Raw genomic sequence first — 55,425 nt, 5'->3', positions numbered from 1 at the left:
CTCTTATTCAGAAAGTAGATTATCACATTTTGGTATTAGTGGGATAGGTTCATGATATCTGTCGCTGACTTTCGGACATCGGGTTGAAGCAAACGCTCCTCCAACTCACGAAAAAGTGATTCTTCTAAATAGTCTGTTTTCATATATGTTTTGAAGACTAAATTGAATGGTAGCAGATAGGATTAGGCGATCGCTTTGAACTTTGATTTTTATAAGCTCGCACCCTTGAGCAGTTAATAAAAAAACCCGCTGTTGGTAGGGATTCCAGCGGGGTTAAATAATACAGTTATCTTTTCAGAGAAACCAACACTAAACTTGATTACAGAACTACTAGAAACTTTTACGACTAATAGTAACTATTTATAAGTGTTTATGAACTACTTTTTTAGCATGATGCTTGTGATGTTTAGTATGATGAACTTTAGCAGATTTTACGCTAGGATGATGGATAGTTTTAGCTTGAGCTTGAGATGCAAAAGCGGTTACAGGTGCAGCAAAAATTAGAGCCAAAAGTAAAGCTTTAGCGAACTTATTCACTTGAAAAATCCTCATTAGGTAATCAACAATTTAACTATCCAATAGAGGTATGTCATAAGTTTGTAATTGAGATGAACCTTTCATGTCTATTTTTACATTCGTCAAATATAGGATTTACGTCAATACTGTTCGGGTAAGACAAGAGACGCGATGAATCGCCGTCTCTACAAGCTAAAGTTTTCATCAAAAAGCTTAATTGAATCCTATGGGCTGACATGGAATACTTAGCTAAAAAATACTTGCTGGTATTTCAATCTTAAATGTAACAATCTGGACATCATCCAAATAGCTGTAATTTAGTTATAATACTTGGGTTAATTTTGATTAAGAAATGGTAATAGACATCAATTCTTCTGATATTTCAAAGTTAGCTGTGACATTTTGCACGTCATCCAAACCTTCTAGAGTATCAATTAACTTGAAAAGCGATCGCGCCCGATTGGGATCGGTAACTTCTACACTATTACTAGGAATCCAGCGCAATTCGGCATCAGTTACTTTAAAGCCTTGATTTTTGAGTGTCTGGCTAAGGGTTTCTAAATTTGCTATGTAAGTAAATACCTCAGCCATCTCATCTTCAATCATCTCATAAGACTGGGCACCGCCTTCGAGTGATGCTTCTAAAAGCTGTTCTTCGTCAACTACACCCTGCACAACACAAACGCCTTTTTGTTTAAACATCCAGCTAACGCAACCTGTTTCACCAAGATTGCCACCATTTTTACTAAAAGCTACACGCAAGTCAGCAGCAGTGCGATTGCGATTATCTGTGAGGGCTTCGATTAAAATCGCTACACCACTAGGCCCATAACCTTCGTAGCGAATCGCTTCAAAAGTAGCACTATCGCCGCCAAAAGTGCCTGCACCTTTAGCGATCGCTCGTTCAATATTATCATTGGGAATACTCGCAGCCTTAGCCTTGTCAACTGCTGTGCGAAGTTGAAAATTCAGCGCCGGATCTGGGACGCCGCTTCTAGCCGCAACGATAATCGCCCTGGATAACTGAGTGAAGGTTTTTCCCTTTTTTGCATCTACTAACGCTTTCTGGCGCTTAATATTTGCCCATTTACTATGTCCTGCCATAATTTGAGACGATCGTAACTCTATTCAAGATTAGGATATACCTAGCTTTTATCTGAATGCAAAGGTGCATTTGGTAAAAGTTCGCTAAGATGCAGCACTAAGATTTGATTTTCAAGTGAGATGAAAAATGTGTAGTTCAATAGACCTGCCTTAAAAATAGGGACTGGGGACTGGGAACTGGGGACTGGGGACTGGGGACTGGGAACTGGGAACTGGGGACTGGGGACTGGGAACTGGGGAAGAGATATTTTTATTGTTCCTTGTGAGTTCCACTCATGGGTCTCTTGCAAAAAAGACTGTTGCAAGAGTTGGGAAAAGGAAAAAGGTTAAAGGGGAAGGGGATAGCACAAAACCTTTACCCTTTCCCCCTTCTCCTTTTCCCGACAAATGCCAAGAAGTCTAATTACTTCGCATCTCGTTTAGATCGCAAAAGGTTCCAGTTCCGTGTTATGCCACTCTTGTTCAAACCGTTCAGTAATCAACGGTCTGATGATAAACTTGGGCGGGCTACCATCTTGAACATCAATCCGCACACATGAATAAGGCAGTCGGTTCTGGAAATTGTAGTTATGACGGCCCACAAATAACGTTGAATCCGCAACTTTCCGAGTGGGTTTACCTGCAATCTCAGCAAAAGTTTCCATCAATTCAGTCCCTTCTCGCCGTTGATAGCGGGGACGATGACCGCTTCCACCAGAGATAATACAGTTAATATGCGAGTCTGCAAATCCGGTGTCAGTTGTGCAAAGATGCTCTAAACAGTGAGCGTGACCGTTTAAAATCAAATCGACTATGGGACGTTCTTTAATTAGAGTACCAAGACTTTCTGACACTTGTTCAAACACCCAGCGCAAACGGTGACGAACCGCCAAGGTTTGTGCCTGATTCCACTTGGTAGCTTCTGTGACGTAGGGAGGATGGTGGAAAAAGATTACACGTCCGCGCACTTCGGAGGTGTTCCAAGATTCGATTAGTCTGCTTCGCAACCATTCAAGTTGTTCAAAATCGATCGCAGGCATTTGATGAGATGCTAGTTGTTTTTCAATGTCGATTTTGATTTCGTTTATTTGGTCTAATTTGGCACTAAGGTCATCCAGTTGTTCCGCTTCGGTGGGTTTATCTGGGTTGAGGCGATTATATATTCCCAAAATCTCCAATTCTTCTCGATCTATTTCTTGGCGACGCTTTTGTAATTCCCGACGGTAAATTTCCCCCTCTTGAGTTGCAGGTAATGGTGATGGTGTATTAAAGGTATTAGAATCCAGTGCAAAAAAGTCAATCCCGCCGTAACGAAAGGTGTAATAGCGATTGGGTAAACGGGTAAATTGTCCAGGTTCATAACGCAAACAGCGCCCTGTGTCAGTCTTAGCAGTGTAGTGCCGATCTAAATGGCGTTCTAATTCTTGTGGAGACATCGCCTGGGTGTAGTCCATAAATGCTCGTGCATAAGCATTACCTTGATACGATCCATGCCAGCCAATCTCGATGTCTTTGTAGCGGAACAGACGACGCAGTGACGATGTTGTGCCAGTAAATAAACGGTACATCAAAGGTACATCGTAGTAATCATGATTACCAAGTACTGGCAAAAACGGCAGATTAAACACCATACGGTCATAAGGAATGCTTTTCGGGTTGTCACCACCGACAAGAAATTCCCGGTAAGGCTCAATAAAGTTTGTTGAATAATATTCTTGGGAACCCACCACATAGATGACATCGCCAGTATGCAACACAAAGCTGCAATCATCGCGGTGAGTTAGCATCAGTTCGGCAACTTTTCGTTGGGGGTGGTGTCGAGAATGAGATTTAGTACCGGAATCGCCGATAACCATAAAGGAAAATTCTGGATTATCCTGCCTGCGATCGTCAATAACTAGACTGGTTTGGTCAATTCCCCGTTGCACAAAACTTGGATGCATCCACCGCACCCGTTCCTTCATCTTTTGAATTTTCACAGGAATCGGTGGATCGGAAATCAATTTCATGGCTAATAACTCTTGAATGCCTAACGCACACGCCGATTGTAACGAAATATTTAATTGTCATTTGTTATTTGTCATTTGTCATTTGTCATTTGTCATTTGTGAATAACCAATGCCCTTAATGAGTGCTGAGTCTTGAGTGCTGTTAGCAGATAGCTATGGTTTAGCGCTTGCTGAGTGGGAATCTCACTTTTTTTACTCGCAACTTGGAACTGTTTTGCCCAATGCCCAATGCCCAATGCCCAATGCCCAATCTTTAAGGCAAATTTTCTCGCAGTAATGCTCGAAAGCCTGCTTGTTGAAAATGCTCATCGGCTGTCAGTGCTTCAGTGATGCCGCTATATTGCATAACAATAAAAGATACGCAATCGATAAATCCCCATTCTTTCTCTGTTCGTTCGCGATATAGCTGAAAAGCACGTTCGTAGAGTTCTTGGGAAAGGGGAACAATTTCTACTTTGGAATCTGCTACTAGAGAATTTAATAATATGATTGCCGCCTGACGATAAGGTTGTTGGGATAAGGCATTGCCAATTTCCAACATCACCGCCTGTGTTGTCACCAAACGAGTTTCTGCTGTTTGTAACATTTTAGCCAGATGTAAGGCTCGGTCATGCAAGCGATCGCTCGGTGCAGATAAGGCAATGGCAAATGATGTATCCAGAAAGACTTCAGAATGCATGAAAAGTTTATTTACTGTATAAATATTTATCTATATTGGCAGACCAGTTAGATGGCCCTTCGAGGTTGAGCGATCGCGCCGTTTGCAAAAATGATACCGTTTCCTGTTCGCTGGGCGGTAAAATTTCAATACTGATTCGCACGCGGGTATTAATTGGCAGTGCGATCGGTTCAGCCGGATAGAACACTTGGCCATTAAACACAGCTGTGATTTTTTCTACCATTTTCCTTAGAAAGTTTTTCTAGTCTATCCTAAGCTGGTTGTGGTGATACGGGTAGGGTAAACGACCCCATAAATAGTGAAGATACGTATACTTGTCTTACAAATTATCTCGATTTTTCAAAATTGTCTAAATTACCAACTGAATCACACCCCACTGCCCATTTGTCAACCAAGAAGAGTCAGATTTGGCTACTTTCTCAATAACTTCTGGTTTTAAACCAACTGCTACTTCTGACTTTAGGGTGCGTAGAGCTACTATTGGCACGGGTAGGTAGCAGACTATATCTGCAATGTTGGTGGTAAAATTCCAATGACGATCGCCTAATAATCGGCGATAATTGGCATCTCCTTTGACTATAACCAAACTCGCATTGGCTAAATCATTTTTGAGGGAGTTGGGTATTTCCCAAAAGGCTAAAGGCGATGTCCAAAAGTAATCTTCAGATAGTATTAAATGCCCTGATGCAATATTGTCTTGCAGTCTTTGGGTAAAGGATGTAAGTTGTTGATTTCCACTAGCGGCTAAAAAACTTATTGTGTAATGTACATCCTTAATCATGGCATCAGATACAAAAGTCGGATGTGGCTTTAAGTGTAGGTAAACCCGATCGGCCAGTCCGCTATTTAATAAAAAATCTACTAAACATAAATCACAAACAAGTTCAAAACCAGCATTATCTACAACAAAATCAATCCGTCCCCCTTGAGAGTTGATTAATAATTCCGTGACTTGGGAGGCATCATTTACTAAGATGTGAGCTAGTTGGGTTTGAATATCAAAACGACTGCGATCGCTCTCGGATGCTGACCATAAACTCAAGTCAACTCGATTTCCCCACAAAGCAAAATATAACAGTGATATTAAAGCTGTTTGATTTGATTCTCCCTTCAGTTGAGAATTATTTAACCAATTGTTAGACCGATCGCACAATAGAATAATCGAATCCAAAGATGCTTCTAAACTTTGAGACTTTTGTAACTCAAATGGATCGACACCTTGCGATACACCAGGGCGAAAATAATTAGTAATTTCTATAATCAACCGAAAAAAATAAGTTTCGGCAAAAAACCAAGGAACATCTAGCCAACGCTGACCTTTGTAGAATTCTAAATATGTATTCCAGGCTGAAAAATCTACAGCAGTCTTATCAAAAAGAGGTTGCACATATCCTGCTGGCAATTCTTTTGCCAGATTTTCTAAGCTGGTATTAATTTCAGACGAGAAATTATTTTCAGCGATAACTTTGCGAGCGATCGCAGGCATTCGTTGAGTAACTGTAAACTCAGTAAAAGAACCAACTTCTGACCCCAAAAGAGACGGTGGTATGGGTAATTTGGGCATGTGGAATATATTCGCCACAAACTTTGATTTTCCTCATCTTTTCAGTTATTCTAACTCCGTATGCGACTTTCTTTCAAATTTAATCAACTCAAAAGCGGCATAAATCGCCGTCAAGACAAAGACTGATTATTGTCTTGACGGCGATTTATCGCGTCTAAAATTATAGAGAGATGCAAAGATTGATTCCAGCACCCCTAAATTGTCTATTGTGAATCATTAGTATCGCCAAATGATTTCATCTGTAACTCGACTGCGTTGACGTAACCTCGATCGTTCAAAACTTCCGCTGGTAACTTATTAGCTCTGATAGCAGCTTTAACCACATCTTTTGCAGTCAAGTATCCGGTTTGGTATCTGAATAACAAAGTGCCCCCACTGGGAATACCCTGCTCTCTTAAATAACCTTGATAAGCGAGAAAGGCAATATTGAAGGGTTGCAGATATTTAGCATCTGTAGGGTTTTTACGAAAAGTATTAGAGTTGACATCTGTATTTATTTGTTCACCGCCATTGTTAGTATTAACTGTTTGAGCGCCTGCAATTCCAGGTATAAAAGCAATAGAAGTAATGATAAGCGCAGAATTGAGCAAGGTTGTGAATTTCATGATTTTATCTGTAGTAGAGATTAATTAGTGTTTTCAATGAAAAAAGTATTATTTCTTATGATTTTGAAGCTTTTATAATTAACCCATCATACTTGTTGATTTATTACTCACATATTTAAGTAAAATAATTTTCTAAAAATTTTAAAAAATCATTAAGAGAAGTATTACAAGTTAAAAATGGAGTATTTTGGGAACAAAACTGTAATTAATCAAACGCTCGAAGCTAAATCTCAAAAGCACAGAAGTAACTTAGCTCATTTAAAATTCCCAAAACCCATCATGTAATAGGCAATAGAAGCAGTATCAAAAGGTTTGAGATAATTGACATTTGTGGAATAGCTAAGAGAAGTTTCAGAGTTGACGGCTGTGTTTATTGATGGGCTATTGTGATTCTTGGAGCGATGAAAGCAAGTAATTTTAGGCATAGAATTAATCCAAGCAATAATATGTGCAGATTTTAGCGAGTTTGTGAATTTCATAGAGTTATCCTCAATTAGAACAAAGTGTAATTGCAATCAGTATTCTCTAGTAATAGAGTCCACTGTTTTATTAATCTCAATCTTTTAAGTTCAGTTCATCTGATGGGTAATTAAAAAATTACCCAAACGGATTAATCAAATTCACCCAAGTTGGATAAATTGAACATTCGAGAAAGTTTAATCAGAACTGAAAAGAGCCAAAGATATGCTAAATAAAATCCTTAACTGACAAGTATTTATAGAATATGCGTTAGCGTAGTTTGCACTTCGACAAATCGCTTACTCACATATCTAGATTTTTTTACTTGACGCTATCAACCGAAGTCTAACTTTGTTTTGGCTAATAAACTTTCCATACCAATATGCTAGAAAATCTTGATAATGGAAGCAAATGCTTTTAATTCTCAATTTGATAAATAAAAGTGATTGCAATTAATTTATAGAGGAAAATCCTGTAACTCATAGCCTATTCGTGACTTCTGAACTATTTTGTCAGCGTCACAGGTTCCATAAATTCACTACAAATAAGCTGATAGTGTAAAAATGTTATATGTATCGTTTATTTACAAAGTCATTTATGCCGAAAGCAATTTGGAATGGAGCTACTTTAGCCGAGAGTGATAATACTGTAGTTGTGGAAGGCAACCATTATTTTCCTGTTGACGCCATTAACAAGCAGTACTTTACTGAAAGCAACACCCACACTACTTGTGCTTGGAAAGGTGTTGCCAGTTACTACAGTATCGAAGTTGATGGGCAAGTCAACAAAGATGCTGCTTGGTATTATCCCAGCGCTAAGGAGAAGGCTAAGAATATTGAAGGTCATGTCGCCTTCTGGAAGGGTGTAAAAGTCGAGGCTTAATAAAGGTTCCTGGAAGTATTTTAGTTTCAGGGACATTAATATTACGTCCGGCTAATTGCCCATAAAATACTTAGCCCGCGCAGAGAGAATTCTAAGCGGGCTTCGTATTTAAACTATTTGCAAATTTATTTTAATACGTAATTATACCTTCGCCTTGCGAAATACTACTTGCTTTCTCTTCACTAGCCAAGCTAGACTACCAGCAAATATAGTACCAGCGATCGCACTTGGTTCGGATACTGGTTTCGATATAGTAGCACCAGGATTCAATATCAAAATATCAGAGTTGATAGTTATGTTGCCTGCTGCTCCTGAATTATGGCTACCACTGTTAATTTGCCCAGAATTGCCGTTGACTGTGCTGATAGGAATCGTTACCTGACTACCACTTATTACGACAACGTTATCGGCTGTAACAGTTAAAATACCTGCTGCTTCTGAATTATTGCTACTAGCCTTAATTCGCAGGCTACGAGTAGAGATAGTAAAAGCGCCGCTAGAACTAGTTAAATTGCCGCCGATGGTGATGCTATCAAGATCTGTTACATTACTATCATCGATTCCCGTTAGTCTACCATCGATCGCTAAATTCTCGCTGTTGATAGTGCTATTGATAAGTGTTAGGTTACTATCTATATTCACATTGTCGCTGCTAATGGTGCTATTGCTAAACGTTAGATTACTAGAATTATAAGCGTTGATATTACCAGCGATCGCAAGCCCAGAAAGTGTAACATTCGCGGCGTTAATGTCAAACACGGGGAAGTGATTATTGCTACTAATGGTAAGTAAGTTAGCACCTGGGCCATTAATAGTGAGATTTTTGGCAATCGCAAGTGCCCCACTTGTCAGGGTAATTGTACTAGGATTACTGCCCAATAAGAACTCTACCACGTCATTGTTACTTGCAATGTCGATGGTATCTCGCAACGAGCCAACGCCACTATCATTGAGATTATTAACCACCAAGGTAGCAGCTTGTGCTGATTCCACTTGCATTATCACCAAACTCAGAGCAACGGCTGTAGAAATAGCTTGAGCAATAGCCTTTTTTTTATTGTTTTTTGTCACCGAAAACTCCTCGGATTAATTTTTCAAAATTCAAAAACTCTGAAATATTAGTCTTACATCTTATAATTGAATACTAATCATCTTTATGAATTAATTTTTGTTGGTTTTAGCCATGCAAAAACCTGCGTAACTGTTAAATTAAGTTGTAAAAATTCAGGTACAGGCAATACTTCGTCTCCAGTCATCTCTATAGGTTGCTGTCCTGGCAAAAATATTAATACTAAGCGTTCATCTGGATCGATCAACCACCCTAATCGAGTGCCATGTTTTAGACAGTGAAGAATATTTATAATTACCTTGGTTGTATTCTGTTCTGGTGAAAGAATTTCAATTGTCCAATCAGGATAAATTCCAAAGGTATTTTCAATTTCTCCATTAACATCAAAGGGAATCCGTTCCCAAGCAAATACACTCACGTCTGGGACAATCGAACGTCCGCCAAACGTACAGCGTAATTCTGGAAAAGCCAAGGCAATTTCTTGTTCTTCAGCAATTTGGTTAATTGCATTACAAAGTTTTAGTTGTAGCCGGGAATGTTTGCCTTGTGGCATTGGTTTCTGGTAGATACGATGACTGTCTATAAATTCACTAGCAGGCTTGGTTTCTGGCAGTTTGAGGAACTCTGCTAAGGAGATTGATTTGTGCAGCGTGGGTGTCATAGCTGTGCAAATGCCATATTTGATTGGAATCTTAGCATTTTCTATCCTTGGATTTTAGGGAATGAGCCTATTCTCCTTGATATTGCTGCTTACCTAAAAATAGCTGTCAGGTGTGGTTAGGACTTATATTGATAAGTTTTACTTAAGCTGTGATAACGATCGCATAAGCATTTGCCCCAAATAGATAAGCTCTGGTAACGAAACAAGTTAATTGATAAGCTTTGCTTAAGCGTTGTTAATGATCGCATAAGTTTTGTCACAAAAACATAAGCGTTCTGAACGAAACAACTTGTCTTGTTAACGAACGGACAAGTTTTTGTTACCAACGGATAAGCGTTCTGAACGAAACAACTTGTGTTCTTAACGAACGGACAAGTCTTCGTTAACAACGGATAAGTGTTCTGAACGAAACAACTTGTGTTGTTAACGAATGGACAAGCTGTGGTAACGACAACAACTTTATTCTTAACGTCCGCTTCTGTGTTGGTAACGAATGGACAATCTGTTGTTACCACGGAAACTTCATTTGTAACGTTGCAGTTGCAAAAACACCCAAATTATTGTGAAGAGGATTCTCTTTAAGCTTTGCATCGCACGAGTAGCAACATTATACTTATTCCAAGCTTTATAGAAATTGGGGTAAGGCATATTCTGGGCGCATTCCCAGGCTAAATTGTAGTATTCACCATACAATAGCCAATAACCACTTAAAGCTTCGACTACCGCAATACGATGCTGATTATTCTGTATAATTTCCCCTAAGTTTTCTGCTACCTGCCTACGGGTGTTGTTATCCACAGTTGTTGATTGCAGCAGTTGCACTAAGGTGATAATCGCTTTTTCGTTATCTGGATCGATTTGCTCTAAGCTTTTTGCTGCCTCCCAACGGATGGAGTAATTTACATGATTTGATTGCAGCAATTGTACCAAGGTGACGATTGCTTTTTTATTGTCTGGATCAATTTGCCCTAAGCTAGATGCTATCAGCATACGCGTGTAGTCATCTATACGATTAGATTGCAGCAGTTGCTCCAAAGCAGCGATCGTTTTTTTATCACTAAAGCCTATTTTTCCTAAGCTTTTTACCGCCTCCCAATAGATGAGGTCATCCACATCTATTGACTGCACCAGATTTACTAAAACAGTCATGGCTTTTTGGTTACCACAACCAATCTCTCCTAAGCTTTTAACGGCTTGCCAACGGGTGAAGATATGTATATCTGTTGACTTCACCAGATTTACCAAAGTGGTGATTGCTTTTTCATTGCCTGGGTCAATTAGTCCTAAGCTTTCGGCTGCTTCCCAAGGGCTATTTGTCTTTGTTGACTCCAATAATTGCACCAAAACAGCGATAACTTGTTCATTGCTTGGGTCAATTTGCCATAAGCATTCTGCCGCCAACCTACGGATGTTCTCATAGTAAATTTCAAATGGCAATAAAAACTTTGTTGCCATATGCCTAGTGGGTTCATCTATATATATTTTTCTAAATTGTTGCACTGAATCTGTTGATGCCAGGAGATTTACTAAAGCAGCGATCGCTTGTTCATTGCCTGGGTCAATTTGCCCTAAGCTATGAGCAGCCAGCCCACAGGTGAAATAATGCATATAGATTCGTCCTGGTGCAAGCAAATTTATCTCATGGCTAATGGAATCCACATCTGCTGATTCCAACAGTTGCACCAGAGCCGAGATCGCTTTTTTATTGCCTGGATCAATTGCCCATAAGCTCACTGCTGCTTGTCCACGGGTACGCTCATCTAAATTTGTTGACTTTAATAATTGCTCCAAGGCAGTGATTGTTTGTTTATTGCCAATGCCAATTTGCCCTAAGCTGTAAGCAGCCTGCAAACGAGTATTTTCATGTGCATATGTTGACTCCAGGAGTTGTATTAAGGCCATAATAGCTTTTGTGCGTTCCGTTTCGCGCACTGCCGTTTTTGCTTCTTTCTCAATCGGATCAAGAAATGTTACCCACTTCTGTTTTTGAGTTTTAAAATAACCAAAGCCCCATTTAACGATTTGGTTTACTATTTCATCTGTTCGGGAACAATGTCCAAACTCGGCTATTCCCGCAGCAGCTATTAAATAGGCTTGATACTCATAGAACCCCTTATCTACTTTTCTCCTCTGCCAATTTCCACATCCATCATCAAATTCTACTAATGTTTGAATAAACGCTTCTTTCTGCTCCTGAGCTAAATTTTCACGTCCTAACCAAAGTAAGATTATTTGCTTCCATTGCGGCTCAAAGATGCGATAAGTTCCTTGACTGGGATTTTTGGGAACATGGTTGAGAAAGAAATGCCAGTCATCAATTGCTTTAGCAGCAAAGTACTCTTGAAACGAAGCATGAAAGAAAGCGTAAACAGGTTTTCTATTTATATTTATCCCTACACAGTTCAGCCAACCGCTATTTAGTGCCAATTTCAATAGCGAATTTTCATCATCAACATCGCCCAAAAACTGACTAACAAAATCTTGTCGCAAGCGAAAACGGGTAGCTTCTTTGTCTGTTGCTGCTTTGGCTAATTCCCCTAGTTTGATATTGAGTCGTTGACGCTGTTCAGATGTTGTAGAAAATTCATCTTTTTTCCATTTGTAGAAGTCATCAACAAATTGCTGATATAGTCCCGCTTGAGTATCGGGTAACTTGCCATCTCCTGATTGCCAATTGAAGCACAACAGCGTCAACCGCAGAGGATTTTTCACTAAATCCTGAATCCGTTCCTTACCTGATTCTTTCAAAGCAGTGCATAACTGCTTTCCAGTTTTGGGAATAGCAGCAAACCATTTGTGAATAAATCTCTCTACCTGTTGTGGATAAGAAAAATTTAAACTGCGATAAATATCAAAATCATCAAGTGCATTAATACTGCCATCCCACAGGTTAACTCGACAAGTCAAGACAATTCGCGCTTGAGAAATTAACCCTGCGTTACGGAATTGCCGTGCAATTTCTGTTAGAGGATTACCTGAAGATGCGGACATTTCATCTAACCCATCTAGCAGCAACCAGACATTATTTTGATTAAATAGAGCAACAAAATCATTCTTCAGTTGCTTGGAGGCTTCGGCTTTACCTGTTTTCTCAGCTACCTGAGTCAACCAAATCTCGAATAAATAAGATTTTAGTTCCTGACCTCGCAAATCTGCTAAAGATACCCAAATGACAATTGACTGGTGAATCTCACGAGATACCCAATCAGCAATCTGCTGTAATAGTGTTGTCTTTCCTGCGCCTGGTTCACCAATAATCGCAATTCGCTTACCTTTACTTTTAGGTGTGTTCTGCTGTTTAAGAACTTCCTCAAGAAAAGCATCATGCTCAAATGTTTTGGTGATTTCTGTCTCTTTGTACAGTTCTGACCCCTGTTCTGGAGAAATATCACCTTGACGCTTCGATACTTTTTTGCGCTCAACTAATCCCAGTGGTACGTAAACATCATCAACTTGCAGGGCGACTCCCTCAGTTGATGTCAGAGGATTTGTAGTCAGCTTTTGCCGTTCTGCGAGTATTTCACGGCAGATTTCACGCCAGTTATCGGGAGTTAACTTTGTCCCATTCTCCCCTTGGGACGACTGTAGTCAAAAGTTGAAGTTATTAGTTTGATTATTTATCTGTCCTTGATTTACAACCCCAATTTTTTCTGCTAGCTGCGTCAGATTTTGAATAGTTGGCTGTTGAGACTTGAGAGTATTTTCGATTTCTTGAATTTTTTGAGTGAGTTTTGGCTCTGCTTTTGCTGCTGCTTCCACATCCACAACTGCTTGAGCAATTTCTGGGTCTGCGTCTGCTGCTGCTTTCAGTTCTAGCACTGCTTGACCATAATCTAAACGCTGCGGTTCATTTCCTTCTACAGCACTGGTGAGTAATGGCGATTTATTCTTTTGGCGGAGTAATCCGATTAACTTGCCACCTAGTGCCCATGTAGCATCACCAATGTTTTCGCCAATTTTCTCCTGTGCTTTAGTCCAAAGTGTAGTTGCGATCGCAGTAGCAACAGCCGTCAGTGTTACAGTTACCATAAATTCACTACAAATTGAATTGATATAGAAATTCTTTCAACTCACACAAATAGTATTACGCAAAAGCTGCGCGATTATTACTGACATAACTCACTTTTTAACCCGCGCAGGCGGGTTTTGTTTGTGTAGCCGTGACTTATAGTCACCAAGGCACCAAAAGTTAAAACAAATAGTGCATTAGCCTTTGGCATAACGCACCTAAGAAAATATCTAAAACCTAATTATGAATTAACAATTTTTAATTAGAAGCTGCCTGTTCTGCAACCGAATGAATTATTTCCTCCAGCGTTTGCAATAACTCTTGCTCATTATAAGGTTTAGAAAAGTAAGCCCGCGCCCCCAATTGCATAGCTAGTTGCCGATGTTTATTGCTGCTACGAGAAGTCAGCATTGCCACTGGAATATTTTTTGTATCCACGTCTGAATTTACCTTACCTAAAAAGCCATAACCATCAAGGCGAGGCATTTCAATATCGCAAATTACTGCCTCCACTTTTAATCCACTATGGAGTTTTTCTAAGGCATCTTGACCATCTTTAGCTTGTTCTACTTGATACCCTCCTTTTTCAAGAGTCAGAGCTAAAAAGCGGCGGACATTAATCGAATCATCTACGATTAAAATTGTGCCTTTCTGCTTAATAGATGCTGCTGATATTTTCTCTTCATCAAATATCAGGAACGGTGTTTTTAACCTTGCTGATGGTAATTGAGTTCCTCTCGGTGTCTTTTTATTTGTAGCAATCCAATACAGCAACTCATTAACATTAACTAATGGTACTACTCGACCATCACCGAGAATTGTACAATTGCTGAAGCCTTCAGGTAAGGGTATATTTCCTTCAACTTGGCGAATTGCAACTTCTTGTTCGCCCCAGCAACGATCTATTTGGATTGCGACTGGCTGATTATTACCTTTGACTACTAACACACTGTTAGTACTAATGGCTGCCGGAATTTCTAACTCTGCGCTATCGTAGCGTAGGCAATTAAACTCTAAATAACGAGTTAAGCGAATCAGTGGCAGCATGGTTCCTTGCCAATTTAAAACTTCGCTACCAGCCATTTCAAAAACTCGCTCGTCTTGGAGTAAAGATATTTCTGAAATGACATCTGTAGGAAATGCTAATAGAATTTTGTTGATTTCTACCAGCAAAACTCGCGCAACGGAAAGTGTAAACGGTACTGATAAAGTGAAGGTAGTACCAACTCCTGGTTCTGTATCAACTTTCACATCTCCTCGAATTAGTTTGAGGTTGTTGCGAACCACATCCATACCGACACCGCGGCCAGATAATGCTGTAACTTGCTCGGAGGTGGTAAAACCTGGTTCAAAAATTAGTGATAATAGTTCTTCATCACTAGCATTAGCGAGTAAAGAAGCATCCAATCCCATAGTTAGGGCGCGGGTGCGAATTTTCTCTAGAGAAATGCCCCAACCATCATCACGGATGGTGATGATGGTGCGATTACTGCGATGAGTAGCTGTAATTTCAATTAATCCTTGTTCTGGTTTTCCTAAAAGGCGACGCGTGGCAGAGTCTTCGATACCATGATCGAAAGCGTTCCTTAATAGGTGCATTAAAGGTTCGTTTAAAGCTTCTAAAATGCTGCGTTCAATTAAAGTGTTGCCACCTTCAATTTTTAACTGAACATTTTTGCCATACTCGACATTTAAATCGCGTAAAGCTCTGGGAAAACGTTCGATTAAATCAGACAGCGGTCGCATTCGGATGTGATTTAGCTTTGTTTGTAACTGTTTCGATGTTTTGTTTAGTTTACGAGCAATATGGTCTGTATCATCTACACTGAGTTGCACATCTGTTGTGACTTCCTGTACCTGAACAATGGTTTCCATAACTTCCTGCGATCGCAGGTTTAATTCGTTATAGCGATCCATTTCTAAGGCATCAAATTCTGTGTTCGTACCTTCTAATTGGTGGCCATTCTCAGCTTGTATCTGCGCCCCATTAAACATCGTAGCTTGAGTGGAAATCTTATCGGAGACTATACGTAATTCCTGGTTTTCGCGGTCGAGAACTTGAACTCGCTGGTTGAGGTTCCGAACGAGTTTGCGTAATCTTTCTAATTGCGAGTTTAAGCCATTTCGCTGAACAATCAGTTCGCCAAATAAATCATTAATTTGCTCTAGCTGTTTGCTAGGAACTCGGACGCTATTTTCATGAGTTTCTCGTTCTTTAGCAACGGCAACTGGCTCTCCTTTACCTTCGCTAAATTTACCATCTGGGGGATTCTCTTCTTTAGCAAATATTGTATTGTGTTCAGGTACATTGACAGCATTTACATCCTCAGCAAATTCTGCATCTACAAATGTAAAATTGGCTGCGATCGCTTCATCTTTCACCCAAGTTTCTGGAGTTATCTCTGCTTGCCAAACAGCTGTTGACGCTACTTCTGTGTCGATGACATCTGTGGGGAGAAGCTGTGGTATCACTTCTGCTGGTAATAGTGGCTGGGATTGCAAACTACTCAAGTCAATAGCTGTAGGTAAGTTATCTAGCTGATTTGTCAGCACCAAAGCTTGCGATCGCCGCCATGCTTGCAATGCTAACTGGGCAACTTCGGGAATGCGTTCTCTATTAACAGTTTCCAAATGCTGCGTTACCGACTCACAAAGCTTGCTAAAAGCTTGCAACTGAAGCATTTCTCCCAAACCGCCTAATTCAGCTGCCAGAATCGCAATATTTTCATGCAATCCGGCTTGTTCGCTATCTGCCAATATAGATTCTAGACGTTGCAAACACTCTTCTACTTCTGTGGCAAATAGCAAAGGAATAACGTCTTGCCCGTCCTCTGGGGATAGCATAGTTGAGGCATCTTCTGGGGTGGGGTCGCCCAAGCGATCGTGCAACTCATCGAAGATGGGATAACAAAAAGTTGCTAACCACTGATCTTCGACAACATTCCCTTCTGCAAGCAATTCTACAATTTGACGCAGCCAGTCAACTCCAGATAGCAATAAACTTTGCAACTGAGTATCGATTTCTAAAGAATTTTTTTTAGTTTTTAAAACTTTAAAGGAATCTTCCAGACGGTGAGATAAATCACTTAGCGATTTAAATCCCATCATCCCCGCACCACCTTTAATAGAATGAGTGGCCCGGAGTGCAGCATTGATTTTATCCAAATCGATACGGTTACTAGTATCGATTTCCAGCAATACCCCTTCTAAGGTATTTAAGTAATCCGTTGCTTCTTCCAGAAACTGCATCTGGATTTCTAATTCTTTGTCTTGTAGCATGGTTTTTGTCCTTAGTCATTGGTCATTGGTCATTGGTCATTGGTCATTAGTCATTAGTCATTAGTCATTAGTAAAAGGACAAAGGACAAATGACAACAGACAAATAACAAAAGTCATTCATCATTCATCACTAGCAAATCGCAAAGGACAAAGGACAAATGACAAATGACAAACATTAACTAACTTTGAAAGCCTCGACAGTCTCTTGCAACTGTTGGGAAATATCCACAGTTTGTTGCAGAGATTCAGAAACTTGGCGAGAAGAATCGCTGCTACGTTGTGATATAGCAGCGATATCTTTCATCAATTGGCTAACACTTTGGGATGTTTCAACCTGAGATGCAGTCGCGGTGGAAATCGACTGCACTAAGGAGTCAATTTGAGAAGATACATCCAAAATTTCACTCAAACTTTGTTTAGCCTCCTCCACAATTCGAGTACCTTCTACCACTTGGGTAGTGCCTATTTCCATTGCTTGCACTACTTCACTGGTTTCTCGTTGGATATTTTCAACAATTTGTTCAATTTCTTGGGTTGCGGCGGCACTCCTAACTGCTAGTTCGCCTACTTCTTCAGCCACTACAGCAAAACCTTGACCTTCTTCACCCGCACGTGCTGCTTCAATACCGGCGTTAATGGCAAGCAAGTTGGTTTGAATCGCAATTTGGTTAATCAAGGAAACCACGCGAGAAATTTGTTGCGAAGACTCTCCCAAACGTTTCACTTTCTTAGCAGTTTCACCCACAGTTTCCCGCAAAGAGAGGATATTTTGTACTGTCAAATCCATCGCGTGTCCACTATTGGTGGCGGTGTGAGCAGCATGGTTAGCAATGAAGGCAGCTTTTTCGGCACTTTCGGCTACGGCTTTCATAGATTGGGTCATGTGGTCAACAGCATCAAGGGTGCGGTTGATTTCGGCAGCTTGGGTTAGCGCTTCTTCTGCTAGGTGGCGGATGGCTCCTTCGTTAGAGCCAATGGCACTATTTACATGGATGGCAGCTTGTTTAACTTGGGTAACAATATCCCGGAGGCTTTCCACAATGGAGTTGAAGAAGTCGGCAACAGTGCCGATTTCCCCAGCAGTTACGTCTGCACGCACTGTCAAATCGCCTCTGGCTGCACCTTCTACGTCGTTGAGTAGTTGTAAAAGTTGTTGTTGCAGTGTTTCGTCTGACCCACTTATAGTTACATTTCTGACTTTTTCGATCTCTTCTAATAACTTGGCTTGTTCTAAGGCATAGCCGACTTGAGTTGCTATCTGTTGAAACAAGTCAATTTCCGACTGTTGCCAAACACGAGGAGTTTCGCAATGATGAGCAATTAATAAGCCTAAAAGTTTTTCTTGGGCAAGAATCGGTACAATTAAATGACTTTTGACAGCAAATTTTTCCAACAGTTGGATGTAACTGTCGGCATTTTTCAAGCTTTGGTCTTGATGAATATCGGCAACTACTTGCACTTGTTCATTGCGATCGCTTTCTAGATAATGTTCTTGAAAATAAGGGTCGTCAATTTGCACTCCCAACATTTTGGGCCAATTATCAGTTCCCGATTCCGCAACGACAACGCCAGTCGAAGTTCCTGGATTCAGACTATAAATGATTACCCGGTCTGTTTTGAGGATTCGCTGAACTTCTTTGACTGCTGCGTGATAAATATCTTCAGTTTTAAGAACTTTCCGAATCCGTAGGGTAATATCTGCTAGTAATTTTGTCCCTTCAACGTCTAGTTCCTGCTGCTCTTCTTTAACTAAAACCTGCAATTGTTCGGCCATCAGGTTGATATTTGCACTCAATACCCCTAATTCGTCTTCTCTTTCAATTTCCAGACGGGTATTAAATTTACCTTGACCTAACTTTGCTAATGCCGCAGTTGCATTGAGAATTGGTAGTGTAGTCAGTTTAGCTAACCGAGATGCGATCGCACCCACAATCAGTGCTGTCACTGCTGTACCGATGGCTATAGTCCACAACAATTGTCTTTGCGGCTCAAATACAGTTGCAGTATCTGTAGCTAAAAGTACCTGCCAATTTAGATCGGGTAAGCCATCTAAGGTACTAGCTGGTACATAACTGACTAGTTCTTGTTTTTTCTGAGTTTTCGGAACTTCTATAAAACTATTTACCTTTCTAGCTGCTAACAGTTTAGGTAAATTAGAATACTCTGCCTTGGCCTCTTTCCCCAATAATTCCTTTTGGGGACTCAAGAAAACTGTTCCCGCAGCATCAAGCAAATAGTATTGTTGTCCGTTGGCTGCGTAGTTTTTGGTAACTTCCTCTAAAGATTTTACGGGCATACGTGCTTGTACCACGCCAATAGTTTGACCCGTTCTTGTCTCTTTCACAGGTGCGGCTAGATAAATACTCACGACACCAGTATTTGCTGCTTCCGGTTTGCTGATGACAGGAGTATCTTTTTGTAAAGCGTCTTGAAAAAAGGTGCGGTCTTTTTGATTTTCCAGGGGTTCGCCTGTAGACTGGACAATCAAGTTACCTTGGCGATCGAAAACAGCAATACTGTCATAAGCTTTGTAGGCTTCGACAACCCGATCTAAAACTGCTTGCTTTTCTTGAGTACTAATACTAGCTTGAGAATTTGTCAAAAATAGTAAGTTTGATATTACTTGAATATCACCGTAGCGTCCCAGCATAAAGCGGTTAACTTTATCACTCAAGCCAGTGGCTTCAGCTTGTTGAGATTGGGTAATTTGCTTAGTAATGGATTTGTTGGCCAAACCAAAAGCGATCGCACCGATGCCCAAAACTGGTATTGTACCAATTGCGATCGCTAAAATAGTCGCTTTCTTAACCAATCCCAGCCTGGTAAAATAGGCAATCCCCTGATTCCAAGAAGAATTATTAGCACTTTCAGTAGTCAGCTTAGTTGGTAGCTTTACTACAGTTCCAATGGCTTTTTGAGATGAAATCAGCGATGCTCGATTTTGAGCGTTATTACCTTGATTCGTGTTAGTTTTATTAAACATAAAAGTAGTTCTCCTAAGTATGTGAATAAGAACACTAAAAAGCTGTTTTTAGTAGTAAAACCTAATCACTGCGGAGAATAGAAGATTGTACAATCGCCTGTGCATCTAATACCAGTAATATTTCTTCCTGTTGCACAACGCACCCACATAAATAAGGAACTAAACTGGATGTCACTTGTCCGATAGGAGAATGAATATCATCAACTATGAACTTGGTTGTACCTTTTATTTCTTGTACAACTAATCCCAACACCAATGATTCCACTTGGATAACGATCGCATTGTATTGTCGCAGTCGATAATCTAGGGATTCTAAATTGAGCATTCTTGGTAAATCAACTACCCAAATTATCCGACTCCGCCAATTCATTAATCCTAATATGCAGGATGGCATATTCGGTATTGACGTAATAGATTCAACAGGCACAAGAATTGCTTCTTGCGTATGCTTCATTGATAAAACAGCAGTAGTTTGTTGATTTAGCTGAAACTTCAGATAACTATCTGCTAAATTATTTGGCGTTGGTTTTGAAGAAAGAATAATGTTTGTACTAGTCATTGATTAAAATTACCACTGATTTAATAGTACGTAGGAGATGTTCGCGGGTGTAAGGTTTAGTTATATAGGCATCTGCACCTTGTCTCATCGCCCACAAACGATCAATTTCTTGATTTTTAGAACTACAAACCACAATCGGTACTTTTGCAGTAATTGGATTTCTTCTCAGAGAACGACACAATTCAAATCCACTCATTTCTGGCATTACTACATCAGTAACGATTGCATCTGGTTTTTCTAACACAGCTTTTTCTAAACCCTCTTTTGCACCACTTGCTTTAATTACGTTGTAACCACTCTCTTTAAGATAATGGCTCATTAATTCCAATTCGCTGGGAGAATCTTCTACAATCAAAATTGTGCCAAGCAAAGTCAGGCTCACTATCAAATCTCCTAAAAAAATAAATTAAACATATTTTGTTATTTTTATTTGCCTTATTTCAATCAACCAAGATGCTTAAAAACCATTTTTAGCAATTCTGATTGTGTAAAAGGCTTAGTCAAATATCCTGACGATCTGACCATTTTAGCCTTTGCCCTGTCGATAAATCCTGTTCTACCAGTCACCATAACGATCGGTGTATTTTTAAAGGCTGAATGTTTACGTAATAATGAACATAGTTCATAGCCATCTAAACTTGGCATTTCAACATCTAGCAAAATCAGATCGGGCTTACTCCGTAGAATTTGCATTAAAGCTTTTACCGGATCGTTGATCGTTACAACTGAAAATGTGTTTTCATCTAAAAAGTGCTTAATAGAATTCAAAACAGTTTGGCTATCATCAATGCAGGCAATTGTATATAGTTTTTTGCCAACAGGTGGCTGAGTAATTGTCTGATTCTCAGGAATATCAAAATTGATTGGTATTGGTAAATTTTGCCCAATCTTGATTTGCAGATGTGGCTGAACTTGAGACGATTGTGTTGTAGAAAAAACTTGCGAACTCCCACCAGCCGGAATTGATGACTGAATATTTTGCCGATTTCGTAACTGTTTTTGACAGTGTTCAACAAGCAATCTTAAATCCAGGTGACAGAACTTTGGTAGTTCATCCAAAGAGCTTTCTGGACTGAATTCATAGCTACCTTCTTTTAAACACAGAAATGATTCCATTACTTCTTTTGCTAATTCGTCTATCAGGCTTCCTGCTTGCACAGAGGTAATATAGTCCTGATTTACTAACCAACAAATAGCTTGGTAATCCGCATTTGGTATTGATTGATGTTCATTCTTCGTCTCAAACATCAGCCGCATCTGCACGCGAGTGGCGCTGTTGAGAGCAGGAATTTGCTGACTCAAGCGCCGTAAGTGACTGTCAAGGCGCTCAAATAGTTTATCTGAATAGGAGGCATAAGTAAGTTTACCGTCCTCTAGATAGATTGACCAAGAAACTATCCCGGTAAATACGCTTAAGCAACCCGTAGCACGCCGACTTGTTAATTGTGCCAACAGAGATAGCGGATGTAGTTTCTGGAACAACCTGTAGCTACCTATAGGAGTTGTGCTCATTTTGCTTTTACTTCAGCTAAAATTCGATACGTGTAAGCTAAATTCGTGTAAAGTTATTCCACAATCAAAATCAAGTAAAAAGCATTAAACTTTTGCATTTTAAAGTACATCAGTTTACATCTAGGTTTGTGGTGAAACTCAACGAGAGTAGCGTTATTTTCAGATGAGCAAATCTTAGTAAATTCGTAAATTGTGATTAATCTACTTAGTGTTACTGAGATTTATCAACATCTTTCGAGAAATAAGACATAAAAATGTCAAGACTAGATGAAGCCACTTTCCATTGAGTAACCCCAATCTGACCACAGGAATAATACTGATTTTATTAATGGCGATCTCTTTGAGCTTCTGTATTTACACTTAGTTAAAATTTATTTTTTAAACAAGTAAGGACTGAATGAAGCTACTTTGCATCGAGTAACTTCAAATTGACCACAGTAATAACACTTATTTATTGAAAGCAATAAATGTATTTTTTATTATTTGTATTTAATAATTTAGATCAAACAGAATGCAAAACTTATTTTTTGCAGAGTGTTTTACCGCCGAGAATAGGTACTGAAAGTTCTCAGAATGGTACGTTATGTCCCTAACACATCCTACCTACGAAAATTGTAGGTTATTAAATCCACTAGGACTTATGCACTTTTACACATTTACTATCATTTGGAGAACAGACTTATTAAGTTAAAAGTCTTTCCCTGTCTTGTTCACAGGCGCATTTTACCACAAACAAATTTTCAAATATCTTCTTGTATTTGAAGCTATGCTGGCGAAACATATTTTTATTTAAGGGATATTTAAATAGGCTGGTAACTATTCTTGAACTTTTAACTCAAGTATAAGTACCAGCCTAGATAAGGCAATTTAATTTATCAAAAGTGCGGATGAAAGGACTTGAACCTTCACTCCTTTCGGAACTAGAACCTAAATCTAGCGCGTCTGCCAATTCCGCCACATCCGCATCAGTTTATTATCATACCATAAGAAATTATTTTTGAGAATAGGGAATGGGGACTGGCAAGCTGAAAAAGAATAACAATGCCCCATGCCCCATGCCCCATGCCCAATTACATAACTGCAACACGAGGCAGACGATGCTTGAATCCACAGAGAATTTCCCAAGAAATAGTGTTTAATTGTTTTGCCCAGTCATCCGCTGAAATTTGTTCTTTTCCCTGTTCTCCTAATAAGGTGACTACTTCTCCTTCTTGGATATTGGGTATGGCACTTACATCCAGCATTAACTGATCCATTGTAATTGTCCCAATTTGTGACACGCGCTGACCGCGAATTAACACCTGCATTTTGTTGGAAAGACTGCGAGGAACACCGTCAGCATAGCCAATTCCCACAACAGCAAGGCGAAGTTCGCGCGGGGCAATAAATTTATGACCATAGCTAACAGCTGTTCCTGCGGCAATTGTTTTAACTTGGGTAACTCTTGCCTTAAGTTGCAAAACAGGCTTGAGATCGATCGCATTTTGTAAATGCGGTGCTGGATAGAGTCCGTAAACAGCTAAACCTACACGCACCATGTCGTAGTGCAATGCTGGATTTGTAAGTGCGGCGGCTGAGTTTGCCAAGTGCAAGCAAGGCGGTTCAATTCCCATTGCTTTGATTTGAGCGATCGCATCCTCAAATCGTTTATGCTGTTCTTCCATTGCTGTGGTATCGGGATCGTCTGCTGTCGCTAAATGAGAATAAATGCTGGCAATATCAAGATGTGGTAAGCGCTGCACTAATTGCACAAATTCGCCAGCTTGCCGCCAATCAGTCCCCAATCTAGACATTCCCGTGTCTAATTTAATATGTACGGGCACTGGAGAACCATGATTCATCGATTCTAAGGTATCAGAAAATACTAAAGCTTGTTTAGGGCTACAGAGTGTAGGCTGAAGTTTCCATTGGGCGATCGCATGAATCTGCTCTAGTGTATGAGTTGCCCCTAAAATCAAAATGGGCGCTTGAATCCCGCCTTCTCGCAATTGAATAGCTTCTGGAACTGTAGCCACTCCCAGGCAACTAGCTCCCGATTGGATGGCAATTTGGGCAACTGTTACCGCTCCATGTCCATAAGCATCAGCTTTTACTACTGCCATTAACTGGGTACGCGGCGATAAAAACTGCACCAATTGCTTGACATTGTACGACAACGCCTCTAAATCAATTTCTACCCAAGCTCGTTGTGAAAACCATGCGTAGGTATCGCATTGTTGATTAGGAACTACACCAGGGATTTGTTTGCGACTTAACATTTGTACTGACTCCTATCCCGCCACGGCTAAACTTTCAAGTTATCTATCTATACACGCTCCTAAAAGCGAGATCAGATTAAATAGGAAGTTTAACCTTCAGATTGGAACTGATACAAGATGTTACGGTGCTAAAGTAAAAGTTATGAGTTATGAGTTATGAGTTAGAAGTTATGAGTTAGAAGTTATGAGTTATGAGTTAGAAGTAAATCTTACGGCTCAACTTTTCACTTTGTTCTTGTCTACGAGACGCTGCGCGATTGCGTCAGTCTAAGTAATAATTTTGATGAAGTAATAAATTTGACTTTTCAACTCCTCACTCTTCACTCCTAACTCTTGACCCTTTACTCATAACTTAATTTTAAAATTCTTCCGAAAGTATAATTTCTTCTCATCTCCCTAGCAGGGTGTATTTGTGTTAATATATTGTAAAACTCATACCCTGAGCGCAAATAATGGGGAAGGTTTTAGTCTTAAACGCCTCTTACGAACCTCTCAATATAACGAGTTGGCGTCGTGCTGTAGTTCTTTTAATCAAGGGCAAAGCAGAACGCGTGGAACACAACGGTAAATTTCTGTACACGGATTTCCCGTTGCCGACCGTGATCCGGTTGCGTCATTATGTACGCGTTCCTTATAAAGAAATCCCTTTAACTCGCCGAAATATATTGCACCGTGATGGTCATGCCTGTCAATACTGTGGTTACACAGGGGATGAATTGACACTAGACCATGTAATACCGCGATCGCGCGGCGGAGGCGATACTTGGGAGAATATTGTTACCGCTTGTGTCCGTTGCAATGTCAAAAAAGGCAGTCGGACTCCCCACGAAGCTCACATGCCTTTGCGTCATCCCCCGCGCCAACCTTATAGCAGTCTCTATTTCGAGGTCAGCAAACATCTTAAGAGTGGACTGCATACAGAGTGGCAAAAGTATGTTATAGGTCTTTGAGCAAAAAACAGAGGAGCAAAGAAAAAAGGAGAAATACCCTCTTTCTTTAGTAGATAACCAATAACTAAAGTTATTGGAGTTTTAAAAAATTGGTAGCTATAGGCTTGCAACAAAGATGATTGCATCAACTATCAAGCTTTGAAATTTGTTGTATGTATTTTGTTGTATGTATATAGAGTTTCCCTTTTGCTCTTTACTCCCCCTGTCTTTTGCCCTTTTCCATTGGACTTTACTCTAAATTTGCAGAAGCAGAATTTTCAAAGGGGATACAAAACAGACGTTATTCATCAAAAATAATTGTTAATTGCTCAATAGTCACAATAATGAGAATATTAAGCATAAGAATATTTCAAATATCAAGGACTAATTCTAAAGGATAAGATAGGAAGTATACCCTAAGTTAGATAAAAATCTCCCTGATTGAATTTACGAAAGAGAACAAAACTCCTAAAACATATTTATGCTGCCAGATACAGCCTGATATCCTAAACTTCCTTGCTGTATGCCCTTTAGTGGAAGTTAGTTGATGTTGAGCGGTGTTACTGACAAGAAATATACTTAGATGTATAGTGCAATGTCTTGATATTTTTGCGAAGATCGTAATTAATGTGGCTAAATTCAGTGAATTGCTGCTCGTAAGTATTTCTGAATTAAAGGAGCCTCACACTTAAAAAAAAGTTCCCTATGTACTTTAATTCTCCCGTTACTCAGTTTGAGAGTTTGTCATTGACCACAGAGCCAAACCCAGAGGAACCTGAAATCGAGAAAGCGCCAGTGGAAGTTGCATTTAAGAGTCCGTCATTACCGCCATCGGTAGGTGATGGAGCTATATATCTCAGTAACCGTGGTAACTCTCTGGCACAACAAAAGTCAGAAGAACTGCAAAGAACCCTTTTGGCACACCGACACGATCGCCAACTGGTAATTCTGCAAGATTTTCCTGACCCTGATGCCCTTTCCTGCGCTTGGGCTTATCAGTTAATTGCCCAGCAATATGATATCAAATGTGAAATCATTTATGCTGGTGCATTGAGCCATCAAGAAAATATTGCCTTGGTAAGACTGACTAATTTACCTATCCAACGCTGGACAACGCAAACCTTGAAAACTAAAGATTTGTCATCTTATCAAGGTTTTGTATTAATTGACAACCAGGGAACCACTTCACAGCTACTGTCAGCAGTGCAGCAGGCTGGAATTCCTTTAGTGGTACTAGTCGACCATCACAGCATCCAAGGCGATCTGCAATCAGAGTTTGAAGATATCCGTCCTTACGTAAGAGCGACGGCAACAATTTTTACTCAATACCTCCAAACAGGATTATTAGCATTAGATAGCAGCATAAATCAACACGTCAAATGCGCTACTGCTTTGATGCATGGCTTGCGATCGGATACAGATCGGTTAATGCAAGCGCAAGAAGAAGATTTTATGGCAGCGGCGTATTTAAGCCGATTTTATGACGCTCAACTGCTAAATGCCATTTTACAGGCGAACCGTTCCAAGCGGGTAATGGATGTGATCGAGCGATCGCTGAAAAACCGCATCGTCCAAAATAACTTTTCCATTGCTGGTGTTGGCTACTTACGCTACGAAGACCGTGACGCCATCCCCCAAGCGGCTGATTTTCTCGTTACCGAAGAAAACGTCCACACCGCCGTAGTTTACGGCATTGTTCACGATGAAGACGAAGAACTGGAAATAGTCATCGGCTCCCTGAGAACTAGCAAACTTACCCTTGACCCTGATGAATTCATCAAAGAAGCTTTTGGGCAAGATAGCACAGGGCGCTTTTTCGGCGGTGGAAGGACAAGCGCAGGCGGCTTTGAAATTCCAATGGGCTTCTTATCTGGCAGCAACGAAAATTCCGCTTATGCGAAAATGAAATGGGAAGTATTCGATGCTCAAATTAAGCAAAAACTGTTGAGGTTAGTTAATCCTAGAGACAACCCGATCCAGTCGGAGTAGGGAGAAAAGGAGATGGGGAAAACTCCTAACTCATGCAGCAGTGAAAGGGTTTAGTTAGATAGTATCTGTAAATCATTCGTGATAAACATATTTCCCGACTTTTCTAAAAAGTCGGGAATTTTGGTCTTTTCACAGACGCTGAACTGATTGAGGATGTAGTTCGTGCTTAATGTTAAGTAGGTAGGCACAAATAAAATTAACTCGCGCCTACCTATTTTATTTACGAACAAGGAGCGCCATGAAGTCTATAGAACTGCAAATGTTACAAACTCTGTATGAACAAGATTTTTGTGCGTGGGTAGAGCGGACAGCAGAGCTTTTGCGATCGCACCAGTGGGACACGCTGGATTTAGAACACTTAATTGAGGAAGTGGTGGACTTGGGTAAAAGTCAACAACGGGCGTTGCAAAGTACGTTGCGGTTGGTGTTATCACATTTGCTGAAGTGGAAGTATCAACCTGAACGCCGCAGTCGCAGTTGGCAAGTGACCATTACCCGTGAGCGACTAAATATAGATGAATTACTGCAAGAAAGTCCTAGCTTGCAGCGTTTTTTAAATGATGCCGAGTGGATTAATACTATTTATCAAAGAGCGCGGCGAGAGGCAATGGTGGAAACTGGTTTATCAGAAGATAATTTTGCGATCGCTTGTCCCTTTTCTGTCGATGAGATTTTAGACTTAGACTTTTATCCTAACGCTGACAAATAACCATGTAGAATTTTTGTATAAATGTAGATATGTTCAATATGATGAGTAATCATCTGTGAAAATTGCTGTAACTTTGTTAACTAATTATAAAGATATGCACTTGGGATGCGAATAATACCTTTTGAATTTCTCATTCCCAGACGACCTGTTTCGTTACAGACAAAGAAAAAAGAAAACCTTCAGGCATGGAAAAATTTTGTACGCGTTGAAGCTCAAAAACTTTGGAAAGATCGCAGCGTCATTAAACAAGGTGATCTACAACTAACGCTAGTTTACCTTTGTGATGAGTTCCCGGCTGACACTGATAACATTATCAAGCCAATTCAGGATGCACTTGTAAACTTAGTTTTTGAAGATGATAATTTAGTATCAGATGTAGATAGTCATCGTAGATTTATATCTGACCCGATTGATATTAGAAATCTACCTTCATTATTACAGCGTGCTGTAATCACAGGTAAAGAGTGTGTTTATGTAAAAGTGAGTGAATCTCAACCACTGGAAAAATACTTATGATTAACAATACTAAAACTCTATATGATGAAAAAGTAAAATCTCTGGCAGAGAAGTACGAAAGCCAAGGATTTCGTGTTTCCATTGAACCTAAAACAGATGAATTACCATTCGAGTTGGGTAACTACCAGCCAGATATGATTGCTATTAAAGACGACTCAGGTTTGATAATTGAAGTAAAAACCAGCCTCAGCCGAATGTCAGTTGATCGTTTACAGGCTTTAGCAGAGGAAGTGAGTAAACATCCAGGCTGGCGTTTTTTATTGCTAACACTTGAAGACATAGAAGCTAAGTCATTACCTGGAACATCCGAACAATTTCCTTCATGGCAAGAGCTAACCCATCGGCTTATCCAAGCACATAAGCTTATTGAAAATGATGAAATTGAGCCTGCTTTTCTTTTGATGTGGAGTATATTTGAAGGGGCTTTAAGAAAGCGAGCAGTCGATGTTTCAATTCCTATTGAACGTTTCCCAGTTATAGGATTACTAAGACATCTGTACTCTTTGGGAGAGTTATCAATCTCTCAATTCGAGCTTGCTCAAGCTTGTTTTGAAGTTTGGAATCGGCTTGCTCACGGATATATTGAAAACCTAAATTTGCCAGTTGTACATAATTTTGACAATTTGGTTCGTGAATTATCAGGAAAATGGACAGTCGAACTCGCTATTAGTCAACTTTCATCAGAGGAGCTAGCTGCTTTTCGTGCCTGGTTTGCGGAATTCGATGCAGCATCCTTGGATAAACGAGAAGAATTAAGGAGAAATTTAATCAATCAGACAAGCCTTCTTTTAGCGCAAGAATTAATAATAAATGAGAAACTAAAGAAAGAATTAAACGTAAACGACGAAGAGGTTATAAACGTCGAATTCGCTGTTAGTCTACTTTCACCAGAGGATCTCGCCGCATTTCGTACCTGGTTTGCAGAATTCGATGCAGCATCCTGGGATAAACAGATTGAAGAAGATGTCGCTGCTGGTCGGTTAGATGCATTGGCAAAAAAAGCACTCAAACATCTCCGAGAAGGGCGTTGCACCGATCTGTGAAACATCGAGCAACCCCTGATTTTTGGTATTACTATCGCCAGTTACCAATTGATATCCAACAGCTTGCTGACCGATGTTATGAGTTGCTTCGGGAAGATCCTAAGTATCCATCATTGCATTTCAAAAAAGTCGGTCAGTGCGTATTGGTATATATTATCGGGCGCTTGCTGTAAAAGAAGATGAAAATTTTGTATGGTTTTGGATTGGATCGCATCCAGAGTATGACAGATTGCTAAGTGGTGGATAGCGTTCTAACATTAGCCTAAGAGCAGCCTAACTGAATCGCTCACAATACAAAGTATGGAACTATACTTAATTCGTCATGGCATCGCCGAAGACAAGGGATTAGGCATCAAAGATGAGGAGCGCAACCTAACCAAAGAAGGAAGGCAAAAAACTGAGAAAGTTGCCCAGAAACTTGTTAAATTAGGTTTAAACTTTGATTTAATTCTCACCAGTCCCTTAGTGCGGGCGCGCCAAACGGCTGAAATCCTCATAGCAGAAAAACTAAGCTCCCAGTTAGAGGAATCTAGCCACCTCGCCCACGACGGTCAAATTTCTAGTTGGCTAAAAGAGTGGTTAGAGCCAAGAAATTATTCCCAAAATACACAACTGGCGCTGGTTGGACACGAACCTGATTTAACCAATTGGGCAGAAATTCTCCTGTGGGGAGAAGTCAAAGAAAGTTTTGTCTTGAAAAAAGCAGGTATGATTGGGATAAAACTACCAGAAACAGGTTCTCCTCTGGGTCGGAGTCAGATGTTTTGGTTGACACCACCCAAGTACCTGCTGTAACAGTTTTTCAACATTTTCGATTGTTGTTAGAACGGCTACTGTTATGGCGACAATAAATTTCTGGTAATGTTACCTCCAGCAGATATTTCAAAAAGCAAATGGTGTTGCCATGATGGTGTGCGAATACAAGCCTGGTCTAGAAGGCATTCCCGCCGCTCAATCAAGTATCAGCTATGTTGATGGGCAAAAGGGAATACTAGAATATCGTGGCATTAGGATTGAGGAATTAGCAGAAAAAAGTACATTCCTAGAAACTGCTTATCTCTTAATCTGGGGTAAACTGCCAAGCAAAGAAGAACTGGAAACATTTGAGCATGAAGTTCGTTACCACCGGCGGATAAAGTACCGGATTCGGGACATGATGAAATGCTTTCCAGAAAGCGGCCACCCAATGGATGCCTTGCAAGCCTCCGCTGCGGCTTTAGGCTTGTTTTATTCGCTTCGGGATTTACATAATCCTGTCTACATTCGAGATTCAGTAGTGCGCCTGATAGCAACCATTCCTACAATGGTGGCGGCGTTCCAACTGATGCGAAAAGGCAACGATCCCGTGCGTCCCCGTGATGACTTAGACTACTCCGCCAACTTTCTATACATGCTTGATGAGAAAGAACCCGATCCTCTGATGGCGCGAGTTTTTGATATCTGCTTGATACTTCAAGTTGAGCATACAATGAATGCTTCTACTTTCAGTGCCAGGGTGACAGCTTCCACCTTAACCGATCCTTACGCTGTAGTTGCTAGTGCTGTGGGAACTTTGGGCGGGCCTCTGCATGGTGGAGCCAATGAAGAAGTAATTCAGATGTTGGAAAAAATTGGCTCTGTGGAAAATGTCCGTCCCTACATAGAGCATTGTCTGGAAACTAAATCTAAGATTATGGGCTTTGGACATCGTGTGTATAAAGTGAAAGACCCACGAGCCATAATTTTACAAGGACTAGCAGAGCAATTGTTTGAAAAGTTTGGGCATGACAAGTTCTATGACATTGCTCAAGAAATGGAACGAGTGGTAGAGGAAAAACTTGGTAGCAAAGGGATTTATCCCAATATTGACTTTTATTCTGGTTTGGTATATAGGAAGATGGGGATTCCTACCGACTTGTTTACACCAATATTTGCGATCGCTCGCGTTGCCGGTTGGCTAGCCCATTGGAAAGAACAACTAGCAGAAAACCGGATTTTCCGTCCTACCCAGGTTTACAACGGTCTGCACGAAGTTACTTATACTCCCATTGAGCAACGGTAAATGGGCATTGGGCATGGGGCATTGCATTGGTAATAATCAATAATTCCCCTGCCTCCCCTGCCTCCCGTTGTCCCTGTGCTCTCTGAATAGTCAATCTCAATGCCAACCATAAGTAGAATTCTCATCTCGCTTCAGGGTGGTCAAACCATCCAACGATATACTAGGCATGGGAATTGGCAACAAATCTTCAATCGGGCGTCATTACAGCAAAAATTAAAAATGGGTGAATTTACAGGTATTAATTTAACTAATAGTTGTAATTCACCATGACTCTATGTCTTAAAGAGCACCAAACATGAATTCAGGAATTGACCTCCAAGGAACTTTTATTGAATCCCTCCGGGATTTAGGTATACCAGCAGGAACAGCCAAAGCGATTTGGATGCCACTGCCAATGATACTGATGCTGATTGGAGCAACAGTGGGGGTATTAGTTGCTACTTGGCTAGAACGGAAAATTTCTGCCTCCGCACAGCAGCGAATTGGCCCAGAATACCAGGGGCCTTTTGGGTTGCTGGTGCCTGTAGCGGATGGTCTGAAGCTAGTATTTAAAGAAGATATAGTACCAGCCAAGTCTGACCCCTGGCTGTTTACCCTCGGCCCCATTATTGTTGTAATTCCGGTATTTCTGTCGTTCCTGATTGTGCCCTTTGGACAGAATATCGTAATTAGCAATGTGGGCATGGGCGTATTCTTGTGGATTGCCTTGTCAAGCATTCAACCCATTGGCTTGCTGATGGCTGGCTACGCATCTAATAACAAATACTCCCTCTTAGGGGGCTTGCGGGCAGCAGCGCAATCTATTAGTTATGAAATTCCTTTGGCGCTGGCGGTATTAGCGATCGCTATGATGTCTAATAGCCTCGACACCGTTGATATTGTCAATCAGCAGTCTGGCTACGGCATTCTGGGCTGGAACATTTGGCGACAACCAATTGGTTTTCTGATCTTTTGGATAGCTGCCCTCGCTGAATGCGAACGATTACCCTTTGACTTACCCGAAGCGGAAGAAGAAATCGTCGCAGGCTATCAGACTGAATACTCAGGCATGAAATTTGGTCTGTTCTACCTGGGTTCATACGTTAACTTAATCCTTTCTTCCTTACTAGTAGCAATTCTCTACCTGGGCGGTTGGGACTTTCCTATTCCCCTCAACCTCATCGCTGGTTGGCTGGGAGTTAGTGAATTAAATCCCGTGTTCCAGATAGTAACTGCGGCTTTGGGTATCACCATGACTGTGTTCAAAGCTTATTTACTAGTGTTTGTCGCCATCCTGTTGCGCTGGACAGTGCCACGGGTAAGGATTGACCAACTGTTAGATTTAGGATGGAAGTTTTTGTTACCAGTTGGTTTGGTTAATCTTCTATTAACGGCCGCCCTGAAACTAGCCTTTCCCTTCGCTTTTGGTGGTTAGTCATTAGTCATTAGCATACACAAATGACTAATGACAAAAGACCAAGGACGAAGGACAAGGGACAAATAACGCTGATAGCTTAAAAAGAGAGAGTGAAGCACAATGCTAAAGTTCCTAAAACAAGTTGGCGATTACGCCAAAGAAACAGTACAAGCTGCGCGTTACATTGGTCAGGGTCTTTCTGTTACCTTCGACCACATGCGGCGGCGTCCAATTACTGTACAGTACCCTTACGAAAAACTAATTCCTGGCGAACGGTTTCGCGGTAGGATTCATTTTGAATTTGATAAGTGCATCGCTTGCGAAGTTTGCGTTCGCGTTTGTCCAATTAACCTACCTGTAGTAGATTGGGAATTCGACAAAGCCAGCAAAAAGAAAAAACTCAACCACTACAGCATTGACTTTGGAGTTTGTATCTTTTGCGGTAATTGTGTGGAATTTTGCCCCACTAACTGTCTATCGATGACAGAAGAATATGAGCTTTCCACTTACGATCGCCATGAATTGAACTATGACAACGTAGCGCTAGGTCGTCTGCCGTATAAAGTAACAGATGACCCAATGGTGACACCACTGCGCGAACTAGTTTACCTACCCAAAGGCGTCCTCGAACCACATGGACTGCCCGCAGATGCGCCACGTGCAGGTGCGCGTCCAGAAGACTTGGTAGAACAAACAGAAAAATAAATGTCATTTGTCCATTGTCATTTGTCCTTTGTTATTTGACTAATAACTAATGACCAATGACTAATGACCAATGACCAATGACCAATGACAATTGACTAAGGACAAAAAACAGTGAATCTAGCAGAAGGAGTACAGTTAGTATCACTTGGCATACTGGGCGTGATGATGATTGGGGCAGCCATTGGTGTGGTGCTGTTCTCCAACATCGTCTATTCTGCCTTTTTGCTGGGGGGTGTGTTTATCAGCATAGCGGGAATGTACCTGTTGCTAAATGCTGATTTTGTTGCGGCTGCACAAATACTAATTTACGTTGGGGCGGTTAACGTACTGATTTTGTTTGCCATTATGTTGGTGAACAAACGGCAGAATTTTGTAGCATTTCCCAACTCTTGGGTGCGGAAAGCACTTACGGGTGTAGTCAGTGTAGGATTGTTTGGTCTTTTAAGTACGATGGTGCTGGCTACTCCTTGGGCTTACTCAGCTGCTCCTGTGGCAGGTGGCGAAAGTTCTATAGTTTTAATTGGAGAACATTTCTTCACTGACTTTTTACTACCTTTTGAACTAGCTTCCATTTTGCTGCTGATAGCAATGGTAGGAGCAATTATTTTGGCACGCCGCGAGTATTTGCCAGACCTGTTGACACCATCCAAACTGGGGCAAACTGTTTTGACTTTGCAAGAACGCCCCAGAGAACTAGTATCAACAACTAGCGAAACAAAAGAGTAATATTTGCAACCTGAGCCGCAGATAAACAGCCAGATTTTTTCAGGAGGGATACCCAGATTCATGCAACTCCAGTACTTTTTATTACTAGCAGCAGCTTTATTCTGCATTGGCATCTACGGTTTAATTACTAGCCGCAACGCTGTGCGGGTGCTGATGTCAATTGAATTACTGCTCAATGCTGTTAATCTGAATTTAATGGCATTTTCCAACTTCCTCGACTCAACATTAATTAAGGGTCAGGTTTTCACAGTATTTGTGATTACCGTGGCCGCAGCCGAGGCGGCGGTGGGTTTAGCGATCGTGCTGGCCATTTATCGCAACCGCGATACCGTCGATATGGAGCAGTTTAATCTCCTGAAGTGGTAATTGTGCGTGCAACTCAAGCAGGTAATCATTGCTTATAAAGCGCGGGATGCCCGGAGTAAACAATGGGCAGAAATCTGTGCGAAACAACTAGAAAGCCGCGAGTGCCATGTGTTGATGGGGCCTAGCGGGCCGAAAGACAACCCCTATCCAGTCTTTTTGGCTTCAGCAGCTCAACCAATCGATCTCGCTTTGGTACTCGGTGGCGATGGTACTGTTTTAACTGGTGCCAGACATTTAGCCCCAGCTGGCATCCCAATTCTGGGAGTGAATGTAGGAGGCCATCTGGGGTTTTTAACTGAGTCAGTGGAAGAGTTTCAGGATACGGAGAAAGTTTGGGATCGGCTGTTTGAGGATCGCTATGCTATCCAACGACGGATGATGTTACAAGCTGCTGTGTATGAGGGTCATGGATCTAATTTGGAACCAGTGAGCGAACGTTACCTGGCTTTGAATGAATTCTGTGTCAAACCCGCCTCCGCTGACCGAATGATCACCTCAATTCTGGAAATGGAAATCGATGGTGAGGTAGTCGATCAATACGTCGGGGATGGGTTGATTATTTCCACTCCTACAGGTTCTACTGGTTATACGGTTTCTGCTAATGGACCGATTATGCATGATGGTATGGAGGCGCTTACCATCACTCCCATTTGTGCAATGAGCCTTTCTAGTCGTCCTCTCGTTTTACCCCCTGGTTCTGTGGTGAGTATTTGGCCTTTGGGGGATTACGATTTGAGTACTAAGCTGTGGACAGATGGGGTTTTGGGAACTTCAATTTGGCCTGGACACCGTGTTGATGTGCGGATGGCAGAGTGTCGGGCTAAATTTATTATTTTGCGCGAGAACAATTCCTACTATCAGACGCTACGGGAGAAGTTGCTTTGGGCTGGTACAAGGGTTCACTACAGCAATAATCACCGTAATTAATTAAGTATTTTAGAGTGCATTTACCGCAGATTGCGATCGCCTACAGTCGTTATGCGATCGCAACCAAAATTACCAGCCCCTGGATTCATCTGGGGGCTTTTTGGTAGTCTGTCAAGTTTTAATTGATGGGTAAGCAAGTTCGTAGTAAGGATTTTAGTCCTTATTCTAGAAGCACTCAAGTGCTTACTACAAACCCTCAGAATTATCTTAGACATTGTACTAATTGGTCGGAGAACCGTATATATAAATGTATTGGCTCTTTAAAGTTTAGTATAAAATCTTGCTCATCTCAATTCAGTCCCAGTTCTTCTTTCAACGCCTCCGGTACATTAACTGCCGTTTCTAATCCTCGCACGCCTTCCCACTGCTGCTTTTTACCCCAAATCATCTCTTCTAGATTAGCGTCGCTAAGGTCTGCACCACCCAGAATGGCGTAACTGAGGTTGCTATGGCTGAGATCCGCGCCGTTGAGGATAGCACCACTGAGGTTACTGCCACTGAGGTTAGCATTGTTAAGGTTGGCATAGCTGAAGTCTGTGCCAAACAGGATCGCGTCGGTGAGGTCAGCACCACTGAGGTCGGCGTCGTTGAGAATCACACCGCTAAGGTCAGCTTCATTGAGAATCACCCGACTCAGGTCTACACCGCTGAGGTCGGCACCTAAGAACATTGCACCGTTAAGTCTGGCATTGTTAAGTTTGGCACCATTAAGTTTGGCATAGCTGAGGTCTGCGGCAACCAGGATAGCATTGCTGAGGTTGGTACTGAAAAGAATTGTGTCACTAAGATTAGTACCGTTGAGGATGGCATGACTCAAATCAGCACCGCTGAGGTCGGCGCGGCAAAGGTCGGCATGGCTAAGGCTGACGCTATTAAGGTTGGCTTCACTCAGATTTGCACCGAAAAGGATGGCGTTATTTAGGTCAGCATGGCTGAGGTTAGTGCTGCTAAGGTCGGCGCGGTTGAGGTCGGCGCGGCTAAGGTCGGCGCGGCTAAGGTTGGTATTGCTAAGGTCGGCGCGGTTGAGGTCGGCGCTGTTAAGATTGGCACAGCTAAGGTTAGCACCACTGAGGTTGGTGCTACTGAGGTCGGCACCGCTGAGGTTGGCACCGCTGAGGTTGGCACCGCTGAGGTTGGCATCGCCGAGGTTGGCACCGCTAAGGTTGGCACCGCTGAAGTTTACGCCAGTTAAGTTGGCATCGCCGAGATAAGCAAGGCTAAGGTCGGCACCGCTAAAGTCTGCCCCAGTAAGGTTGGCATCGCCGAGGTAAGCACCCCTAAAGTTGCCGCCTTTGAGGAATTGTCCAACTATACTGCTAAAGTTGCCAATTTCCAGGGCATCGCTATAATTGATAATCCGTAGCAGTTGGGATGTGAAAAAATTGTCTGTGTCCGGTTGGGCAGATGGGTAGAATTTGATTTTTTGTTTGAGTTCATCTTGCCCTTGGGCGTAACGGTGTAACTCTAGTAATAAAATCAGTACGTTCAGCCCTGTATATATGTCTACCTGTCTCAACCCGATCGCAATATTTTGTGCCGCTAGCTTTAACTTTGTTTGCTGAGGCAGGTTATCATCTGGTGTGCCATCGATAAATTCTCCCTGACACCAGCGACGATAAAAATCTTCTAGCCGCCCAAAAAGCAATTCTGGACGAATTTTTTGACCAGTCACAACCAATTCCATCAGTTGCTTGACTATCTCAGGTTTCAGGGCAGCATTGCCCAATAAATCATAAATCTCTTCATGCATCTGGCGATCGCATACTTTAAAGCAAAACTCAGTGGATAAAGTGCCCAATGTGCGATCGTCCATCTGAGAACTCAAACCGTTCTTTGGTACTGTCCATTTTTCTAAGCTTTTTTGCAGTCTTGGAGAGTATAAATATTCCTGCAAATTATCTTGAGCTAATCTAACACTTTTGTCTGGTTCTTTAATATTTTTTCCTAGAGGTAAAACTGCTTCAGTTTCTAGGGATGTGGCCTTTGGCATCTCTTGTAAGCTTGTACCCCTAACATAATTTCTCAGCAGCTGCCAAACTTGAGATAAATATGTTGACATTTTTGTTTCCGTTGTTACATTTAAATAACTGTTTTTGATAATCCTGAATTAAAAACTTTTCTATGCTAGTTTGCTTTGCATTCTCAATAATCAATAGTATAAATAAATACTATAGTAAAAAAATCATGAGTTGACGATATTTAGGGCAGGCTACTTCTGATGAATTTGCCAACGGCGTTTCTGGATGGCGACTTCTTGCTCACCTGTAGTAGCTTTAAGCTTCCTCTCATAATGTAAATGAAGTGTTAACTTCAAAATTCTTTCCCAGCTCAACTAATTCTATGATTTAGCTAATTTGTGATACTTTTTCTCCAAGAAATTTCCTAGTCTGATGTAAAAATCATACTTACTGTTTGTAGAAGATGCAATTGTTAGAAAAAATCCTACATTAAAACAGCACAACAAAGCTAAAAAATAGCAATTAAAATTTAAGTTGAAAGTTTATTGCTTAATATAAAGCAGCTAAGATAATCGCCATAGGGCGGCTATATGGCTTTGCAAAAGTTAAAAAATAACGAGAGATAGTTATCAGGTAATGAATGCGATGAACAGATTAACCTTTTACATGATTTTGTTACATAGTTTATTTTTAGGGATAGCGACAGCTAGCGCTAAGTCACCGTTTGTTAACAATGTTGATCCAGCCAAGCAGATTGTTGAAGAAAATGTGGTTACAGTCAGAAGTGGAGAGAAGTTCAATAGTCAGTTATCTACAAAAGCTTCTTCAACGAAAATCTCAGCCTTATCATCAAATAATATTAATATTCCTCAGAAACAGAGGCTACCGTCAAATCAAGTTTGGGTAGTTAATCAAAATAAACACGCACAGCCTCAACCGTTTATTTGGATAGTAAAAAACCTAAAACAAGCAAGTCAGCAACCATTTTTACAAGTTGCAAACCCCGCAGAGAAAGCAAATGCAAAGCCTAGTACTACCGCAAAACCAGCAGCAAAGGATGATTTAGAGCCATTTAACGAAGTAATTAAAAACACCCAAAAATCTGGGGGATTGTTCACCCTTTATCGTAATAAAGAAAAGAACAAGATTTATCTAGAAATTAAACCAGAACAACTTAATAAAAATTACCTAGCTACGGCAACCCTGGAATCGGGTATTGGCGAACGGGGTATTTACAGTGGTATGCCTCTGCAAGATTTTTTATTTTATTTCAAACGGGTAGATGATAAATTACACTTTGTCATCCGCAATGTGAATTTTCGCACTCGTGAGGGAGATCCCCAAGTGCGATCGCTGACGCGATCGTTTAGTGATTCTGTTCTCTACACCATTCCCATTAAAAGCATTCATCCAGAACGCAAAACTATTCTCATTGACTTAGAAGATTTGTTACTCACAGACTTAGCTGGATTATCTGTAGGTTTAGGAGTTCCAAAAAGCACCAGCCAGTCCTATTTTGGTACTGCTAAAGCCTTTCCTCAAAACTTAGAAGTCGAATCAATTTTGAATTACTCTGATAGTGCTGAATCCAACAGTGAAGCGGCAAACTTTGGGTCGCTAGCTGACAACCGTGGCTTTACCCTGCGCGTTCACTACAGTCTCTCCCAACTACCCGATCTAGATTATCGACCGCGCCTTGCTGACGATCGCGTTGGCTATTTCATCACCGCCTATCAAGATTTATCCAAAGACGACGATCGCGGCGATTCTTTTGTCCGCTACATCAATCGCTGGCATTTAGAAAAACAAGACCCGAAAGCAGTCATTTCTCATCCCAAAAAACCGATTGTTTTCTGGATTGATAACGCTGTACCCTTAGAATACCGCGATGCCATGAAAGAAGGCGTTCTTATGTGGAACAAAGCCTTTCTCAAAGCCGGATTCAAGGATGCAATTGAAGTCCGCCAAATGCCAGATGATGCTACCTGGGACCCGGCAGATATTCGTTACAACACGATTCGCTGGATTAATACAGTCGATGGCTACTTTGCAATGGGGCCATCTCGCGTTAACCCATTGACAGGGGAAATTTTGGATGCAGACATTCTCGTAGATGCTAGCTTTATCCGGGCACTCAAGGGTGAATATCGCAAAATTGTCCAACCCAGCCAAACAGAAAATCGCACGACTTTATCAGCTTTGATGCAAAATCGTTTACTTTGCGCCAATGGTTTAGATGGGAAAAACAATGGTGTCCCCCAGAAGATGCAAGGACAACAGGGGTTGTTGAATCGTTTATCGAAAATGGCAGGCGAGTACGATTTATGCTATGGCATGGAAGCTGCTAACCAGTTTGCCTTTGGTTCGCTGGCAATGTCTCTGCTGCCTGATACTATGGCTACTCCAGACAAGGTAAAAGCATATATTAATCAATATTTACGTTTAATCATCGCTCACGAAGTTGGACATACTCTTGGTTTACGTCATAACTTCCGTGGTAGTACGCTGCTACCACCACAGGAGATGAATAATACGGAAATTACCAAAAATAAAGGTCTGACAACTTCTGTCATGGACTATATTCCCCCAAATATTGCCCCTCAAGGTACAAAACAAGGAGATTATTTTCCGAGTATGGTGGGGCCTTATGATGAATGGGCAATTAAGTACGGCTACACAACAATTCAAACATCAACTCCTCTAGCAGAAAAGCCAATTTTGGAGGAAATTGCTGCACAATCTTATAAGCCAGAATTGAGTTATTCCACAGATGAAGATGTGTATGACCTTGACCCCACAGCTGATGCTTGGGATAACAGCGGTAATGTACTACTTTATTCTCAGTGGCAGTTAAATAATTCGCGGGTGATGTGGGAACGTCTGGATAAACGTTTTCCAATGGCTGGTGATAGTTACAGCGATGTCAGCGAACGTTTTAGTACAGTATTGGGTAACTATTTTCAGCAAATATATTACACCACAAAATACATCGGGGGACAATCTTTCTATCGCATTCACCCCAGTGAGATACCTGCCGAGAAAGTCTCTGGAGTCACCCAACACCGTTTACCATTTGTACCAGTACCAGTTGAAGAACAACGGCAAGCTTTAGAAACGCTACAAAAATATGTATTTGCAGAAGATGCCCTCAATTTTTCACCAGAATTACTGAATAAATTAGCACCTTCTCGTTGGCGACATTGGGGTAGTTCTCCACAAGTTGGTCGTTTGGATTTTCCCATTCATGACTTGGTGCTACTGATGCAGGGTTCTGTGTTACGAGATTTACTCTCAAGCGATCGCCTCTCTCGTCTTAAGGATATTGAACTCAAAACTCCCGAAGGAAAAGCACTGACTCTACCAGAACTATTTGACACTTTACAATCAGATATTTGGACGGAAGTCATCAAACCAAAAGGTAAACCGATGAAGATTACCAGTTTGCGGCGAGGCTTGCAGCGTCAGTATTTGGACATTTTGACTAGTATGGTCTTGCGAAAAGAAAATGTTCCAGAAGATGCTCGTACTTTAGCATGGTATAAATTAAAACAGCTTGATGATAAGCTCAAGGGTGTTAATTCCGAGGATGAATACACCAAAGCGCACTTATTAGAAACACGCGATCGCATCGAGAAAGTTTTAAACGCCCCATTGCAAACAAATTAAAAAAGATAGAAGTAAGGAATTAATAGTAAAATTCCTTATTTCTCTTCTTTTCCCTAATTTTGGCAAAATATATTTAGAATGCTCATACAGGCTGAAAAAATAGTTTATGTCAGCTAGAGATAAATTTCACCATGTTGTGAAATCGGCATTACAAAAGGACGGATGGCGAATTACTCATGACCCTTTGCTAATTCGCATAGAAAATGTTACCGATATGTACATCGATTTGGGAGCAGAGAGAATTATTGCGGCAGAAAGAGAAGGACAAATAATAGCGGTTGAAGTTAAAAGTTTCATCGGCACTTCAACTATTTCTGAGTTTCATACTGCGGTGGGACAGTTTATTAATTATCGATATGCATTAGAAGAGATAGATTCAGAGCGAGTTTTATATTTAGCAGTGCCCTTAAACACTTATAACGATTTTTTAAATAAACCATTTATTAAAAGTATTATCCAGCGAAGTCAAATCAATCTGATAGTTTATGATGTGGAAACGGAGGAAATTATCCGATGGCAGATTTAGATAAATATCGAGAGTGTATTCGGCAATTACTTACAGAATATGCTCAACGCGCCTCCTGTAATAATGAAATTGAAGCTCAAACAATTTTTGACGTAGAACAAGACCATTACCAACTGATATATATTGGTTGGCAAAATAGACGTAGGGTTTTTGGCCCTGTAATGCATTTTGATATCAAAAACAGCAAAATTTGGATTCAGTGGAATGGTACAGAAGAGGATGTAGGTGAGCAACTTACAGCAATGGGAATACCAAAACACGATATTGTCGTTGGGTTTCACCCGCCTTATATACGGCAGTATACAGATTATGCTGTGAGTTAAAGGCTTGTTGCTAAACTACTTGTAAAAATATCATTTGCTCTACGTGTGTTGCACCCTTGATAAACTGTACGCAATACATATCTGGATTGCTCAGTTTTTTCCATTCAGCATAACGAATGCGATGTATAAAAACTCAAAATGAGGCAGCAGATAAGAAAGTTTCCTTCTGCTACCTCTGCATTATCTTAACTACTCAATGCTTTTAAAAATCGTTGCAAACTCTTAAATACACTGGGCTTTCTCGCAGGTGTCGCATCTGTTGTTGTTTGCGGTTGTCCTTTTAAAACAATGAGATCCAAATCATCACCAGATGGTTTTGTAGGTAATTCGGCAATTCTTTGATATTCGCCGTCAGTTTCTAGCCAAACTTCCCATTGTCCTGGGTAGCAGCGATATAGGGCACTTTCATCGTCTATGGGGCGCACGTAATAGGCGGATTCAATGGTACTGATAAAACGATCGCGAATTTTTCTCGCTGTATAACCAATGCCCACGGTTCCAGCATCTTCTAAGCGAGGATTTAACAAGACTAAAGGGCGATCGCCTATTACTTCACACAGCTTTTCCAACTGCGGCACTTCTACGGATGTGGGGGCGATGAATAAGAAAATTTCATCCTCTGGCTGAATTTTTGTCTGCAAAGAAGCAGCCCTACCCGTACCAATATCCAAAATTTGAAATGGTGCATCTGCCCAATCACGTCGGGCTAGGGCCGCAGCGCCAGCGTCAGCAAAGAAAATTTTCAAACGGGAATCATAATCTGTAAATGCCGGCAGAAATTGTTCCGCCACTGGCATAAACTTCAGTTCTGGGAACAGGAAGTCAACTTGTAAGCGAGTACAGCCATCTGCAAGGGCAGCTTGAACGGCTGTACGAGATTGGGCGATCGCATCTTCAAGACTATTTGGAAGTTCACTCATAATCTGCATGGTTCTGTAGTGTCTATTCCCATTGTTTCAGTATTGGCTCTTAATTAACGTGAGTTCGACGAGTGCTATTTTGACCTCTCCCCCAGCCCCTCTCCTACGTCCCTTGCGCGTCTCGAACGCGAGTGCGTCTCTGAAAGAGAAGAGAGGAGAAGGGCGGCAAGTAAATAAATTAGACTTTTCAAACAACCTCAAATATCTCCATTGAACTCAGTCGCCAGCAGGAGGATACTTAGCTCAATATTTTTTACTCTAGTACATAGACCTTATAAACAATTTAGGAATAGTGTATGCCTCTTCATAAACTTGAACATTTTGACCAAAATTATCGAGATACTTTTGGTGGAGACGATCTCAAAGCGTTGGATCTCTATACTGAGGGTGGGGACAGAGTTGGCTCAGTTGCTGACGTTTTAGTTGATGATGATGGTCATTTCCGCTATTTAATTATTGATATAAGCTTAGATTTTGTTAGCAAGAAAATCTTACTACCAACTGGTCTTTGCCGGATCAGTTATTTAGAAAAACGCGTCTATGTTGATGGGTTAAGCAGACAGCAAATAGAAGGTTTACCCGATCATACAGAAGACGCGATCGTTAATAATGATTACGAAGAAAAGGTACGTAGTGTATTTCGTTCTCCAACTAGCGGTGTGACTTCCGATCGCGATACATACAATTACCAAGAAAATCCCGATTTCTATGGGTTGAATGAGCAATCTCATCAAACTTTTAAACTCTATGAAGAACGATTAATTGCCAATAAACAACGCATCAAAACCGGAGAAGTAACGGTTGGTAAGCATATTGAAACAGAAATTGTAAGCGTTACAGTACCCGTTCAAAAAGAACGAGTTTTGATTGAGCGAGTTACGCCAACAGAAGCAGGAAAGGTTGTAAATCCCAATGAACTTAAGTTTCAAGAAGGAGAAGTAGCACGCATAGAAGTGTACGAAGAAACGCCTGAGATACAGAAAGAAGCGTTTGTGCGTGAAGAAGTCCGGGTGAAAAAAATAGTAGAGCAGGACATTGTGGAAGCACAAGACACCATTCGTCGAGAAGAATTAGATATTGATACTGCGGGTAATTTAGATGTGCAATAATCTGGTGTTACTGCATATAAAGCTATTTAATTAGCTGGTTTAGAAATTTGTTTGATAGATTTCTCTAAAAATTATCATACAGGCAAAGTTAATTTTATCTTTGCCTGTATTTTTTATTCAATAACCAGATTCTCAACTTTCTCAAAAGTAGGCAATCTTAACATTCAAAAAATTATATTTTGAGAAATCATCTACAGATACAAGATACAAAATACAAAACTTTGCATTTAAAATAGACATATCTTTACAAGAGTCAAGTGAGATGCTCCTAATTTCATGTCTCTAGTTAGCCATATCGCTCAAAATTATCTATAACTTTCGATTATTTAACTATGGAAATAATTCATTCGGCAGAAGGATGTACAAAAATAAATAAATGTCTACTTTAGTCATTAAGAGATGACAAAAAAATATTTGAGGTTAAACATAATGGTTCTTTACAAATTAGAAGATTTTGAGCCTAGCTATCAAGAGAGTTTTGATGGTCATGACCTGAAAGGGCTGGGTGTCTATACACAGGGAACTGATGAAAAAGTTGGTACTGTGAGCGATGTTTTAGTTGATGAAGAAGGTCATTTTCGCTATCTAGTTGTTGACTTAGGCTTCTGGATTTTTGGTAAAAAAGTATTACTACCAATTGCCCGCGCCCGTATCGACTATAACGTCGATCGCGTTTACACAATTGGTTTGACTAGAGAGCAAGCTGAAGATTTGCCTGAGTTCGACGAACGTCAAACCCTTGATTACGACTATGAAGAACGGGTGCGTGGGGTATATCGCCAACCCACAGACTACACCCCTCCTGTAGAAGCTGCAACACCATTAGACCCTTTAGCAGGATTAGATCCTTTAGGAACGCCTGTACCACCATTGGGTACAACTCCCACTTACGCCCGTGATAGCTACACTTACGAAAATGAGCCTGCTTTATACGGTTTAAACGAGCAAGATCATCAAACTCTGAGATTGTACGAAGAACGGCTAATTGCTAGCAAACGACGCCAAAAAACTGGAGAAGTAACGATTGGCAAGCATGTTGAAACTGATACCGCACGGATTGCAGTGCCAGTAGAAAGAGAACGAGTCGTTATTGAACGTGTAACTCCAGCAGATGCGGGTACGGCTGTTTCTGGGCGCGAAGCAGACTTCCGTGAAGGCGAAGTTGCTCGCATTGAAATCCATGAAGAAACTCCTGATGTTCGCAAAGAAGCATTTTTGCGTGAAGAAGTCAGAGTTAGAAAAGTGGTCGATCAAGACACAGTTGAAACTCAAGAAACTGTGCGTCGCGAAGAGTTAGATGTGAATTCTGGTAATCTTCCGATTGAAGAACGCTAACTATAGATAGTCATTAGTTACTAGCTAATGACTAATAATTAATTCTACACAGTACAGGTGAAGCAGTTGAATTGGCTTTACCTGTCCTTACGCTGATACCACTTATAATACTTTTCGGATAAACCTAACAATCTCTCTTTTGGTCTGGGGAAAGGTTAAAGGGAAAGGGGTAAAGGTAAATTAAAATCGTCATCCTTTCCCCTTTCCCGCTTAAGCGAAAAGTATTGATACTACTTAGGATTTTTGATTGCAAATATTACTCTGGATATGAGTTGGATAAATCCATCGATCGCAAATACTTTCTAAATGGTATCCAGATGATTAATACATTTAATTTAGTTAATTAGAAAGCAGTTAGTAAATTTTCCAGATGAATAGCCAAACTATGGCAAAAAACACTTTACAGGCAAAGGGTAATTCTCGCACTATCTCCTCGCTGGCAGATTTAAGAAAGAAGGTGAACAATTTTGCTGTATTTGATAATCAAGGTCAGCAAGTAGGAGTAGTTCATGATTTAATTGTGGATGGTAATCGTCGGCTAAACCTCGTTATATCGAACCAGGCTAATCAAAAAACTGCTGAATCTAGCCAACAGTTAGCTGATAAACATCCTTCTTTATTTCAGTTGCAGAGCCAGAGAATAAAAAAAATAGACAAGCCGACTCAATCTGTTTTCATAGACTTAAACAAATCAGAAATTGAATATATGCCTGAATATTTAGAATCAGAAACACCAGGCGATTTTAACTCAACTGAGCAAGTAGCTAACAATCAAACGACAAGTAGCTCAGTTGAGTCATTAAATAATTTAGAACAGATTCCTGAAGAACAGATTATTCGTCTACTAGAAGAACGACTAGTTGTTGAAAGCAGTAAGCGTAAAGTTGGTGAGGTAATTGTTCGCAAAGTAATTGAAACTCGAATGGTACAAGTTCCTGTCCGGCGTGAAAAGCTGATTGTGGAACAAATAAGCCCAGAACACAAACAACTCGCAGAAATTGATTTAGGACAAGGAAAAATATCTAGCGTTGATTTGACCGAAGTAGAAAGACTCGAAGTTACACATGACAACGGTTTAACGGTAAGCGGCGAATTTAGCTCACCTAAAATTGCTAATTTATTATTGAATGCGATCGCACTAGAGCGAAATAACGGCTGCAAGCAGGTGCGTGTTACCATTACAGTTGAAGATGAATCGCACCAGAAAAAATACCAGGAGTGGTTTGACCGCTGTTCTAAAGGTCAATCACTAAAGCCATAACAACAAGTTTTTCATAAGTTTCTAGCAGATAAATTAGTAGGGTGGGCATTGCACACCCTATTTTTTTGCTGATTTAAGAAAAGAAAGTCTAAATTTCCACTACCTAATTGTCTAGAGTGAATGTCTCTAAAGCAACTTAATTTACAATACTAAGTAGTTGCCGTTCTTTTGGCTACTTGCAATGAAATTTCGACTGAAGAGACTTTCACCCAAGAAACGACAGCGTTCGATCCCACCGATTAAGATTCAAGTTCAAGATGGAAAATTTGAAATTATAGGTATGGGTGCATGGCATTCCTACTGGCGCGATCCCTATCATCTGCTGTTAACGATTCCTTGGATTGGCTTTCTGCTGCTAATTTGTACTTTCTATATAACGATTAATGCTCTATTTGCCCTAGCTTACTTGATCGGAGGAGATTGTATTGCCAACGCCCAACCTGGCTCTTTTTTAGATGTCTTTTTCTTTAGCGTCCAAACCCTAGCTTCTATCGGCTATGGGGCAATGTATCCGAAAACAACTTACGCCAACATTATTGTCACTATTGAAGCAATGATCGGTTTGGTGGGAATTGCAGTAATGACAGGACTAGCCTTTGCTCGGTTCTCTCGACCTACAGCCCGTGTACTCTTTAGCCGTGTTGCTGTCATTACAGCTCATAATGCGATGCCGACTCTGATATTTCGCAGCGCTAATAAGCGTCGCAATACGATTCTGGAAGCGCAGATGCGAGTCTACTTGATGCGCGACGAAGTAACCCTAGAAGGACAGTTCATACGTCGGTTCCACGATCTTAAACTGATGAGGAACCAAACACCTAGCTTCACGTTAAGCTGGTCAGTGATGCATGTCATTGATGAGTTTAGTCCTTTGTATGGGATGACACCAGAATCGTTAACCCAGACAAATACTATGCTGATTGTCTCTTTGAGTGGCATTGATGAAACGGTTGCCCAGGTTGTTCATGCCCGTCATAGCTATGGTGCTAACGAGATTTTGTGGAACAATCAATTTGTCGATATCTTTTACCACACACCCGATGGACATCGCTACATTGATTACAACCGCTTCCACGATGTTTTACCTTTAGAGTGAAGGAGGGAAATTTCTGAAAGTTACTCCGAAGTCTGATTGAGTGGTGGGTGTAAGGGTTTAACGACCACCCGGCCATTTTCAATTACAGTACAACTTTTAACCGTGCTCTTACTGTCGTTAACTGGCACATCCTGGCACTGGTTTTGGTGGGAGATATTTTGCTCTTGTTGTTGGTTGAGGACGACAACACAACAGGCGCAGGAAGCAAAGGACATATAACTTAATTTTGATCTCTATATCTATTATCGCGCTACTGATGCTATTTGACTGAAAAATTTGCTACTCATGTATTTTGATTGTTCAAAACTCCTGTCAAATTTATCGTAAGTACTTGCTTTATTGTGCTTGTAGCCTGTTTGATATATCTAAACCAATTCAACAGGAAAGCGGTTATAGATCCCGCCCCGCTTTCCTCCCTGTCCAAACAAGTTTAAGCAGGGTTAGATAGTGGGTTTTTCTAATGAAAAAATTTTTGAGATATCTGGGTTTAGGTTTGCTATCTACGTTCTTGACTGCTACTCCCGGATTGGGAGCTGAACGCATTAGCTTTTACTATCCTCCCTTCGGCGAATTTTCTTTATCCGTAGACTCGCTGGAAACCTTTGCAAAAGTTGGCAAAATCGATCAAGATTTGTCATTTTATGCTAGCCGTGCAACTCCTGAACAACTTGCCCAACTGCGGGATCTACTCCAGCAGCGCTTTAATCTCACTCCTACACTAGTATCTCAAGTTACCTACTCACCGATAGGCGAGCAGTTGGTGCAACAACTGGGAAAATTACTGCTCACTGAGTCTCGAAAGAATGGCTTCTATGCCATACGTGCCTCTTTAATTTTGTCTGCTGCCGATCAGAAAGAGGGGTTAACAGTGGTGAATTTACTGCGGAAATTTCCTAGCGATACTATCCGGGTAAATTTCACAGAGGGATTAAGGATAGTCGATGACTTGTCTCAATTGATTAAAAAAAAGGATGAAGTTTTTGCCTCTCTGCAAAAAGAAGCGCTCGCTCAAGCAGCCACTTCAAAAATTGATTTCTCCCAAAAACCAGATTTGCGATCGCCAGGAAAATTCACCTGGCAGAAAAAAAGCCTAGAGTTAAATGACATTTCTCGTTCGCGCCGTCTACCTGTAGATATCTATTTGCCATCAGCAGGTTCACAAAAAACTGGAGATTTACTCTCACCACCCTTTCCCCTGATTGTAATTTCTCACGGACTGGCTTCAGATCGCTCTACCTTTGTCTACCTGGCTGAACATCTAGCATCCTATGGTTTTGCTGTTGCTGTACTGGAACACCCTGGTAGTAATGCCGAACGCTTTCAACAATATTTTGCAGGTTTGGCAGGGCCTCCAGATGCAGCAGAATTTATCAACCGACCTTTGGATATCAAATATCTACTAAATGAATTACAGCGTTTAGATAAATCCGATCCTACCCTCCAAGGAAAACTCAATTTTCAACAAGTTGGGGCGATCGGTCAGTCTTTTGGTGGTTATACTGTTTTGACTTTAGCAGGAGCCAATATTAACTTTGAGCAACTCAGGCAAGATTGCAATCCCGATAATTCATCCTTTAATTTGTCGGTGTTTTTGCAGTGTCAAGCAAACGATTTACCTCCAAAGAATTACGAACTCAAAGACGATCGCATCAAGGCGATCGTTGCAATTAATCCCATTGACAGTTCAGTTTTAGGTCAGGGAGGAATCAGTCAAATTAAAATTCCCATCATGCTGGTAGCAGGTAGTCAAGATGTTTTCGCACCACCCGTATCTGAGCAAATTCGCCCCTTTACCTGGCTTTCTGACTCCAATAAGTACCTGGCTTTGATTGAAAATGCCACCCACTTTTCAGCGATCGCTGAACCTACTCCTCAAAACGATGTCTTACCTGTACCACCTGCCTTACTGGGCCCCGATCGTGCTGCTGTTTATTCTTATCTCAACGCCCTCAGCGTCGCTTTTTTAGAAACCCATCTCCTTAACCGTCCTGAATACCGTTCCTATTTGCAGCCTTCCTACGCCACATTTATCAGCAAAGAGCCGCTTAATCTTAGTATTTTACAGTCGTTGTCGGTAGCTCAGTTCGATCGAGTTTGGAGTGGGTCAACTCCCCAGTCTACCAAACCATCAAATCCTCAATCTACTTCCACCACTTATCAACCTTTGAGACAATGAAATAGCCCTGTTGGTTTTGCAGGGGGTTGGAGGGATCAAAAGCCCTCACCCTAAATCCCTCTCCCAAAGGAGAGGGACTTTGAAATGGACTTTAAAATTGGCTCCCCTTCTCCCACACTTGAGAGAAGGGGTTGGGGAATGAGGGCTAGTTTTACATTCGTGCAAGAGGTCTAATGCGTAAATCCTAAGTGGTTCTCAATGGCGTGGAATACAAGAAAAAGCCTACAAATCTGTTAGCAACCTTGCTTTTCTCAAAATAAATGTCATTACGGTTTCTTTTTTGGAAATGATATCAGCTGTAACTTCCATCCCCGGTTGAATGGGATAGGATTTATCACCCTTTTTTAAATAAGGTCTCTCTGCCTCAATTGTCACCTCATAGTAAGGTGCAATTGGATTGCCGTTAACTTGAGATGTAATAGCGTCGGCGGTTATGGCTCTAACAGCTCCTTTGAGGATGCCGTAATCTGGGTAGGGATAGGCAGAAAGCCGCATTTGTACTTCCCCTTGTGAACATTTTGTTACTTGTACGACTTTACACACCTGTACTTTGCTAATATCAGAAGCGGCAACACGGGCTTTGATGACCAGAGGTGCTTTACTAGGAGCAATTTGAGCGATCGCATCCCCAGCACGAACAACTTGCCCAGGATTCCTTAATTCTAGTTTTAGAATAGTACCTGCCTCTGAAGCCTGAATTACAGTTTTTTGCAGTTCTGTTGAGAGTTGTTTTAGCTCTTCTTGAGCGCTGCTGATTTGATTTTGAATTTCTACTTGACGCCCAATCAGTTCTTGTCTTTCTTTGTTCAATGCCGCCAGCATAGACTCACCCTTTGCCCGTTCTTGGGCAATGCGTTCTTGGGCGATCTGCACATTTGCGCTAGTGGGATTGAGTCCAGTTTTGATCCGTTCTAATCTGGCAAGTGCTGCTTTAAAAGCTTGTTCTTTTTCCTTAATCTGTAAAGCTGCGATCGCTCCAGTCTCTGCTAACTGCTGATATCGCTTCAGTTCTTCCCTTGCTAACTCCACAGAGGCTTCTACTTCATCCACTTCTGCCTTACTGGTAATTCGCTTGTCTCCATAATCCCGTTGATTACGGCTAAGATCCGCTTGCGCGGAGATAATCGCCTGTCCCATCGAATTGGATTCAGCTGTGATTTGATTCTGTAGCGCTCTTAGTTGTGCATCGATTTGCGTTCTTTGTAAATGATTCTGCCGAATATTGCCGGCAATTTGGCTTTTTTTACTTTGTAATTGGGCGTCGTAGAGCAGTGCAATCTCATCTCCCCTTTTCACAACTTGATTTTCTTTCACCCTAATGTTTCTAACTGTTCCCTCCACTGCTGCTTGCACTAACCGTATTTCCCCCGTTGGACGGACAGTACCAGCTGCTCTCACTACTACATTGTATTGAATGACACTTGCAAGGCCGAAGGCAACGCCAACACTTCCAATTAAAAATATCCCCCCCAGCCATGTCCAACTGCTAATTGGAGGAAGATATTCGTCGCTTTCAACTGGGCGGAGAAAGTCCGGTTGGGGGTCAATAAGCATATACGTTAAAAAACATTTTGGTTGTGCAAACAATCTAGCAAATAGCTAGCTAGTATAAGAAGGTAATCGTTATAAACTTCGTACACTACCAAGTATGAAAATGCCGAGCGAGATTCATCTATAGATATATAGATAGATATTTATTGAACAAGCATTTTCAAGCTAGGAGGCTCTTTTCTTACTTTTAAGGCGGAGTATTCTTGGTCTCTCCCTTTGTGATAAGAGGAAGTGACGGTCTTAAGGATGTTCAATCAGCAATAGCTAAAAAATGAACATAGCCTAAGTTTAAATAACAATTAGCGGCTTTTAGTAAAAAGACCAAATCTTTATAATTTTTTCTAAAACTTTATACTTTTTTTATTTAATTGCAAAAAGTTTCTATGATAAAGAAATAACTTTTCTTTTCTATTCTAATTAATAAGTATTCCAGCTAGTTTAAAAGGGTTAGTATTACAATATCTTATATAATTTTAAATAGTCTATGTATAAGTAAAATTAAAATAATTTTTGCTTATGTGATAATACGTAAATCTCAAAAATCAAGTAAAATTCTTGGAGTTCTCTAAATTTGCTTTTTCATAATTTGTATAAAAATATACTTTTACAAGTAATTTTCTACTTTTTATTTAAGTTATTTTAAACTCATCTAAGAATATTAATATGCAATTTCTCTTGCTTTACTAATATAAATTTGTACAGTACTTATTTAGGAAGTACTGATACATGTATATATTTTTGGCATGAAATTAGATCCAGAAAATTTATCTATTTAAAGAGAATAAAATTAATAGTTTTTCCAGAAAATAGTGAAAATAGTATAAATATTAGCCAAGTAGTATCTTTGTTAAGAGCTTGTAATACATATTTCTTAAGGAAATAGTTGTTTTATTACACTAGTTTCACCCATATAATCTCCTTAACAACACAAAAACATTCATAAATGCGCTGTTTGCATTGATGAATTTAGTGTGATGTTATTTAAATCCCAACAATTAAGTGAGAACTAAAAATATGCAAAGCACACTTTTTACTGAACTCACCGCTAGTGAAGAAGCCAACCTATCAGGTGGTGGTAGACGCGGTCGTGGTGGTAGAGGCGGTCGTGGTGGTAGTAGTGTTGATGTTGATATTGATATTGATATCGACATTGACATTGACATTAACGTAGGAGGAGGAAAGAAGGGCAGACGCTAAACCTACTTTCAACTAAATTTAGGAAACCAGGCAAACTATGAAGTTTAGTAGAAGGAACATAATAAACGTAAAGACACGATTAATCGCGTCTTTACCTGGATAGAACGTCACATCTCAAGTAGTTTACTCTGTTGACGCAGGTTAACTTACTTTTGCTTGTGCTTTAATTGCTAATCGATTTCAATAGTAGCAAGTGATTAGCTGTTTATTATATCCATGACTATCCTAACATACGTTTGTTACTATCCATCTACTTTCTTCAACAAACTTCAAAAATTCTGATTGACTGTTGTTTCATAGCCACAGTCAATCGATTCTTATAGCGCTTTTTTGGGAAAATACTGCTTATCTTTGAGTAGTAGAGAATAAGCGCTACTGTATGCAGGGATAAGACCCTGCTATTTTTTTGGGTTTTGTCACGATGCTCTTAGATGCTGGAGTGCAAAATGAAATACCAAGTTGTTGCACAACATAGTGAAGAAGATTGTGGAGCGGCTTGTCTTGCTTCTATTGCCAAACATTATCAGCGCAACTTTACACTAAATCACATCCGGGAAGCAGTAGGCACAGGCCAATTAGGAACAACATTATTAGGACTGAGGCGGGGAGCGGAGTCCCTTGGTTTTAATGCACGCTCAGTCAGAGCCTCAAATGAAATATTAGATCGGATGAACCAAGCGCCATTACCAGCAATTATTCACTGGCAAGGTACTCACTGGGTTGTTTTGTATGGTCAAAAAGGTAAGAAATATATAGTTGCTGACCCAGCCGTTAATATCCGTTATGTCTCTAAAAAAGAGTTAATGGAAGCTTGGTCAGATAAAGTGATGCTTTTACTGGAGCCAGATTCGGTTCGCTTTTACGCTCTACCCGATGATAAAATTGACGGATTTGGGCGCTTCGTGCGGCGTGTATTGCCTTATGGAAAAATACTATTTGAGGCTTTTCTCTGCGCTTTAATTATTGGTCTGCTTTCATTAGCTTCTCCCATCCTGCTCCAAATTCTGACGGATAATGTACTTGTTCGGGGTGACACCCAACTTCTTAGCGCTGTGATTATTGCCGTTTTGGTAATGAATCTTGTGTCAAGTAGTTTACAACTAGTTCAATATAACCTGATTGCCCATTTTGCTCAACGGCTGGAGTTAGGATTAGTTCTAGAATTTGCCAGGACAATCCTGCGGTTGCCTTTGACTTACTATGAATCGCGTCGTAGTGGCGAGATTGTGAGCAGATTGCAAGATATTCAACAAATTAATCAATTAATTTCTCAAGCAGTTATTAGTCTGCCAAGCCAATTATTTATTGCAGCAGTTTCTTTAGGTTTTATGCTGTTCTATAGCTGGAAACTTACCTTAGTTGGTGTGATTATTGCGACTGTAATGAGTTTGTCTACGATTGTTTTCCTGCCTACACTTCAACAAAAAATCAGAAGTGTCTTAGTTTTAGATGCAGAAAATCAAGGTGTTCTCGTTGAAAGCTTTAAAGGCGCTCTGACACTCAAAACTACTACTGCCGCTCCCCAGTTTTGGGAAGAATTTCAGAACCGATTTGGTCGTTTAGCAAATCAAACATTTCGCACAGTTCAGATTGGAATTATTAACGGTATCTTCTCTAGTTTAGTTTCTAGTATTGGCAGCATTAGTTTGATTGGTTTCGGCAGCATCCTAGTTATTAGTAAGGAACTCAGCATCGGTCAACTGCTGGCATTTAACGGGATGAATGGTAATTTTTTAGCATTCATTAGTACTATGCTCAACTTTATAGATGAATTCACTCGTGCAAAAACTGCTACGCAGCGCTTAACAGAAGTTATCGATTCCACACCTGAAAATCAAGGCGATACTAAAAAACCTTTTACGAAGATTCCTAGCAAGGCTGATATTATTTGCACAAATCTCAACTTTCACTATCCTGGGAGACTAGAGTTACTGCAAGATTTCTCCATAACTATTCCTGGCGGTAAAGTGATTTCCCTAATTGGTTCATCCGGCTGTGGTAAAAGTTCTCTTGCTAAACTGATTGCAGGATTATATACACCTAATTCTGGTAATATTCGCATTGGTATTTATAATCTGCAAGACCTAGCCCTTGATTGTTTGCGGCAACAAGTAGTCCTTGTTCCGCAAGAAGCTCATTTTTGGAGTCGCTCTATTATTGATAATTTTCGGTTAGGTTCTCCTCACGTCACCTTTGAGCAAATTGTCGATGCTTGCCAAATTGCTGAGGCAGACGATTTTATTAGTAAACTACCTGAAAAATATCAAACTGTATTAGGTGAATTTGGCTCAAATATTTCTGGTGGACAACGGCAAAGATTGGCTATAGCAAGAGCCATTATCAACGATCCACCAGTCTTAATTTTAGATGAATCAACGGCCGGACTCGATCCTGTTAGTGAAGTTAAAGTTTTGAATCAGCTGTTGTTGCATCGCCAAGGGAAAACTACAATTCTGATTAGCCACCGTCCCAGAGTAATTGCCCGTGCTGATTGGATTGTGCTATTAAATCAAGGCAAATTACAAATTCAGGGAACTGTGGAAGATTTGCGTGCCCAACCAGGAAACCATTTAGACTTTTTAACTCCTTAATTAAGCTGATGGACTTTATAGCATTTTTCAGGCATTTAGACCACAACTTAGACGGGGAATAGAGAGTGGTGTCAATACTGGGTAGGTTTTGCCTAAAAAATAGAAATGTGTAGCGACTGTTTTAAAACTCAAGCTACGCCTACACACCTGTGTACTCTATCGCGCTGCGACAAAGTTTGAAGTACCTCAAAACGACTTTGAAGTACCTCAAAACGACTTTGAAGTACCTCAAAACGACTTTG

The 55,425-nt window shown here is 40.7% G+C and carries 44 protein-coding genes, 1 tRNA gene and 1 pseudogene; 24 read left to right on the top strand and 22 right to left on the bottom strand.

Translation table 11 applies throughout. The features are described from left to right. Window positions 1-360: 360 nt before the first annotated feature. From RMX89_RS26485 to RMX89_RS26450, 8 genes are all read right to left on the bottom strand, one after another. The gene (locus RMX89_RS26485) at window positions 361-537 is read right to left on the bottom strand and encodes a hypothetical protein (protein ID WP_322691019.1); all 177 of its coding nucleotides are present in this window, start codon (window positions 535-537) and stop codon (window positions 361-363) included. A 324-nt stretch (window positions 538-861) separates the two neighbouring features. Then, the gene (locus tag RMX89_RS26480) at window positions 862-1,620 is read right to left on the bottom strand and encodes a YebC/PmpR family DNA-binding transcriptional regulator (RefSeq protein WP_322691018.1); all 759 of its coding nucleotides are present in this window, start codon (window positions 1,618-1,620) and stop codon (window positions 862-864) included. A 419-nt stretch (window positions 1,621-2,039) separates the two neighbouring features. Next, window positions 2,040-3,608, bottom strand: coding sequence for a metallophosphoesterase (locus tag RMX89_RS26475; protein ID WP_322691017.1), 1,569 nt, complete (start codon window positions 3,606-3,608; stop codon window positions 2,040-2,042). 253 nt (window positions 3,609-3,861) lie between these two features. Next, a complete protein-coding gene (locus RMX89_RS26470) occupies window positions 3,862-4,287 on the bottom strand; it encodes a type II toxin-antitoxin system VapC family toxin (RefSeq protein ID WP_322691016.1) in 426 nt (141 codons plus the stop codon). A gap of 7 nt (window positions 4,288-4,294) precedes the next feature. Beyond that, a complete protein-coding gene (locus tag RMX89_RS26465) occupies window positions 4,295-4,510 on the bottom strand; it encodes a hypothetical protein (protein ID WP_322691015.1) in 216 nt (71 codons plus the stop codon). A gap of 126 nt (window positions 4,511-4,636) precedes the next feature. Further along, window positions 4,637-5,851 (bottom strand): damage-control phosphatase ARMT1 family protein, encoded by a 1,215-nt coding sequence (locus RMX89_RS26460; protein WP_322691021.1) that lies wholly within the window; start codon window positions 5,849-5,851, stop codon window positions 4,637-4,639. Window positions 5,852-6,054: 203 nt separating this feature from the next. Further along, window positions 6,055-6,456 (bottom strand): hypothetical protein, encoded by a 402-nt coding sequence (locus tag RMX89_RS26455; protein ID WP_322691014.1) that lies wholly within the window; start codon window positions 6,454-6,456, stop codon window positions 6,055-6,057. 254 nt (window positions 6,457-6,710) lie between these two features. Beyond that, window positions 6,711-6,935 carry a hypothetical protein gene (locus RMX89_RS26450; protein WP_322691013.1) on the bottom strand — a complete coding sequence of 75 codons (225 nt, stop codon included), beginning with the start codon at window positions 6,933-6,935 and terminating at the stop codon, window positions 6,711-6,713. Window positions 6,936-7,512: 577 nt separating this feature from the next. On the opposite strand from RMX89_RS26450, the gene RMX89_RS26445 reads away from it, so the two are divergent. Beyond that, on the top strand, window positions 7,513-7,797 hold the full coding sequence (locus tag RMX89_RS26445) for a DUF427 domain-containing protein (RefSeq protein WP_322672210.1): 285 nt from the start codon (window positions 7,513-7,515) through the stop codon (window positions 7,795-7,797). Window positions 7,798-7,938: 141 nt separating this feature from the next. Here the strand turns inward: RMX89_RS26445 and RMX89_RS26440 are convergent, their stop codons facing one another. From RMX89_RS26440 to alr, 11 genes are all read right to left on the bottom strand, one after another. Beyond that, window positions 7,939-8,868 (bottom strand): hypothetical protein, encoded by a 930-nt coding sequence (locus tag RMX89_RS26440; RefSeq protein ID WP_322691012.1) that lies wholly within the window; start codon window positions 8,866-8,868, stop codon window positions 7,939-7,941. 83 nt (window positions 8,869-8,951) lie between these two features. Then, the gene (locus RMX89_RS26435) at window positions 8,952-9,527 is read right to left on the bottom strand and encodes a Uma2 family endonuclease (protein ID WP_322691011.1); all 576 of its coding nucleotides are present in this window, start codon (window positions 9,525-9,527) and stop codon (window positions 8,952-8,954) included. 522 nt (window positions 9,528-10,049) lie between these two features. After that, window positions 10,050-12,959 carry a HEAT repeat domain-containing protein gene (locus tag RMX89_RS26430; protein WP_322691020.1) on the bottom strand — a complete coding sequence of 970 codons (2,910 nt, stop codon included), beginning with the start codon at window positions 12,957-12,959 and terminating at the stop codon, window positions 10,050-10,052. Window positions 12,960-13,115: 156 nt separating this feature from the next. After that, window positions 13,116-13,556, bottom strand: a complete 441-nt coding sequence (locus RMX89_RS26425) for a hypothetical protein (protein WP_322691010.1) — start codon at window positions 13,554-13,556, stop codon at window positions 13,116-13,118. A gap of 238 nt (window positions 13,557-13,794) precedes the next feature. Continuing rightward, a complete protein-coding gene (locus tag RMX89_RS26420; protein WP_322691009.1) occupies window positions 13,795-16,815 on the bottom strand; it encodes a hybrid sensor histidine kinase/response regulator in 3,021 nt (1,006 codons plus the stop codon). A 175-nt stretch (window positions 16,816-16,990) separates the two neighbouring features. Continuing rightward, entirely contained in the window at window positions 16,991-19,798 is a 2,808-nt protein-coding gene (locus tag RMX89_RS26415; RefSeq protein ID WP_322691008.1) for a methyl-accepting chemotaxis protein, read from the bottom strand. Between the two features lie 61 nt (window positions 19,799-19,859). Continuing rightward, window positions 19,860-20,357, bottom strand: coding sequence for a chemotaxis protein CheW (locus tag RMX89_RS26410; RefSeq protein WP_322672204.1), 498 nt, complete (start codon window positions 20,355-20,357; stop codon window positions 19,860-19,862). Continuing rightward, window positions 20,350-20,739 carry a response regulator gene (locus RMX89_RS26405; RefSeq protein ID WP_322672203.1) on the bottom strand — a complete coding sequence of 130 codons (390 nt, stop codon included), beginning with the start codon at window positions 20,737-20,739 and terminating at the stop codon, window positions 20,350-20,352. Before RMX89_RS26405 ends, RMX89_RS26410 begins: the two co-directional genes overlap by 8 nt. Window positions 20,740-20,801: 62 nt before the next feature. After that, on the bottom strand, window positions 20,802-21,869 hold the full coding sequence (locus RMX89_RS26400) for a response regulator (protein ID WP_322684775.1): 1,068 nt from the start codon (window positions 21,867-21,869) through the stop codon (window positions 20,802-20,804). A gap of 882 nt (window positions 21,870-22,751) precedes the next feature. Then, a tRNA-Leu gene (locus RMX89_RS26395) sits at window positions 22,752-22,833 on the bottom strand. Window positions 22,834-22,939: 106 nt separating this feature from the next. Continuing rightward, entirely contained in the window at window positions 22,940-24,127 is a 1,188-nt protein-coding gene (gene alr, locus RMX89_RS26390) for an alanine racemase (RefSeq protein ID WP_322691007.1), read from the bottom strand. Window positions 24,128-24,579: 452 nt separating this feature from the next. Here alr and RMX89_RS26385 point away from each other — a divergent pair, with 452 nt between their 5' ends. From RMX89_RS26385 to RMX89_RS26325, 13 genes and pseudogenes are all read left to right on the top strand, one after another. Further along, window positions 24,580-25,077 (top strand): HNH endonuclease, encoded by a 498-nt coding sequence (locus RMX89_RS26385; protein ID WP_094349059.1) that lies wholly within the window; start codon window positions 24,580-24,582, stop codon window positions 25,075-25,077. A gap of 684 nt (window positions 25,078-25,761) precedes the next feature. Then, window positions 25,762-27,045, top strand: coding sequence for a bifunctional oligoribonuclease/PAP phosphatase NrnA (locus RMX89_RS26380; protein ID WP_322672200.1), 1,284 nt, complete (start codon window positions 25,762-25,764; stop codon window positions 27,043-27,045). A 238-nt stretch (window positions 27,046-27,283) separates the two neighbouring features. After that, a complete protein-coding gene (locus tag RMX89_RS26375; RefSeq protein ID WP_322672199.1) occupies window positions 27,284-27,754 on the top strand; it encodes a DUF29 domain-containing protein in 471 nt (156 codons plus the stop codon). Window positions 27,755-27,859: 105 nt separating this feature from the next. Further along, window positions 27,860-28,270 (top strand): RusA family crossover junction endodeoxyribonuclease, encoded by a 411-nt coding sequence (locus RMX89_RS26370; protein ID WP_322672198.1) that lies wholly within the window; start codon window positions 27,860-27,862, stop codon window positions 28,268-28,270. After that, window positions 28,267-29,313: a hypothetical protein gene (locus RMX89_RS26365; protein ID WP_322691006.1), complete on the top strand. Its 1,047-nt coding sequence runs from the start codon at window positions 28,267-28,269 to the stop codon at window positions 29,311-29,313. Before RMX89_RS26370 ends, RMX89_RS26365 begins: the two co-directional genes overlap by 4 nt. Next, a pseudogene (locus tag RMX89_RS26360) lies at window positions 29,310-29,560 on the top strand (hypothetical protein). Before RMX89_RS26365 ends, RMX89_RS26360 begins: the two are co-directional and overlap by 4 nt. A 53-nt stretch (window positions 29,561-29,613) precedes the next feature. Beyond that, on the top strand, window positions 29,614-30,108 hold the full coding sequence (gene sixA, locus RMX89_RS26355) for a phosphohistidine phosphatase SixA (protein ID WP_322672195.1): 495 nt from the start codon (window positions 29,614-29,616) through the stop codon (window positions 30,106-30,108). A 109-nt stretch (window positions 30,109-30,217) separates the two neighbouring features. After that, window positions 30,218-31,354, top strand: coding sequence for a citrate synthase (locus RMX89_RS26350; protein ID WP_322672194.1), 1,137 nt, complete (start codon window positions 30,218-30,220; stop codon window positions 31,352-31,354). A gap of 295 nt (window positions 31,355-31,649) precedes the next feature. After that, a complete protein-coding gene (nuoH, locus tag RMX89_RS26345) occupies window positions 31,650-32,768 on the top strand; it encodes an NADH-quinone oxidoreductase subunit NuoH (RefSeq protein WP_194045704.1) in 1,119 nt (372 codons plus the stop codon). Between the two features lie 102 nt (window positions 32,769-32,870). Then, entirely contained in the window at window positions 32,871-33,455 is a 585-nt protein-coding gene (gene ndhI, locus RMX89_RS26340) for an NAD(P)H-quinone oxidoreductase subunit I (RefSeq protein WP_229462911.1), read from the top strand. 111 nt (window positions 33,456-33,566) lie between these two features. After that, entirely contained in the window at window positions 33,567-34,181 is a 615-nt protein-coding gene (locus tag RMX89_RS26335; RefSeq protein WP_322672193.1) for an NADH-quinone oxidoreductase subunit J, read from the top strand. Window positions 34,182-34,241: 60 nt separating this feature from the next. Continuing rightward, window positions 34,242-34,547 carry an NADH-quinone oxidoreductase subunit NuoK gene (gene nuoK / locus RMX89_RS26330; protein WP_006199065.1) on the top strand — a complete coding sequence of 102 codons (306 nt, stop codon included), beginning with the start codon at window positions 34,242-34,244 and terminating at the stop codon, window positions 34,545-34,547. 6 nt (window positions 34,548-34,553) lie between these two features. After that, window positions 34,554-35,474 (top strand): NAD(+) kinase, encoded by a 921-nt coding sequence (locus tag RMX89_RS26325; protein WP_322672192.1) that lies wholly within the window; start codon window positions 34,554-34,556, stop codon window positions 35,472-35,474. A 289-nt stretch (window positions 35,475-35,763) separates the two neighbouring features. Here the strand turns inward: RMX89_RS26325 and RMX89_RS26320 are convergent, their stop codons facing one another. Further along, on the bottom strand, window positions 35,764-37,533 hold the full coding sequence (locus RMX89_RS26320) for a pentapeptide repeat-containing protein (protein ID WP_322691005.1): 1,770 nt from the start codon (window positions 37,531-37,533) through the stop codon (window positions 35,764-35,766). A 544-nt stretch (window positions 37,534-38,077) separates the two neighbouring features. Here RMX89_RS26320 and RMX89_RS26315 point away from each other — a divergent pair. From RMX89_RS26315 to RMX89_RS26305, 3 genes are all read left to right on the top strand, one after another. Beyond that, complete coding sequence (locus tag RMX89_RS26315) at window positions 38,078-41,098, top strand: zinc-dependent metalloprotease (RefSeq protein WP_322691004.1); 3,021 nt, start codon at window positions 38,078-38,080, stop codon at window positions 41,096-41,098. Between the two features lie 106 nt (window positions 41,099-41,204). Next, window positions 41,205-41,624, top strand: a complete 420-nt coding sequence (locus tag RMX89_RS26310; RefSeq protein ID WP_322672189.1) for a XisH family protein — start codon at window positions 41,205-41,207, stop codon at window positions 41,622-41,624. Continuing rightward, on the top strand, window positions 41,612-41,947 hold the full coding sequence (locus RMX89_RS26305) for a XisI protein (protein WP_322672188.1): 336 nt from the start codon (window positions 41,612-41,614) through the stop codon (window positions 41,945-41,947). The genes RMX89_RS26310 and RMX89_RS26305 overlap by 13 nt, the downstream gene beginning before the upstream one ends. Before the next feature lie 185 nt (window positions 41,948-42,132). On the opposite strand, the gene RMX89_RS26300 is transcribed toward RMX89_RS26305, so the two are convergent. After that, a complete protein-coding gene (locus RMX89_RS26300) occupies window positions 42,133-42,867 on the bottom strand; it encodes a DUF1995 family protein (protein ID WP_322684784.1) in 735 nt (244 codons plus the stop codon). Window positions 42,868-43,163: 296 nt separating this feature from the next. On the opposite strand from RMX89_RS26300, the gene RMX89_RS26295 reads away from it, so the two are divergent. The 5 genes from RMX89_RS26295 to RMX89_RS26275 all read left to right on the top strand — a co-directional run bounded on the left by RMX89_RS26295 (window position 43,164) and on the right by RMX89_RS26275 (window position 49,844). Continuing rightward, a complete protein-coding gene (locus RMX89_RS26295) occupies window positions 43,164-43,976 on the top strand; it encodes a DUF2382 domain-containing protein (protein ID WP_322691003.1) in 813 nt (270 codons plus the stop codon). A gap of 429 nt (window positions 43,977-44,405) precedes the next feature. After that, on the top strand, window positions 44,406-45,311 hold the full coding sequence (locus RMX89_RS26290; protein ID WP_322691002.1) for a DUF2382 domain-containing protein: 906 nt from the start codon (window positions 44,406-44,408) through the stop codon (window positions 45,309-45,311). Between the two features lie 370 nt (window positions 45,312-45,681). Next, window positions 45,682-46,572, top strand: coding sequence for a YsnF/AvaK domain-containing protein (locus RMX89_RS26285; RefSeq protein WP_322691001.1), 891 nt, complete (start codon window positions 45,682-45,684; stop codon window positions 46,570-46,572). Between the two features lie 181 nt (window positions 46,573-46,753). Then, window positions 46,754-47,668 carry an ion channel gene (locus RMX89_RS26280; protein ID WP_322675631.1) on the top strand — a complete coding sequence of 305 codons (915 nt, stop codon included), beginning with the start codon at window positions 46,754-46,756 and terminating at the stop codon, window positions 47,666-47,668. A 460-nt stretch (window positions 47,669-48,128) separates the two neighbouring features. Then, a complete protein-coding gene (locus tag RMX89_RS26275; protein WP_322691000.1) occupies window positions 48,129-49,844 on the top strand; it encodes an alpha/beta hydrolase in 1,716 nt (571 codons plus the stop codon). A gap of 222 nt (window positions 49,845-50,066) precedes the next feature. Here RMX89_RS26275 and RMX89_RS26270 read toward each other — a convergent pair whose 3' ends face one another. Then, complete coding sequence (locus tag RMX89_RS26270) at window positions 50,067-51,398, bottom strand: HlyD family efflux transporter periplasmic adaptor subunit (RefSeq protein WP_322690999.1); 1,332 nt, start codon at window positions 51,396-51,398, stop codon at window positions 50,067-50,069. 1,011 nt (window positions 51,399-52,409) lie between these two features. Between RMX89_RS26270 and RMX89_RS26265 the strand changes: the two genes are divergently transcribed. Beyond that, entirely contained in the window at window positions 52,410-52,592 is a 183-nt protein-coding gene (locus tag RMX89_RS26265) for a hypothetical protein (RefSeq protein ID WP_322690998.1), read from the top strand. Window positions 52,593-53,038: 446 nt separating this feature from the next. Next, window positions 53,039-55,183 carry a peptidase domain-containing ABC transporter gene (locus RMX89_RS26260; protein WP_322690997.1) on the top strand — a complete coding sequence of 715 codons (2,145 nt, stop codon included), beginning with the start codon at window positions 53,039-53,041 and terminating at the stop codon, window positions 55,181-55,183. Window positions 55,184-55,425 lie beyond the last annotated feature (242 nt).

Source organism: Nostoc sp. DedSLP04 (genome assembly GCF_034530775.1).
GTDB lineage: Bacteria > Cyanobacteriota > Cyanobacteriia > Cyanobacteriales > Nostocaceae > Nostoc.
The sequence above is the reverse complement of the archived record's forward strand: the minus strand, read 5'-3'. Positions and strand labels throughout refer to the sequence as shown.

Excerpts from the sequence above, each read along its gene's own strand:
- RMX89_RS26425 (WP_322691010.1), bottom strand. The coding sequence starts at position 13,556 with ATGGTAACTGTAACACTGACGGCTGTTGCTACTGCGATCGCAACTACA.
- ndhI (WP_229462911.1), top strand. The coding sequence starts at position 32,871 with ATGCTAAAGTTCCTAAAACAAGTTGGCGATTACGCCAAAGAAACAGTA.
- RMX89_RS26465 (WP_322691015.1), bottom strand. The coding sequence starts at position 4,510 with ATGGTAGAAAAAATCACAGCTGTGTTTAATGGCCAAGTGTTCTATCCG.
- RMX89_RS26435 (WP_322691011.1), bottom strand. The coding sequence starts at position 9,527 with ATGACACCCACGCTGCACAAATCAATCTCCTTAGCAGAGTTCCTCAAA.
- RMX89_RS26375 (WP_322672199.1), top strand. The coding sequence starts at position 27,284 with ATGAAGTCTATAGAACTGCAAATGTTACAAACTCTGTATGAACAAGAT.
- RMX89_RS26400 (WP_322684775.1), bottom strand. The coding sequence starts at position 21,869 with ATGAGCACAACTCCTATAGGTAGCTACAGGTTGTTCCAGAAACTACAT.
- RMX89_RS26300 (WP_322684784.1), bottom strand. The coding sequence starts at position 42,867 with ATGAGTGAACTTCCAAATAGTCTTGAAGATGCGATCGCCCAATCTCGT.
- RMX89_RS26280 (WP_322675631.1), top strand. The coding sequence starts at position 46,754 with ATGAAATTTCGACTGAAGAGACTTTCACCCAAGAAACGACAGCGTTCG.
- RMX89_RS26460 (WP_322691021.1), bottom strand. The coding sequence starts at position 5,851 with ATGCCCAAATTACCCATACCACCGTCTCTTTTGGGGTCAGAAGTTGGT.
- RMX89_RS26420 (WP_322691009.1), bottom strand. The coding sequence starts at position 16,815 with ATGCTACAAGACAAAGAATTAGAAATCCAGATGCAGTTTCTGGAAGAA.
- nuoH (WP_194045704.1), top strand. The coding sequence starts at position 31,650 with ATGAATTCAGGAATTGACCTCCAAGGAACTTTTATTGAATCCCTCCGG.
- RMX89_RS26475 (WP_322691017.1), bottom strand. The coding sequence starts at position 3,608 with ATGAAATTGATTTCCGATCCACCGATTCCTGTGAAAATTCAAAAGATG.
- RMX89_RS26305 (WP_322672188.1), top strand. The coding sequence starts at position 41,612 with ATGGCAGATTTAGATAAATATCGAGAGTGTATTCGGCAATTACTTACA.
- RMX89_RS26380 (WP_322672200.1), top strand. The coding sequence starts at position 25,762 with ATGTACTTTAATTCTCCCGTTACTCAGTTTGAGAGTTTGTCATTGACC.
- RMX89_RS26455 (WP_322691014.1), bottom strand. The coding sequence starts at position 6,456 with ATGAAATTCACAACCTTGCTCAATTCTGCGCTTATCATTACTTCTATT.
- RMX89_RS26445 (WP_322672210.1), top strand. The coding sequence starts at position 7,513 with ATGCCGAAAGCAATTTGGAATGGAGCTACTTTAGCCGAGAGTGATAAT.
- RMX89_RS26310 (WP_322672189.1), top strand. The coding sequence starts at position 41,205 with ATGTCAGCTAGAGATAAATTTCACCATGTTGTGAAATCGGCATTACAA.
- RMX89_RS26415 (WP_322691008.1), bottom strand. The coding sequence starts at position 19,798 with ATGTTTAATAAAACTAACACGAATCAAGGTAATAACGCTCAAAATCGA.
- nuoK (WP_006199065.1), top strand. The coding sequence starts at position 34,242 with ATGCAACTCCAGTACTTTTTATTACTAGCAGCAGCTTTATTCTGCATT.
- RMX89_RS26410 (WP_322672204.1), bottom strand. The coding sequence starts at position 20,357 with ATGACTAGTACAAACATTATTCTTTCTTCAAAACCAACGCCAAATAAT.
- alr (WP_322691007.1), bottom strand. The coding sequence starts at position 24,127 with ATGTTAAGTCGCAAACAAATCCCTGGTGTAGTTCCTAATCAACAATGC.
- RMX89_RS26365 (WP_322691006.1), top strand. The coding sequence starts at position 28,267 with ATGATTAACAATACTAAAACTCTATATGATGAAAAAGTAAAATCTCTG.
- RMX89_RS26270 (WP_322690999.1), bottom strand. The coding sequence starts at position 51,398 with ATGCTTATTGACCCCCAACCGGACTTTCTCCGCCCAGTTGAAAGCGAC.
- RMX89_RS26315 (WP_322691004.1), top strand. The coding sequence starts at position 38,078 with ATGAACAGATTAACCTTTTACATGATTTTGTTACATAGTTTATTTTTA.
- RMX89_RS26295 (WP_322691003.1), top strand. The coding sequence starts at position 43,164 with ATGCCTCTTCATAAACTTGAACATTTTGACCAAAATTATCGAGATACT.
- RMX89_RS26385 (WP_094349059.1), top strand. The coding sequence starts at position 24,580 with ATGGGGAAGGTTTTAGTCTTAAACGCCTCTTACGAACCTCTCAATATA.
- RMX89_RS26285 (WP_322691001.1), top strand. The coding sequence starts at position 45,682 with ATGAATAGCCAAACTATGGCAAAAAACACTTTACAGGCAAAGGGTAAT.
- RMX89_RS26260 (WP_322690997.1), top strand. The coding sequence starts at position 53,039 with ATGAAATACCAAGTTGTTGCACAACATAGTGAAGAAGATTGTGGAGCG.
- RMX89_RS26480 (WP_322691018.1), bottom strand. The coding sequence starts at position 1,620 with ATGGCAGGACATAGTAAATGGGCAAATATTAAGCGCCAGAAAGCGTTA.
- RMX89_RS26290 (WP_322691002.1), top strand. The coding sequence starts at position 44,406 with ATGGTTCTTTACAAATTAGAAGATTTTGAGCCTAGCTATCAAGAGAGT.
- sixA (WP_322672195.1), top strand. The coding sequence starts at position 29,614 with ATGGAACTATACTTAATTCGTCATGGCATCGCCGAAGACAAGGGATTA.
- RMX89_RS26470 (WP_322691016.1), bottom strand. The coding sequence starts at position 4,287 with ATGCATTCTGAAGTCTTTCTGGATACATCATTTGCCATTGCCTTATCT.
- RMX89_RS26265 (WP_322690998.1), top strand. The coding sequence starts at position 52,410 with ATGCAAAGCACACTTTTTACTGAACTCACCGCTAGTGAAGAAGCCAAC.
- RMX89_RS26320 (WP_322691005.1), bottom strand. The coding sequence starts at position 37,533 with ATGTCAACATATTTATCTCAAGTTTGGCAGCTGCTGAGAAATTATGTT.
- RMX89_RS26370 (WP_322672198.1), top strand. The coding sequence starts at position 27,860 with ATGCGAATAATACCTTTTGAATTTCTCATTCCCAGACGACCTGTTTCG.
- RMX89_RS26275 (WP_322691000.1), top strand. The coding sequence starts at position 48,129 with ATGAAAAAATTTTTGAGATATCTGGGTTTAGGTTTGCTATCTACGTTC.
- RMX89_RS26350 (WP_322672194.1), top strand. The coding sequence starts at position 30,218 with ATGATGGTGTGCGAATACAAGCCTGGTCTAGAAGGCATTCCCGCCGCT.
- RMX89_RS26450 (WP_322691013.1), bottom strand. The coding sequence starts at position 6,935 with ATGAAATTCACAAACTCGCTAAAATCTGCACATATTATTGCTTGGATT.